Annotated in this window: 66 protein-coding genes, 1 tRNA gene and 1 riboswitch (2 of these 68 only partly in view); of the genes, 47 read left to right on the plus strand and 20 right to left on the minus strand. The window is 64.1% G+C overall.

The features are described from left to right. From hutC to ACSQ3O_RS10675, 13 genes are all read left to right on the plus strand, one after another. Positions 1–161: the 3' portion of a histidine utilization repressor gene (hutC, locus tag ACSQ3O_RS10615; RefSeq protein ID WP_108497401.1), read on the plus strand. 652 nt of this gene lie to the left of the window's left edge; 161 of the gene's 813 nt are visible here — the last part of the coding sequence; its start codon lies off the left edge, out of view; its stop codon occupies positions 159–161. A 63-nt stretch (positions 162–224) separates the two neighbouring features. Beyond that, entirely contained in the window at positions 225–1,763 is a 1,539-nt protein-coding gene (gene hutH, locus ACSQ3O_RS10620) for a histidine ammonia-lyase (protein WP_436138819.1), read from the plus strand. A gap of 39 nt (positions 1,764–1,802) precedes the next feature. Continuing rightward, entirely contained in the window at positions 1,803–3,527 is a 1,725-nt protein-coding gene (hutU, locus tag ACSQ3O_RS10625; protein ID WP_436138820.1) for a urocanate hydratase, read from the plus strand. A gap of 76 nt (positions 3,528–3,603) precedes the next feature. Beyond that, positions 3,604–4,380, plus strand: a complete 777-nt coding sequence (locus ACSQ3O_RS10630; RefSeq protein WP_436138821.1) for an IclR family transcriptional regulator — start codon at positions 3,604–3,606, stop codon at positions 4,378–4,380. A 32-nt stretch (positions 4,381–4,412) separates the two neighbouring features. Then, the gene (locus ACSQ3O_RS10635) at positions 4,413–5,162 is read left to right on the plus strand and encodes a glutamine ABC transporter substrate-binding protein (protein WP_436138822.1); all 750 of its coding nucleotides are present in this window, start codon (positions 4,413–4,415) and stop codon (positions 5,160–5,162) included. 26 nt (positions 5,163–5,188) lie between these two features. Further along, positions 5,189–5,857, plus strand: a complete 669-nt coding sequence (locus ACSQ3O_RS10640; RefSeq protein WP_108619023.1) for an amino acid ABC transporter permease — start codon at positions 5,189–5,191, stop codon at positions 5,855–5,857. A 17-nt stretch (positions 5,858–5,874) separates the two neighbouring features. Beyond that, a complete protein-coding gene (locus ACSQ3O_RS10645) occupies positions 5,875–6,651 on the plus strand; it encodes an amino acid ABC transporter ATP-binding protein (protein WP_436138823.1) in 777 nt (258 codons plus the stop codon). A 61-nt stretch (positions 6,652–6,712) separates the two neighbouring features. After that, positions 6,713–7,600 (plus strand): phytanoyl-CoA dioxygenase family protein, encoded by an 888-nt coding sequence (locus ACSQ3O_RS10650; protein WP_436138824.1) that lies wholly within the window; start codon positions 6,713–6,715, stop codon positions 7,598–7,600. 23 nt (positions 7,601–7,623) lie between these two features. After that, positions 7,624–8,232, plus strand: coding sequence for a HutD/Ves family protein (locus ACSQ3O_RS10655; protein ID WP_436141105.1), 609 nt, complete (start codon positions 7,624–7,626; stop codon positions 8,230–8,232). Positions 8,233–8,320: 88 nt separating this feature from the next. Further along, positions 8,321–9,607, plus strand: coding sequence for an imidazolonepropionase (hutI, locus tag ACSQ3O_RS10660; RefSeq protein ID WP_436138825.1), 1,287 nt, complete (start codon positions 8,321–8,323; stop codon positions 9,605–9,607). Beyond that, entirely contained in the window at positions 9,604–11,016 is a 1,413-nt protein-coding gene (locus ACSQ3O_RS10665) for a formimidoylglutamate deiminase (RefSeq protein ID WP_436138826.1), read from the plus strand. Before hutI ends, ACSQ3O_RS10665 begins: the two co-directional genes overlap by 4 nt. Before the next feature lie 25 nt (positions 11,017–11,041). Further along, positions 11,042–11,857, plus strand: coding sequence for an N-formylglutamate deformylase (gene hutG, locus ACSQ3O_RS10670; RefSeq protein ID WP_436138827.1), 816 nt, complete (start codon positions 11,042–11,044; stop codon positions 11,855–11,857). Positions 11,858–12,050: 193 nt separating this feature from the next. Further along, a complete protein-coding gene (locus ACSQ3O_RS10675) occupies positions 12,051–12,254 on the plus strand; it encodes a hypothetical protein (protein ID WP_137746519.1) in 204 nt (67 codons plus the stop codon). A 124-nt stretch (positions 12,255–12,378) separates the two neighbouring features. On the opposite strand, the gene asd is transcribed toward ACSQ3O_RS10675, so the two are convergent. Further along, positions 12,379–13,230, minus strand: coding sequence for an archaetidylserine decarboxylase (asd, locus tag ACSQ3O_RS10680; protein ID WP_436138828.1), 852 nt, complete (start codon positions 13,228–13,230; stop codon positions 12,379–12,381). 179 nt (positions 13,231–13,409) lie between these two features. Beyond that, positions 13,410–13,499: riboswitch (cyclic di-GMP riboswitch) on the plus strand. A 120-nt stretch (positions 13,500–13,619) separates the two neighbouring features. On the opposite strand from asd, the gene ACSQ3O_RS10685 reads away from it, so the two are divergent. Beyond that, complete coding sequence (locus tag ACSQ3O_RS10685) at positions 13,620–15,992, plus strand: S53 family peptidase (protein WP_436138829.1); 2,373 nt, start codon at positions 13,620–13,622, stop codon at positions 15,990–15,992. A 67-nt stretch (positions 15,993–16,059) separates the two neighbouring features. On the opposite strand, the gene ACSQ3O_RS10690 is transcribed toward ACSQ3O_RS10685, so the two are convergent. The 5 genes from ACSQ3O_RS10690 to ACSQ3O_RS10710 form a co-directional block, all read right to left on the minus strand. Continuing rightward, the gene (locus ACSQ3O_RS10690; protein WP_137746522.1) at positions 16,060–16,773 is read right to left on the minus strand and encodes an ABC transporter ATP-binding protein; all 714 of its coding nucleotides are present in this window, start codon (positions 16,771–16,773) and stop codon (positions 16,060–16,062) included. A gap of 170 nt (positions 16,774–16,943) precedes the next feature. After that, entirely contained in the window at positions 16,944–17,717 is a 774-nt protein-coding gene (locus ACSQ3O_RS10695; RefSeq protein ID WP_436138830.1) for an ABC transporter ATP-binding protein, read from the minus strand. Beyond that, on the minus strand, positions 17,710–18,708 hold the full coding sequence (locus tag ACSQ3O_RS10700; protein ID WP_436138831.1) for a branched-chain amino acid ABC transporter permease: 999 nt from the start codon (positions 18,706–18,708) through the stop codon (positions 17,710–17,712). Before ACSQ3O_RS10700 ends, ACSQ3O_RS10695 begins: the two co-directional genes overlap by 8 nt. A gap of 58 nt (positions 18,709–18,766) precedes the next feature. After that, positions 18,767–19,630: a branched-chain amino acid ABC transporter permease gene (locus ACSQ3O_RS10705; protein WP_436141106.1), complete on the minus strand. Its 864-nt coding sequence runs from the start codon at positions 19,628–19,630 to the stop codon at positions 18,767–18,769. A 201-nt stretch (positions 19,631–19,831) separates the two neighbouring features. Continuing rightward, entirely contained in the window at positions 19,832–21,019 is a 1,188-nt protein-coding gene (locus tag ACSQ3O_RS10710) for an ABC transporter substrate-binding protein (RefSeq protein ID WP_436138832.1), read from the minus strand. Positions 21,020–21,524: 505 nt separating this feature from the next. Between ACSQ3O_RS10710 and ACSQ3O_RS10715 the strand changes: the two genes are divergently transcribed. The 3 genes from ACSQ3O_RS10715 to ACSQ3O_RS10725 all read left to right on the plus strand — a co-directional run bounded on the left by ACSQ3O_RS10715 (position 21,525) and on the right by ACSQ3O_RS10725 (position 23,492). Beyond that, positions 21,525–22,721 carry an HPP family protein gene (locus ACSQ3O_RS10715; RefSeq protein ID WP_436138833.1) on the plus strand — a complete coding sequence of 399 codons (1,197 nt, stop codon included), beginning with the start codon at positions 21,525–21,527 and terminating at the stop codon, positions 22,719–22,721. Between the two features lie 229 nt (positions 22,722–22,950). Continuing rightward, entirely contained in the window at positions 22,951–23,199 is a 249-nt protein-coding gene (infA, locus tag ACSQ3O_RS10720; protein WP_063460522.1) for a translation initiation factor IF-1, read from the plus strand. 216 nt (positions 23,200–23,415) lie between these two features. Beyond that, positions 23,416–23,492 (plus strand) — tRNA-Pro (locus ACSQ3O_RS10725). A 69-nt stretch (positions 23,493–23,561) separates the two neighbouring features. On the opposite strand, the gene ACSQ3O_RS10730 is transcribed toward ACSQ3O_RS10725, so the two are convergent. The 14 genes from ACSQ3O_RS10730 to ACSQ3O_RS10795 all read right to left on the minus strand — a co-directional run bounded on the left by ACSQ3O_RS10730 (position 23,562) and on the right by ACSQ3O_RS10795 (position 33,774). Further along, positions 23,562–24,587, minus strand: coding sequence for a tyrosine-type recombinase/integrase (locus ACSQ3O_RS10730; protein ID WP_436138834.1), 1,026 nt, complete (start codon positions 24,585–24,587; stop codon positions 23,562–23,564). Beyond that, positions 24,584–24,814, minus strand: a complete 231-nt coding sequence (locus tag ACSQ3O_RS10735; RefSeq protein WP_436138835.1) for a DUF4224 domain-containing protein — start codon at positions 24,812–24,814, stop codon at positions 24,584–24,586. The genes ACSQ3O_RS10730 and ACSQ3O_RS10735 overlap by 4 nt, the downstream gene beginning before the upstream one ends. A 7-nt stretch (positions 24,815–24,821) precedes the next feature. Next, on the minus strand, positions 24,822–25,082 hold the full coding sequence (locus ACSQ3O_RS10740) for a hypothetical protein (protein WP_436138836.1): 261 nt from the start codon (positions 25,080–25,082) through the stop codon (positions 24,822–24,824). 54 nt (positions 25,083–25,136) lie between these two features. Next, the gene (locus ACSQ3O_RS10745; protein WP_436138837.1) at positions 25,137–25,700 is read right to left on the minus strand and encodes a J domain-containing protein; all 564 of its coding nucleotides are present in this window, start codon (positions 25,698–25,700) and stop codon (positions 25,137–25,139) included. Then, positions 25,697–25,921: a hypothetical protein gene (locus tag ACSQ3O_RS10750; RefSeq protein WP_436138838.1), complete on the minus strand. Its 225-nt coding sequence runs from the start codon at positions 25,919–25,921 to the stop codon at positions 25,697–25,699. Before ACSQ3O_RS10750 ends, ACSQ3O_RS10745 begins: the two co-directional genes overlap by 4 nt. Then, positions 25,918–27,702: a DNA cytosine methyltransferase gene (locus ACSQ3O_RS10755; RefSeq protein WP_436138839.1), complete on the minus strand. Its 1,785-nt coding sequence runs from the start codon at positions 27,700–27,702 to the stop codon at positions 25,918–25,920. The genes ACSQ3O_RS10750 and ACSQ3O_RS10755 overlap by 4 nt, the downstream gene beginning before the upstream one ends. Positions 27,703–27,790: 88 nt before the next feature. Then, positions 27,791–29,644 (minus strand): YqaJ viral recombinase family protein, encoded by a 1,854-nt coding sequence (locus ACSQ3O_RS10760; protein ID WP_436138840.1) that lies wholly within the window; start codon positions 29,642–29,644, stop codon positions 27,791–27,793. A 70-nt stretch (positions 29,645–29,714) separates the two neighbouring features. Continuing rightward, positions 29,715–30,749, minus strand: a complete 1,035-nt coding sequence (gene bet, locus ACSQ3O_RS10765; RefSeq protein WP_436138841.1) for a phage recombination protein Bet — start codon at positions 30,747–30,749, stop codon at positions 29,715–29,717. After that, the gene (locus ACSQ3O_RS10770) at positions 30,746–30,940 is read right to left on the minus strand and encodes a hypothetical protein (protein WP_436138842.1); all 195 of its coding nucleotides are present in this window, start codon (positions 30,938–30,940) and stop codon (positions 30,746–30,748) included. Before ACSQ3O_RS10770 ends, bet begins: the two co-directional genes overlap by 4 nt. A 103-nt stretch (positions 30,941–31,043) precedes the next feature. Next, the gene (locus ACSQ3O_RS10775; RefSeq protein ID WP_436138843.1) at positions 31,044–31,247 is read right to left on the minus strand and encodes a hypothetical protein; all 204 of its coding nucleotides are present in this window, start codon (positions 31,245–31,247) and stop codon (positions 31,044–31,046) included. Then, positions 31,244–31,639 carry a hypothetical protein gene (locus ACSQ3O_RS10780; protein ID WP_436138844.1) on the minus strand — a complete coding sequence of 132 codons (396 nt, stop codon included), beginning with the start codon at positions 31,637–31,639 and terminating at the stop codon, positions 31,244–31,246. The genes ACSQ3O_RS10775 and ACSQ3O_RS10780 overlap by 4 nt, the downstream gene beginning before the upstream one ends. Next, positions 31,636–31,914, minus strand: a complete 279-nt coding sequence (locus tag ACSQ3O_RS10785) for a hypothetical protein (protein WP_436138845.1) — start codon at positions 31,912–31,914, stop codon at positions 31,636–31,638. The genes ACSQ3O_RS10780 and ACSQ3O_RS10785 overlap by 4 nt, the downstream gene beginning before the upstream one ends. Before the next feature lie 459 nt (positions 31,915–32,373). Beyond that, a complete protein-coding gene (locus ACSQ3O_RS10790) occupies positions 32,374–32,733 on the minus strand; it encodes a hypothetical protein (RefSeq protein ID WP_436138846.1) in 360 nt (119 codons plus the stop codon). Between the two features lie 282 nt (positions 32,734–33,015). Next, positions 33,016–33,774: a S24 family peptidase gene (locus ACSQ3O_RS10795; RefSeq protein WP_436138847.1), complete on the minus strand. Its 759-nt coding sequence runs from the start codon at positions 33,772–33,774 to the stop codon at positions 33,016–33,018. A gap of 82 nt (positions 33,775–33,856) precedes the next feature. Between ACSQ3O_RS10795 and ACSQ3O_RS10800 the strand changes: the two genes are divergently transcribed. From ACSQ3O_RS10800 to ACSQ3O_RS10945, 30 genes are all read left to right on the plus strand, one after another. After that, the gene (locus tag ACSQ3O_RS10800; protein WP_436138848.1) at positions 33,857–34,102 is read left to right on the plus strand and encodes a helix-turn-helix domain-containing protein; all 246 of its coding nucleotides are present in this window, start codon (positions 33,857–33,859) and stop codon (positions 34,100–34,102) included. A 3-nt stretch (positions 34,103–34,105) separates the two neighbouring features. Continuing rightward, a complete protein-coding gene (locus ACSQ3O_RS10805; RefSeq protein WP_436138849.1) occupies positions 34,106–34,282 on the plus strand; it encodes a hypothetical protein in 177 nt (58 codons plus the stop codon). A 233-nt stretch (positions 34,283–34,515) separates the two neighbouring features. Next, positions 34,516–34,932: a transcriptional regulator gene (locus ACSQ3O_RS10810; RefSeq protein WP_436138850.1), complete on the plus strand. Its 417-nt coding sequence runs from the start codon at positions 34,516–34,518 to the stop codon at positions 34,930–34,932. After that, positions 34,929–35,120, plus strand: coding sequence for a hypothetical protein (locus tag ACSQ3O_RS10815; protein WP_436138851.1), 192 nt, complete (start codon positions 34,929–34,931; stop codon positions 35,118–35,120). Before ACSQ3O_RS10810 ends, ACSQ3O_RS10815 begins: the two co-directional genes overlap by 4 nt. After that, positions 35,120–35,434: a hypothetical protein gene (locus tag ACSQ3O_RS10820; RefSeq protein WP_436138852.1), complete on the plus strand. Its 315-nt coding sequence runs from the start codon at positions 35,120–35,122 to the stop codon at positions 35,432–35,434. The genes ACSQ3O_RS10815 and ACSQ3O_RS10820 overlap by 1 nt, the downstream gene beginning before the upstream one ends. Next, on the plus strand, positions 35,427–36,374 hold the full coding sequence (locus ACSQ3O_RS10825; protein WP_436138853.1) for a hypothetical protein: 948 nt from the start codon (positions 35,427–35,429) through the stop codon (positions 36,372–36,374). The genes ACSQ3O_RS10820 and ACSQ3O_RS10825 overlap by 8 nt, the downstream gene beginning before the upstream one ends. Further along, positions 36,361–37,743 carry a replicative DNA helicase gene (locus ACSQ3O_RS10830; protein WP_436138854.1) on the plus strand — a complete coding sequence of 461 codons (1,383 nt, stop codon included), beginning with the start codon at positions 36,361–36,363 and terminating at the stop codon, positions 37,741–37,743. Before ACSQ3O_RS10825 ends, ACSQ3O_RS10830 begins: the two co-directional genes overlap by 14 nt. 42 nt (positions 37,744–37,785) lie before the next feature. Beyond that, a complete protein-coding gene (locus ACSQ3O_RS10835) occupies positions 37,786–38,484 on the plus strand; it encodes a hypothetical protein (RefSeq protein WP_436138855.1) in 699 nt (232 codons plus the stop codon). 2 nt (positions 38,485–38,486) lie between these two features. Continuing rightward, entirely contained in the window at positions 38,487–39,005 is a 519-nt protein-coding gene (locus ACSQ3O_RS10840) for a hypothetical protein (RefSeq protein WP_436138856.1), read from the plus strand. 145 nt (positions 39,006–39,150) lie between these two features. Next, entirely contained in the window at positions 39,151–39,696 is a 546-nt protein-coding gene (locus ACSQ3O_RS10845; protein ID WP_436138857.1) for a hypothetical protein, read from the plus strand. Next, positions 39,693–39,917, plus strand: a complete 225-nt coding sequence (locus ACSQ3O_RS10850; protein ID WP_436138858.1) for a hypothetical protein — start codon at positions 39,693–39,695, stop codon at positions 39,915–39,917. The genes ACSQ3O_RS10845 and ACSQ3O_RS10850 overlap by 4 nt, the downstream gene beginning before the upstream one ends. Positions 39,918–40,189: 272 nt before the next feature. After that, positions 40,190–40,576 (plus strand): nuclease domain-containing protein, encoded by a 387-nt coding sequence (locus ACSQ3O_RS10855; protein ID WP_436138859.1) that lies wholly within the window; start codon positions 40,190–40,192, stop codon positions 40,574–40,576. Between the two features lie 26 nt (positions 40,577–40,602). Continuing rightward, positions 40,603–40,920, plus strand: coding sequence for a hypothetical protein (locus ACSQ3O_RS10860; RefSeq protein WP_436138860.1), 318 nt, complete (start codon positions 40,603–40,605; stop codon positions 40,918–40,920). Continuing rightward, positions 40,917–41,375: a hypothetical protein gene (locus tag ACSQ3O_RS10865; protein ID WP_436138861.1), complete on the plus strand. Its 459-nt coding sequence runs from the start codon at positions 40,917–40,919 to the stop codon at positions 41,373–41,375. Before ACSQ3O_RS10860 ends, ACSQ3O_RS10865 begins: the two co-directional genes overlap by 4 nt. After that, the gene (locus tag ACSQ3O_RS10870) at positions 41,375–41,632 is read left to right on the plus strand and encodes a hypothetical protein (protein WP_436138862.1); all 258 of its coding nucleotides are present in this window, start codon (positions 41,375–41,377) and stop codon (positions 41,630–41,632) included. Before ACSQ3O_RS10865 ends, ACSQ3O_RS10870 begins: the two co-directional genes overlap by 1 nt. A gap of 34 nt (positions 41,633–41,666) precedes the next feature. Continuing rightward, on the plus strand, positions 41,667–42,161 hold the full coding sequence (locus tag ACSQ3O_RS10875; protein WP_436138863.1) for a hypothetical protein: 495 nt from the start codon (positions 41,667–41,669) through the stop codon (positions 42,159–42,161). 100 nt (positions 42,162–42,261) lie between these two features. Continuing rightward, positions 42,262–42,645, plus strand: coding sequence for a hypothetical protein (locus ACSQ3O_RS10880; protein ID WP_436138864.1), 384 nt, complete (start codon positions 42,262–42,264; stop codon positions 42,643–42,645). A gap of 14 nt (positions 42,646–42,659) precedes the next feature. Next, a complete protein-coding gene (locus ACSQ3O_RS10885; RefSeq protein ID WP_436138865.1) occupies positions 42,660–42,941 on the plus strand; it encodes a phage protein NinX family protein in 282 nt (93 codons plus the stop codon). 51 nt (positions 42,942–42,992) lie between these two features. Further along, complete coding sequence (locus ACSQ3O_RS10890; RefSeq protein WP_436138866.1) at positions 42,993–43,616, plus strand: hypothetical protein; 624 nt, start codon at positions 42,993–42,995, stop codon at positions 43,614–43,616. Positions 43,617–43,669: 53 nt separating this feature from the next. Continuing rightward, positions 43,670–44,359: a hypothetical protein gene (locus ACSQ3O_RS10895; RefSeq protein ID WP_436138867.1), complete on the plus strand. Its 690-nt coding sequence runs from the start codon at positions 43,670–43,672 to the stop codon at positions 44,357–44,359. Next, positions 44,349–45,914 carry a terminase gene (locus ACSQ3O_RS10900; RefSeq protein ID WP_436138868.1) on the plus strand — a complete coding sequence of 522 codons (1,566 nt, stop codon included), beginning with the start codon at positions 44,349–44,351 and terminating at the stop codon, positions 45,912–45,914. The genes ACSQ3O_RS10895 and ACSQ3O_RS10900 overlap by 11 nt, the downstream gene beginning before the upstream one ends. 5 nt (positions 45,915–45,919) lie before the next feature. Beyond that, on the plus strand, positions 45,920–48,040 hold the full coding sequence (locus ACSQ3O_RS10905; protein ID WP_436138869.1) for a genomic island protein: 2,121 nt from the start codon (positions 45,920–45,922) through the stop codon (positions 48,038–48,040). Positions 48,041–48,065: 25 nt separating this feature from the next. Then, positions 48,066–48,398 carry a hypothetical protein gene (locus tag ACSQ3O_RS10910; RefSeq protein WP_436138870.1) on the plus strand — a complete coding sequence of 111 codons (333 nt, stop codon included), beginning with the start codon at positions 48,066–48,068 and terminating at the stop codon, positions 48,396–48,398. 36 nt (positions 48,399–48,434) lie between these two features. Beyond that, on the plus strand, positions 48,435–49,478 hold the full coding sequence (locus ACSQ3O_RS10915; RefSeq protein WP_436138871.1) for a hypothetical protein: 1,044 nt from the start codon (positions 48,435–48,437) through the stop codon (positions 49,476–49,478). A gap of 112 nt (positions 49,479–49,590) precedes the next feature. Beyond that, on the plus strand, positions 49,591–50,751 hold the full coding sequence (locus ACSQ3O_RS10920; protein ID WP_436138872.1) for a N4-gp56 family major capsid protein: 1,161 nt from the start codon (positions 49,591–49,593) through the stop codon (positions 50,749–50,751). A 68-nt stretch (positions 50,752–50,819) separates the two neighbouring features. Further along, complete coding sequence (locus ACSQ3O_RS10925) at positions 50,820–51,221, plus strand: hypothetical protein (RefSeq protein ID WP_436138873.1); 402 nt, start codon at positions 50,820–50,822, stop codon at positions 51,219–51,221. Positions 51,222–51,306: 85 nt separating this feature from the next. Next, positions 51,307–51,672, plus strand: a complete 366-nt coding sequence (locus tag ACSQ3O_RS10930) for a hypothetical protein (RefSeq protein ID WP_436138874.1) — start codon at positions 51,307–51,309, stop codon at positions 51,670–51,672. 3 nt (positions 51,673–51,675) lie between these two features. Beyond that, positions 51,676–52,353 carry a phage adaptor protein gene (locus ACSQ3O_RS10935; protein ID WP_436138875.1) on the plus strand — a complete coding sequence of 226 codons (678 nt, stop codon included), beginning with the start codon at positions 51,676–51,678 and terminating at the stop codon, positions 52,351–52,353. A gap of 529 nt (positions 52,354–52,882) precedes the next feature. Then, the gene (locus ACSQ3O_RS10940) at positions 52,883–53,116 is read left to right on the plus strand and encodes a hypothetical protein (RefSeq protein ID WP_436138876.1); all 234 of its coding nucleotides are present in this window, start codon (positions 52,883–52,885) and stop codon (positions 53,114–53,116) included. 107 nt (positions 53,117–53,223) lie between these two features. Next, positions 53,224–53,254 carry the 5' portion of a hypothetical protein gene (locus ACSQ3O_RS10945; RefSeq protein ID WP_436138877.1) on the plus strand. Its footprint extends 2,423 nt past the window's final position, so 31 of the gene's 2,454 nt are visible here — the first part of the coding sequence; the start codon lies at positions 53,224–53,226; its stop codon lies beyond the right edge, outside the window.

Consider the following 53,254-nt stretch of genomic DNA (forward strand, 5'->3'; position numbering starts at 1 on the left):
CCGCGCTGCTGGAGATGTCTCCGCAGGAGCCCTGCCTGCTGCTCACCCGCCGCACCTGGTCGCGCGGCGTGCCCATTACCGTGGTGCGCTGCCTGCACCCCGCCACCCGTTACCGCCTGGGCAGCCGCTTCCGCGCCGACGGCAATCCCGTCGCCGGTTGAAAGTTTTCGCCAAAAGCACAGATTTTTTCGCTTGTACCTACTTGTATATACAGGATCAACGCCATGACACACAACGCTTCATCCCTCACCCTGCACCCCGGCCGCGTCACGCTGGCCGAGCTGCGCCGCATCCACGCGGGCCCTGTGCAACTGGTGCTCGATGCGTCGGCCCGCGCGGGTTTGCAGAAGTCCCTGGCCACGGTGCAGCGCATCGTCGATGAAGACCAGGTCGTCTATGGCATCAACACCGGCTTTGGCAAGCTCGCCAGCACCAAAATTGCGCACGAGCGCCTGGCCGAGCTGCAGCGCAACTTGGTGCTGTCGCACAGCGTGGGCACAGGCGACCCTTTGCCTGACGACGTGGTGCGCCTCATCCTTGCCACCAAGGCCGTGAGCCTGGCGCGCGGCCATTCGGGCGTGCGCCCCGAGCTGGTGGATGCGCTGCTGGCCCTGGCCAATGCCAACGTGCTGCCGGTGATCCCGGCCAAGGGCTCGGTGGGCGCTTCCGGCGACCTGGCGCCGCTGGCGCACATGGCCTGCGTGCTGATCGGCGAAGGGCAGGCCAAGGTGGATGGCAAGGTGGTGCCCGGTGCCGAGGCCATGCGTTCCATCGGCCTGCAGCCCTTTGTGCTGGGCACCAAGGAAGGGCTGGCGCTGCTCAACGGCACGCAGGTGTCCACCGCGCTCGCACTGGCCGGTTTGTTTGGCGCCGAGAGCGTGTTTGCCGCCGCGCTGGTGGCAGGCTGCTTGTCGCTCGAAGCCATCAAGGGCTCGGTCAAGCCGTTTGACGCGCGCATCCACGAAGCACGTGGCCAGGCCGGGCAGATCGCCGTGGCCGCCGCCGTGCGCGCGCTGCTCGACGGCAGCGCCATCGACCCCTCGCACCCCAACTGCGGCCGCGTGCAAGACCCGTACTCCATTCGCTGCGTGCCGCAGGTGATGGGCGCGTGCTTGGACAACCTGCACCACGCGGCGCGCGTGTTGACCATCGAGGCCAACGCGGCATCCGATAACCCCCTGGTCTTCGACAACGGCGATGTGATTTCCGGCGGCAACTTCCACGCCGAGCCCGTGGCGTTTGTGGCCGACATCATCGCGCTGGCCGTGGCCGAGATCGGTGCGATTTCTGAACGCCGCCTGTCGCTGCTGCTGGACCCGGGCCTCTCCGGCCTGCCCGCGTTCCTGATCCGCGACAGCGGCGTGAACTCCGGCTTCATGATTGCCCAGGTGACGGCTGCCGCGCTGGCGGCCGAGAACCAGTGCCTGGCCAACCCCAGCAGCGTGACCAGCCTGCCCACTTCGGCCAACCAGGAGGACCATGTCTCCATGGCCACCTACGGCGCGCGCCGCCTGGGCGACATGGTGCGCAATGCGGCAGTGATGGTCGGCATCGAGGCCATGGCGGCCGCACAGGGCATGGAGTTCGACAGATCCCTCAAATCTTCTCCCCTCATCGAACAACAGTTCGCCGCCATCCGCGAGCGTGTGGCCTACCTGGAGCAGGACCGCTACCTCGCCCCTGACATCGAAGCCATGCGCACCTGGGCCCAGCAGTCCACCTGGCCCGCAGCGCTCACGCAATGCCTGCCCAGCTTCGCCTGATTTTTTCCACGCACACCCACTGATTCACAGGAGCCCACCATGAACGCCAACGACGCCATCATTGCCGCCGCCTCCAACACCGACCCCCGCCACGACGCCAGCCGCGTGATCCGCGCGCCACGCGGCAGCCAGCTCACCTGCAAGAGTTGGCTCACCGAAGCGGCCTACCGCATGATCCAGAACAACCTCGACCCCGAGGTGGCCGAGCGCCCGCAGGACCTGGTGGTGTACGGCGGCATCGGCCGCGCCGCGCGCAACTGGGAGTGCTACGACCAGATTCTCGCCTCGCTCAAGGAGCTCAACGACGACGAGTCGCTGCTCATCCAGTCCGGCAAGCCCGTGGGCGTGTTCAAGACGCACGCCAACGCACCGCGCGTGCTGCTGGCCAACTCCAACTTGGTGCCCAAGTGGGCCAACTGGGAACACTTCAGCGAACTGGACCAGAAGGGCCTGTTCATGTACGGCCAGATGACCGCCGGCAGCTGGATCTACATCGGCACGCAGGGCATCGTGCAAGGCACCTACGAGACCTTCGCCGAGGCCGGCCGCCAGCACTACGGCGGCTCGCTGGCGGGCAAGTGGATCCTCACGGCGGGCCTGGGCGGCATGGGCGGCGCGCAGCCCCTGGCCGCCACGTTTGCGGGCGCGGTGTCGCTCAACATCGAATGCCAGCAAAGCAGCATCGACTTCCGCCTGCGTACGCGTTACGTGGACAAGCAGGCGCGCGACATCGACCACGCCATCGAACTCATCCTGCAGCACACAGCCGCGAAGGAGGCCATCTCCATCGCGCTGCTGGGCAATGCGGCCGAGGTGCTGCCCGAGCTGGTCAAGCGTGCCAGGGCAGGTGGCCTGACGCCCGACCTGGTCACCGACCAGACCTCGGCCCACGACCTCGTCAATGGCTACCTGCCAGCGGGCTGGACGGTGGCGCAGTGGCGTGCCGCGCAGCAGGACGTGAACCAGCATGAAGTGCTGAAGAAGGCCGCTGCCAAATCCTGCGCCGTGCACGTGCAGGCCATGCTCGACTTCCAGGCCATGGGCATCCCCACGGTCGACTACGGCAACAACATCCGCCAGGTGGCGTTCGACGAAGGCGTGAAGAGTGCTTTCGATTTCCCTGGCTTTGTGCCCGCCTACATCCGCCCGCTGTTTTGCGAAGGCAAGGGCCCGTTCCGCTGGGTGGCGCTGTCGGGTGACCCGGAAGACATCCGCAAGACCGACGCCAAGATCAAGGAGCTGTTCCCTGACAACAAGCATGTGCACCGCTGGCTCGACATGGCGGGTGAGCGCATTGCCTTCCAGGGCCTGCCCGCACGCATCTGCTGGCTGGGTCTGGGCGAGCGCCACATCGCGGGCCTGGCCTTCAACGAGATGGTGAAGAACGGTGAGCTGAAGGCCCCCATCGTGATTGGCCGCGACCACCTGGACACCGGCAGCGTGGCCAGCCCCAACCGCGAGACCGAAGCCATGAAGGACGGCACGGATGCCGTGAGCGACTGGCCGCTGCTCAACGCGCTGCTCAACACCGCAGGCGGCGCCACCTGGGTCAGCTTGCACCACGGCGGCGGCGTGGGCATGGGCTACTCGCAGCACTCGGGCATGGTCATCGTGGCCGACGGCACGGATGCAGCGGCTGAGCGCCTGGCGCGCGTGCTGGTCAATGACTGCGGCAGCGGCGTGATGCGCCATGCCGACGCAGGTTACGAGCTGGCGGTGGAAACAGCCAAGAAGCAGGGCCTGAAGTTGCCCATGGTGAAGTGAGCCGGTGAAAGTGAGGAAATGACAGGGATGTGAAAAAGGGAACTGCATTCCCATTCCGTGGGAATGCAGGGTTTGAATGCTGCAGCAATCCTTTGATACTGAGTCCATGCCCACCCGTGGACCGACCTCCGTTGCCGCCGCCGACCGTGTTCTGCACGTGCTGGCGGTGCTGGCGCAGCATGGTCAGCCCATGTCGGCGGCCGAGCTGATGGAGGCCACGGGCCTGGCGCGCAGCACGCTGTACCGGCAGCTCGCGCGGCTCAAGCTGTGGGGTTTTGTGCTGGAGAGCAACGGGCACTACGCGCCCGGCCCGCTCAGCCTGCAACTGGCTCTGGGCTTTGACATGGCGTCGCACCTGGTGCACCAGGCACGGCCGGACATGCAGGCGCTGGCCCGGCAGTCCCACGAAAGCGTGGGGCTGGTGGTGGCGGTGAACGACAGCGCGGTCTGCCTGGACATGGTGGATAGCACCCAGGCTCTGCGCTGTTCGTTTGAAAAAGGGCGCAGCGTGCCGCTGCGTGCTGGTGCTTCTGCCAAGTGCCTGCTGGCCCACGCGGCACCTGCTGCACGCAGTGCCATTCTGGATCTGCATTACGGCGCAGGCACTGCCGCGCGCCAGGCTGCGCAGACCGAGCTGGAAGGTATTGCCAAGGCGGGCTACGCCGTCAGCTCCGGCGAGGTGGATGCCGGTGTCTGGGGCGTCAGCGTTCCCGTGTTCGGCTCTCCCAGGCAGGCTGCAGGGGCCATCACCCTGATGGCCCCGATCTTGCGAGCCCAGGGGCAAGAGGCCGCGCTCACTGGCATGGCGGTGGTTGCCGCCGCGCGCATCTCCCGCCAGCTCACCCCTCCCTGAATTCCCTCACCCCTCCCCAAGGAGCTTTCCCCATGAACTTTCGTCGCAACCTTCTTCTGGCCAGCCTGGCCGCCGCAGCTTTTTGCACCACGGGTGCACAGGCCCAGGACAACGTCCTGCGTGTGGGCACCGATGCCACGTTCCCACCCATGGAGTTTGTCGAGAACGGCAAGCGCACGGGCTTTGACATCGAGCTGGTGGAGGCGATTGCGAAGACGATGGGCAAGCAGGTCGAGTGGGTGGACATCGACTTCAAGGGCCTGATCCCCGGCCTGATCTCCAAGCGTTTTGACATGGCCGTATCGGCCATCTACATCACCGACGAGCGCAAGAAGGTGGTGGACTTTACCGATTCCTACTACGCCGGTGGCCTGGTGGTGATGGTGAAGGCCGACAACAAGACCATCAACAAACTGGCCGACCTGGACGGCAAGAAAGTCAGCGTGCAGGTGGGCACGAAATCCGTAAGCTACCTGACCGAAAAATTCCCCAAGGTGCAACGTGTCGAGGTCGAAAAGAACCAGGAGATGTTCAACCTGGTGGACATCGGCCGCGCCGATGCCGCCGTGACCGGCAAACCCGCCGCCTTCCAATATGTGCGTACGCGCCCAGGCCTGCGTGTGCTGGATGAGCAGCTCACCACCGAGGAATACGGCATGGCCCTGCGCAAGGACACGCCCGAGCTGACGAAGGCCGTGAACGGCGCCATCACCAAGCTCAAGGCCGACGGCACCTATGCGGCCATCGTCAAGAAGTGGTTCAGCAACAGCGCTGCCAAGTAAGCCACCCACGGTTGCCGAACTGAGCCATGGAACTCGATTTTTCTCCTGTCTGGGCCGGGGTGCCTCAGCTGCTGGCGGGTGCGCTGGTGACTGTGGAAATCACGGCCGCCTCGCTGCTGCTGGGTTGCGTCATGGGCCTGCTGGTGGGTATTGGCCGCCTGAATCCCAAGCGCCGTGTGGTCTACGCCCTGTGCACTGCCTACGTGGCCGCAATCCGAGGCACGCCGCTGCTGGTGCAGCTGTTCATCCTGTTCTTTGGCCTGCCGCAGTTCGGCATCTTGCTGCCCGCGTTCGTGTGCGGCGTGATCGGCCTGGGCATCTACTCGGGCGCCTATGTGTCCGAGGTGGTGCGCGGCGCCATCCAGTCCATCGACAAGGGGCAGATGGAGGCGGCTCGTTCCATCGGCATGTCCTCAGGCCTGGCCATGCGCACCGTGGTGCTGCCGCAGGCGGTGGTGCGCATGATTCCTCCGCTGGGCAATGAGTTCATCGCACTCATCAAGAACTCGGCGCTGGTGTCGCTGCTCACCATCCACGACCTGATGCACGAGGGGCAGAAGATCATCAGCGTGTCGTACCGTTCGCTGGAGGTGTACTTGGCGATTGCGGTGGTTTATTTCATCCTCACCGGCATCACTACATTGGTGCTGCGCCGTATCGAGTTGCGCCTGCGCGCTGGGGGGATGGTGCAATGAAGAAAGAAGCACTTGCAATGAATGGAGCAAGCCAGGCCGCCGAGCCCATCGTGCGCATTCGCGGGCTGCGCAAGGCGTTTGGCAGCCATGTGGTGCTGAACGGTATCGACTTTGACGTGCTGCCGTCGCAGGTGGTGGTGGTCATCGGGCCCAGCGGCTCGGGCAAGAGCACCTTTTTGCGCTGCTGCAATGGGCTGGAGCAGCCTCAGGGCGGGCGTATCGACATATGCGGGCGCACGCTCGTGGAAGAGGGGCGCATGCTGCCCGACCATGACCTCAACGCGCTGCGCGAAGAGGTGGGCATGGTGTTCCAGTCGTTCAACCTGTTCCCGCACCTGTCCGTGCTCGACAACGTCACGCTGGGCCCGCGCAAGCTGCGCGGCCTGTCGCGCAAGGACGCCGAAGAGCGTGCCCAGGCGCTGCTGGCCAAGGTGGGCCTGGCGCACAAGGCCACGGCCATGCCCGCCAGCCTGTCGGGTGGGCAAAAACAGAGGGTGGCCATCGCCCGCGCGCTGGCCATGGAGCCGCGCGTGATGCTGTTCGACGAGCCCACCTCGGCGCTGGACCCGGAGCTGGTGGGCGAGGTGCTGCAGGTCATGAAGCTGCTGGCCAGCGAAGGCATGACCATGATGGTGGTCACGCACGAAATGGACTTTGCACGCGAGGTGGGCGATGTGGTCGTGGTGATGGACGGCGGCGGCATCATCGAGGCCGGTGCGCCGGCCACCATCTTCACCAACCCCACGCAGGAGCGCACGCGCTCTTTCCTGCAAGCCGTGCTCACGCGCGCCTGAGGCCCGAGGCTGGGAGCGGCGTGGTGCACCATGGTCAACAACAATCAAGGAGACAACCCCGATGCCCCAGCCTTCATCCGCCTTGGACACACCCTTGCAAGCACGCTTTCAGCAGCGTTTGCAGGAGCGCCTGACTGCAGACGACATTGCGCGCTTCGACCGCGATGGCGCCATCTGCATCAAGCAGCTGCTCACGCCCGATGAAGTCGCACTGCTGCGCGAAGGTATCGACGCCAACCTGGCCGCGCCCAGCCCGCGTGCCAAAGTGGCCAGCCGCCCGGATGACCCGGGCCGGTTCTTCGAGGACTTCTGCAACTGGCAGGACATCCCGCAGTTTGGCCGTTTTGTGCGCGAGACACCGCTGGCCCTGGCCGCGCAGCGCCTGATGCAGTCGCACACCGTGCGGCTGTACCACGACCATGTGCTGGTCAAGGAGCCGGGCACGCGCCAGCGCACGCCCTGGCACCAGGACCAGCCGTACTACAACATCGACGGCATGCAGAACATCAGCATGTGGATTCCGGTCGATCCGGTATCCCGTGCTGCGACGCTCGAATTTGTGGCCGGTTCGCACAAGGGCCCCTGGCTCATGCCGCGCACCTTCATGGACAACCAGGCCAAGTGGTTCCCCGAAGGCAGCCTGCAGGACCTGCCCAACGTCGAGGCCGACCGCAACGCCTTCCCCATCGTGGGCTGGGAGATCGAGCCCGGCGACGTGGTGTGTTTTCACATGCTCACGCTGCACGCAGCGGGTGGGGTAGAGGGCAGCAACCGCCGCCGCGTGTTCTCGGTGCGCTTTCTGGGCGACGACACGCGCCATGCGCCCCGGCCCTGGAAGACCTCGCCCGAGTTCCCCGGCCTTGCCGATGAACTGCCCGCCGGGGCTGAGATGAACCACCTGCTGTTCCCGCTGCTGATTGCGGGCGCAGAGCAGACCACGGCCAACTGACGAGGGATACAACGACGATGGCGATGCACTTTTTTGATCTGGCCACCACGCCCAGCATGCCCTGGAAAAACGGCGGCGGCAGTACGCAGGAGCTGGCCTGCTGGCCCCCGGGCGCGGACATGAACAGCTTTGAGTGGCGCGTGAGCCTGGCCACGGTGGATCGGCCCGGCCCGTTCTCCGTCTTCCCCGGCATCGACCGGCAGATCATGCTGCTCTCCGGCGACGGCCTGCACCTGCACAGCCCCAGTTGGGAGCACCGGCTGGAGCCGCGCTGGCAGCCGTTTGCATTTTCGGGCGACGACGCGGTGGACGGCGCCATGCTGGGCGGCACCTCCAAGGACTTCAACCTCATGCAGCGGCGCGGCCAATGGCAGGGCCCGCTGCGCGTGGTGGCCGATGCGCAATCGCCCGGCGGTGCGCCTGCAGGTTTGTGTCTGGTGCTGCAGGGCGACTGGCAGTGGGCGGCACAAGGCGCGGAACTCCTTGTGTTGACGGCGGGGCAGGGCTTTTGGTGGGGGGGCGATGGCGCACCTGTGCCGGGGCGGCTGGAGCCCGTGCAGGCAGCGGGCGCGACCGATGCGGCCGCACTGGTCTGGATCGCTTTGCAGCCCGGTGCAGCCGCAGAAATTTGAGAAAAAATGGCCGCTACCGCGCGATAGGTAAGTGCTGGCAGCTATCATTTATATAGCGTTTAACACGGAGCCCGTGGTGGGCAGGCAGATGCAAGACAAGGACAACAGCGGTCACCCCCACGGGGGGGCCGCCAGCGAGAGCGCCGATGGTGTGTGGCTGAACCTGAAGCCCGTGCCCGGCCTCTGGGTGGCCGATGAGCCTGTGCCCGAGGGCCAGCTGGCCTGTGTAGTGGTGCAGGGCGGCCGCATGGCCTGGGTGGGGCCCGAGGCGCAATTGCCCGCCGCCTACCAGCCACTGCGCCGCCACGACGGACGGGGCGCGCTGGCCACCCCTGGCCTGGTGGACTGCCACACCCACCTGGTCTACGGCGGCCAGCGTGCCAACGAATTCGCCATGCGGCTGGCGGGCGCCACGTATGAAGAAGTGGCCAGGGCGGGTGGCGGCATCGTGTCGTCGGTGAAGGCCACGCGCGCAGCGTCGGAGGACGAACTTTTTGCCCAGGCCGCACCGCGTCTGCAAGCCTTGCTGGCCGAAGGCGTGTGCGCCATCGAGATCAAGTCTGGCTATGGCCTGGCGCTGGAGCATGAGCGCAAGCAACTGCGCGTGGCCCGCCGCCTGGGCGAGGCGTTTGGCGTGACGGTGCGCGCCACCTTCCTTGGCGCGCATGCGTTGCCGCCCGAATATGCGGGCAAACCTGGAGGTAGCCAGGACTACACCGACCTTGTCTGCAATGAGATGCTGCCTGCGCTGGCGGCCGAAGGGCTGGTCGATGCGGTGGACGTTTTTTGCGAACGCATCGCCTTCACGCTGGCCGAGACCGAGCAGGTCTTCCAGGCCGCGCAGAAGCTCGGCATCCCCGTCAAGCTGCATGCGGAGCAACTCTCGGACATGGGAGGCTCGGCACTGGCCGCGCGCTACGGCGCGCTGTCGTGCGACCACATCGAACACCTGTCGGCCGACGGCATTGCCGCGATGAAGGCTGCAGGCACGGTGGCCGTGCTGCTGCCCGGCGCCTACTACACGCTGCGCGACACGCACCTGCCGCCCATCGCACAGCTGCGCGATGCGGGTGTGCCCATGGCGGTCTCCACCGACCACAACCCCGGCACCTCGCCCGCGCTCAGCCTGCTGCTCATGGCCAACATGGCCTGCACCTTGTTCCGCCTGACGGTGCCCGAGGCGCTGGCTGGCATCACCATCCATGCGGCACGTGCGCTGGGCCTGCAGGACACGCACGGCCTGATCGCGTCGGGGCGGCCCGCCAACCTTGTGCTGTGGCCGGTGGGCGAGGCAGCCGAGTTGGCCTACTGGTTTGGTCACAAGCCTGCCTGCACCATCGTGCGGCAAGGGCGCATTCACGGAGGCCGGGCATGAACCAGATTTTTGCTGCCGATGTGCTGCTGCCAACCGGCTGGGCGCGCGATGTGCTCATTGCGTGGGACGGGGCAGGGCGCATCACCGCCGTCACGCCCGGTGCGCAGCGGCCTGAAGGCGCAGCCATTGCGCCGGGCCCGGTGGTCCCCGGCATGCCCAACCTGCACTCGCACGCCTTCCAGCGCGCGTTTGCGGGCCTGACCGAATACCGGGGCGAAAGCCAGGACAGCTTCTGGAGCTGGCGCAACCTGATGTACCGCTTTGCCGCGCGCATCACCCCTGAGTCGCTGGAGGCGATTGCCACTTGGCTTTACGTGGAGATGCTGGAGGCGGGCTACACCAGCGTGTGCGAGTTCCACTACGTGCACCACGACCAGGATGGCCGTCCCTATGCCGACGACGCCACGCTGTCGCTGGCACTGCTGCGCGCGGCGCAGCGCGCGGGCATCGGCATCACGCTGCTGCCGGTGCTCTACCAGACCAGCGGCTTCGGCGCCAAGCCGCCGCGTGCCGACCAGGCCCGCTTTATCCGCAGCACGGACAACATGCTCTCTTTGTTGGAGCGCCTTGCGCCCGCTGCGCAGGCGCAAGCGGCCGTTCTGGGCCTGGCACCGCATTCGCTGCGCGCTGTGCCGCCCGACAGCCTGGCCGCTGCGGTGCAAGGCCTCACGGCGCTGAACCCGCATGCGCCCATCCACATCCACATCGCCGAGCAGACGCAGGAGGTGGAGGACTGCATTGCCTGGAGCGGCCAGCGCCCGGTGCAGTGGCTGCTGGAGCACGCACCCGTGGACGAGCGCTGGTGCCTGGTGCATGCCACGCACATGACGCCGCAGGAGTACCAGGACGCAGCGCGCACGGGCGCCGTGGCGGGCATCTGTCCCACCACCGAGGCCAACCTGGGCGACGGCATCTTCGACATGCCGCTGTGGCTGCAGCACGGCGGCCGCTGGGGTGTGGGCTCGGACAGCCATGCCTGCGTGAACGCTGCGGAGGAGTTGCTGATGCTGGAATACGGCCAGCGCCTGTCGCTGCGCCAGCGCAATGTGCTGGCCAGCGCCAGCCAGGCCGAGGTGGCCACGGCCATGACCTTGCAGGCGGTGCAGGGCGGGGCGCAGGCGTCCGGCCGTACGGTTGGTGGCCCGGCGGGCCTGGCCTGCTTGGCGGGCTTGGCCGTGGGCCAGCAGGCCGACATGGTGGCGCTCGATGCGCAGCATGTGGCGCTGGCAGGCCTGCCTGGGCCCAGCATGTTGTCGTCCCATGTGTTTGGCAGCCACCGCACGTCGGCCATTGACAGCCTGTGGGTGGGCGGTGTGCAACGCGTGGCAGCGGGGCGCCATGCCTTGCACGACACGGCCGCGCAGGCCTTTGTGGCGGCCCGGTCCACCACCATCGCTGCTGCTGATTGATTCTGTTCTTGCCAATTTTTTTGCCATGACCTACACCGCTCCCCCACCACCGTTCACCTTCCACCAGGGCACACAGCCGCTCCTGGTCTCCATGCCTCACGCGGGCACCTACGTGCCGCCCGCGCTGGCTGCGCGTTTCACCGACGAAGCCCGCCATGTGCCCGACACCGACTGGCACATGGAGCGCCTCTATGCGTTTGCGAAGGACATGGGCGCGTCCATCCTCGTGGCCACGCATTCGCGCTACGTGGTGGACCTGAACCGCCCACCCGATGGCGCGAGCCTCTACCCCGGCCAGAGCGTCACCGGCCTGTGCCCCGTAGATACATTTGACGACACGCCCATCTACGCGCAGGGCGATGTGCCTGATGACGCAGAAGTGGCCGCGCGCCGCGACGCCGTCTGGGCGCCGTACCACGCGCAGCTGCGCGCCGAGCTGGATCGCATCCGCGCCCAGCATGGCGTGGCCGTGTTGTGGGACGCGCACTCCATCCGGTCGGTGCTGCCGCGCTTCTTTGAGGGCAAGCTGCCCGACCTGAACCTGGGCACGGCCGATGGGGCTAGCTGCGACCCGGCGCTGGCACAGGAGCTGCAGGCGATTGCCCAGTCGGCGCCGGGCTACACCGGCGTGCTCAATGGCCGCTTCAAGGGCGGGCACATCACGCGCCACTATGGCCAACCCGCGCAGAACATTCACGCCGTGCAGCTGGAGATGACCCAGTGCAGCTACATGCAGGAGGCTCTGCCTTTTGACTACCTGCCCGATGTGGCGGCTGGTGTGCAGCCGCACCTGAAGCGCTTGCTGACTGCGGCGCTGGCGTTTGCGGCGGCACGCACCTAAGAGCCTGCTCACGATTCTCTGCAAGGTCGTTACCAGGCTCTCCGGCTGCGCTGCGTGGGCTCCTGATCTTTTGAAGGCGCGGCAGCGCAGTGGGGTGTTTTGGCAGGATGCCGGTGCTAGGATGGTTCCCCCGGCCTGACACAGGCCGTGGGGTGTGCCACCCGGCCACCTTTGCGGAAGGAGCCGCACCCTGATGGAATCTGCGGCCTATTACTACATGCCTTTGTTCCGGCCTGGTGCGGTCGTTCACCTGGGCCACCGGCGTGAAACGGTGAGCCACGTCATGCTGCGGCGCAGCGGCTTGATGGTGTACCTGGTAGGGCATGAGGCCCCAGTGCATCCCGACGCACTTCAGCTGGAGCCCAGTGCTTTCCAGCTCAGCCGTGTGCCGGACTAGTGCGGCACGGAATCAGTCCTTGTGCAGCGGTGCGCACGTTCAACGCGGCTGACATCCCCACAGCAGAAACGGATCGCACGCGAAGGGTTTGTGCACCACCTGCCTTTGGCGCAAGGCGCCCTGGTCAGCCCGCCGCCTGCCGGGCCATGGCCTCACCCAGCTGAATGGGCCGTGCGGGTGACCACTGGGGATTGAACTGCAGCGGCCCTTGGGGGAAGAGCATCACCACGGTGGAGCCGAGCAAAAAGCGCCCCATCTCCTCACCCTTTTGCAGGCGCACCTGGCCAGGTGCGTAGTCCCACTGGCGCAAATTGCCAGGGCGGGGCGGGTTGACCTGGCCGTGCCACACGGTCGCCATGCTGCCCACGATGGTGGCGCCCACCAGCACCAGCACAAACGGGCCCTGGGCCGACTCGAACACGCAGACCACGCGCTCGTTGCGCGCAAACAGGCCGGGTACACCGCGCGCGGTGGTGGGGTTGACCGAAAACAGCTCGCCGGGCACATGGATCATGCGCGTCAGCTCCCCCGCGCAGGGCATGTGGATGCGGTGGTAGTCGCGCGGGCTCAGGTACAGCGTGGCGAAGTGGCCGTTTTCGAAGCGCGCACCCAGTGCGGCATCGCCGCCCACCAGCGCGGTGGTCGAATACGAATGGCCCTTGGCCTGGAACACCTGGTCCTTGGCGATGGGCCCGAACTGACTGATGGCGCCGTCCACGGGGCAGATCAGGTCGGCATCGGCCAGCGGGCGCGCGCCGTCTTTCAGTGCGCGCGTGAAGAAGTCGTTGAAGCTGGCGTAGCTTGCAATGTCGGGGTTGGCGGCCTCGCCCATGTTCACGTTGTAGCGGCCCACAAACCAGCGGATCACCGAGGTGGTGAGGCCGCCGAGACGGGCTGATGCGAACTTGCCCGCGAGGGTGGTCAGAGCACGTTTGGGAAGAGCGTATTGGGGCAGTACGGCAAGGCGATCGGACAAAACGTTCTTCCTGAGTCGATGGAGCGAACGATTCTAACGATGGGGGGACTGCGCGCGAACCGGGTTATCAAGGGGGAGTGCGCATGGCGGAGGTGGCTCAGATGGCTCTCGTTTATCAAATGATAAATTTGAAATTTTTATCAAATTTATTGATTTTTTCGTTTCAAACAATTACATTTCTCCCATCAAGGCACACCCGCACGAAAGTCGGGGTCGCAAAGCCACCGGTCTAACCCCTTCTGAATGGGTATGGCAGCGGGGTTGCCACAGTTCCCCGGGGTGTATTACCGGGGAGGCGCGAGAGCGTGCCGGCAATCCTTGCAGGTGTTTGCAGTCCAGGCGGTCTTCGGTGTGTGCGGTATCAATTTCCGCATGTCATGGAGAACAGAATGCCAACACACACTCGCCGTCACCTTTTCGCTCTCAGGCCCCCGCGTGCTCGCTGGGCGTTGCTTTCGGCCATTCCGTTGGTGGTCATGGGGTGCGGTGGCGCTGCCGACACCGAGGGCGCCGGCGACGTGGCCACCACCATCACCACCCTGCAAGTGTCTGCCGACGTGTTGCCGCCAGAAGCGGAGGGCATGTGGGCACAGCCCACCTTCCACATCGCGCCAGTGGTGCTGGAGGCTCCCGACGACATGGATGCGCAGGATGCCAACCAGTCTGCGCGGAGTGCTCCCAAGTCGCAGCAGGTGCCGGAGATGTTCAAGGCACTGTCCACCCGCCGTCTCACCCCCTCCAGCCTGGAGGAGGTGCAGCAGAGGTCGGCGAACGCGTCCTTGGCTATGCCCAAGGCTACGGCGGCAGCACCTCTCGCAGGTACCGGCGCGGTCACCACCTATTCGGTCGCTCAGGTCCGGGCTGCCTATGGCTTTGGTGCGTTGCCCGCTGTGGGAGCCAAGCCTTCCGGTGTTCAGGCCGCCCAACTGGGTGCAGGGCAGACGGTGTATGTCGTCGGTGCGAAGCACAACCCTAACGTGGCGGCTGAACTGGCATCGTTCAATCAAAAGTTTGGGCTACCCACCTGTGCCGCAAAGGTTCTGCCGGTCACCACAGGATTGCCTTTGGCCGCTGCGTCCCCTGCAGTGGGTTGCGAGTTGTGGGTGGCTTACAGCACAGCATCCGGTGGCATTTCTGCTGTGGCGCCTGCCTACGACGCTGGGTGGGCTACGGAAATCGCGTTGGATGTCCAGTGGGTGCATGCGATCGCACCGCTGGCGCGCATCGTTCTCGTCGAGGCGCCGGATGCATCGGTCAACAGCCTGTTGGGAGCCATACGGCTGGCCAACAGCATGGGACCAGGGGTGGTGTCCATGAGCTTTGGGGCGCAGGAGGGTGCGTGGACAGCCTCGGTGGACTCTGCCTTTGCTGCAGCCGGAATGACCTACCTTGCTGCAACGGGCGATTCTGGCGCAGGAGTGAACTGGCCTTCGGTTTCTTCCAATGTCATTGCGGTGGGCGGCACAACGCTGACCTATTCCGGCAGCGGGTCGCGCAGTGAGGTGAGCTGGTCGGGTACCGGTGGCGGTACCAGCGGCTTTGTTGCCGTTCCAGCCTACCAAAAGTCGTCTGTACCGGGTACTGGCTCGCTGGTGCGCCGCACGGTGGCCGATGTGGCCATGAATGCCGACCCTGCCACCGGCCAGTACGTGGCCGTCATGCAGCCAGGAAGCAGCGCAGTGCAATGGATCAGTGCTGGCGGCACCAGCCTGGCGGCGCCCATGTGGGCCGGGCTGGTGGCGGTTGCCAACGCAGGCCGGCAGCAAGCTGCGTTGCCATTAGTGGCTGGCGGGCACGCGTTGCTGTATGGGCAGATTGGCGCAGTGGCGTCGAACTATGCGAGCAGTTTTGCCGACATTCGCCTGGGCAGCCACGGCGTCTGCAGCACCTGCTCGGCGGGGCCTGGGTATGACCAGTTGACAGGTTTGGGCACTCCCAATGCCAGCGCGCTGGTGAACTTGCTGGCTGGCGTTGCAGCACCTGCACCTGCGCCGGTAGTCACACCGGCCACCATCAGCGGCACCGTGGGTACGGCACTGACCCTCACCGCGTCGGTCAATGCCCCCAACCCCGTTGCCTTGAGCCTGTCCGGTGCGCCCACCGGAATGTCGATCAGCGCTGCCGGTGTAGTGTCGTGGCCAGCGCCGGTGGCAGGGGCCTACGCCGTCACCGTCGTGGCCAAGGACACCAAGACGGGGCTCACTGGGCAGGGGGTTTACAACATCAATGTGATCGCACCGGTGGCCCCGACGATCGAGAGCGCGAGCATTGCCGGCCGCCCTGGCGTTGCCCTGTCTTTCAAGTCCAATGTCAGCGCAGTCAACCCGGTGGCGTACTCCATTGCAGGGGCTCCCTCGGGCATGGTCGTCACCGCAGATGGCGTGGTGAGCTGGCCCAAGCCGGTGGCGGGTACGTACAGTGTGACCTTGACCGCGAAGGACACCAAGACGGGCTTGTCGGGCAAGGGCGTCTTCACGGTCAAGATTGCCGCTGCAGGTCCGGTGATCACGGCCGCTGCCATGGTGGGCGTGGCTGGTCAGCCGCTGTCCGGCAGCATCAACATCACATCGCCAGGCGCCACCTCGCTCTCCGTCTCCATCACGGGTGTGCCATTGGGCATGGGCTTTGCTGTGTCTGGAAGCACCATCATGGCCATCTGGCCCAAGCCGGTGGCAGGCAACTATCAACTGGTGGTCACAGCCAAGGACTCGGCAGGTTTATCCGCCCAACTGAATGTGCCGGTGACAATCAACCTGCGCTAGGAAGCTGAGCCTCCGGAGCCGTCGCAAGGCTCCCGTTTCCAACCCGGAATGCCTGCAACCGGTGCGCTCAAACCCCGAGGTACTGGTCCAGCAGCGCGGGCTGCGCGTGAAGTGCATCCGAGCTGCCTTCAAACACGATCTGCCCCTTCACCAGGATCACGTTGCGGTCGGTGATCTGTGTGACGTGTTTCCAGTTCTTGTCCACGATCACGCTGCTGATGCCGCTGTCCTTGATGAGGCTGCAGATGCGCCAGATCTCGCGTGCGATCAGCGGCGCCAGGCCTTCGGTGGCCTCATCGAGTATGAGCACGTCGGGGTTGGTCATGAGCGCGCGGCCGATGGTCAGCATCTGCTGCTCGCCGCCGCTGAGCTGCTGGCCGCCGTGGCCCAGGCGTTCCTTCAGGCGCGGGAAGGTTTCCAGCACACGCTCGTAGGTCCAGTCGCGCTGGCCGCGTGTGCCTGCGCGGGCAGCCATCTGCAGGTTCTCGACCACGCTCAGGTTGCCGAAGATGCCCCGGCCTTCGGGCACATAGGCAATGCCCAGCCGGGCAACCTCGTAAGGCGGCTTGCCCGTCATATCGCGTCCGGCCACTGCCACGCTGCCCGAGCGGGGCTTGACCAGACCCATCAGCGACTTGAGCAGGGTGCTCTTGCCCATGCCGTTGCGGCCCATGAGACCGATGGTTTCGCCCTGGCCCACGGTGAAGTCAATGCCGTGCAGGATGTGGCTGCTGCCGTAGAAAGTGTGGATGCCCTTGGCATCGATCCATGGAGTAGTCATCTCAGTTATCCATAGCGCTGCGCGCCACCTGCAGCGGATGAAACTGGCGCGGCCAAGGCCAGCGCCCCCGTGCAAGGGCCGCCCCGCCGCACCGGGGGCGTCCCCCTCCCAGATTGCGAAGCAATTGGAGAGAGGGGGAAGGCGCGAAGCGACTCAGGGGGTGTTTCATTTCAGTGGTCCTCGCCCAGGTAGGCGGCTTGCACGCCTGCGTCGGCCCGCACCTCGGGCGGTGTGCCGTGGGCAATCACCTCGCCGTTGACCATCACGGTGAGCCGGTCGGCCAGCGCAAACACCGCGTCCATGTCGTGCTCCACCAGCATGATGGCGTGCGCGGGCTTGAGGCGCTGCAGCAGGTCCACCATGCGCTCGGCCTCGGCCACGCCCATGCCGGCCAGAGGCTCGTCGAGCAGCAGCACCCGGGGCTCGGTGGCCAGGGTCATCGCGATCTCCAGCTGGCGTTGCTCGCCGTGGCTCATGGCCCCGGCTATCGCCATGCGCCGGTCTTGCAAGCCAGATAGCTCGATAGCGCGCTCCAGACGTTCGGTGGTAGCTCTGTTTTTGATAGTGTTGGCGCGCGTGTCCTGCCACCAGCGCAACGGGTTCCAGGGCTGCTGCGCATCGCGCGACTGTGCGGCCAGGCGCACGTTTTCATGCACCGTGAGCGGCAGAAAGATATTGGTCTTCTGGTAGCTGCGGCCCAGGCCCTGGCGCGAGATGCGCTCCGGTGCCCAACCCGTCACATCGGTGCCGCCCAGCAGCACCTGGCCCGAGGTGGGGGGCAGGTCGCCCGAGAGCAGGTTGGTCAGCGTGGACTTGCCCGCGCCGTTGGGGCCGATCACGGCATGGATCTGGCCGCGCCACAGGTCCACAGAGACGCCATTGACGGCAGCTAGGCCGCCAAACCGCTTGGTGAGCTGGCGGGCGGAAAGCAGGACGTCAGCCATGGTCAGAACCCTCCTGCGCCTTGTTTGCACTGCGCTGCCCCAGCATGCCCAGCAGCCCGCGCGGCGCGGCCACCACCACCAGCACGATGAAGCCGCCCATCAGCAGCTGCCAGTGTTTGGTGATGTCTTTGAATACATGCAGCAGATACTCAAAGGCGAAGGCGCCGACGATGGCTCCCGCAAAATTGCCCATGCCGCCCAGGATGATCATCATGATGGCGTGGGCGCTCATGTGAAAACCCATCAGCTCAGGGTTTACGTAGCCGGTCTGCGCCCCCCACAGGTAGCCCGCCAGTCCTGCCAGCGCACCCGCCACGGTAAACGCCGTGAGCTTGTAGCCCTGAGTGCCAAAACCCATGGCGCGCATGCGGTGCTCGTTGATGCGAATGCCTGAGAGCGCCCGGCCCAGCGGGCTCCAGAGCAGGCGGCGCAGCAACACGTAAACGATGACCACCAGCGCGAGCGTGAAGTAGTAGAAGGTCTTGCGGCCTTCCAGGTCAAAGGGCAGCCAACCGAAGAGTGAGGCATCGGGCCGGAAGTTGATGTAGAGCCCGTCTGAGCCGCCCAGCACCTTGTTGTCGAAGAACAGGTAGAACACCATCTGCGCGAACGCCATGGTGACCATGATGAAGTAGATGCCGTGCGTGCGCACCACAAAGAAGCCGATGACCAGTGCCACCAGTGCGGCGCCCGCTACCGCCAGCGGCAGCGTCCACCACAGGCTCACGGGCGCGTCGGCCGGTGTGAGGAAGGCGAGTGCATAGCCTGCCACGCCAAAGTAGGCGGCATGGCCCAGCGACACCAGGCCGGTCACGCCCTGCAGCAGATCCAGGCTCATCGCGAAGATGGCCATGATCATCATGCGCGTGACCATCTGCACGTAGAAGTCGCTGCCCACCATGGGGAACAGCAGCAACGCAGCCAGCCCCAGCGCAAGTACAAACTGCACGCTGCGCGGCAGCACTTCGATGTTGGCGCGGGGGGTACTCATGGGTGGCCGCCGGGCTGCGCAGCGTGCGAGGGGCGCGAAGTGACAAGCATGGGGGGCATCATTGTTTGAAAAGGCCTTCGGGTTTCCACAGCAGCACGGCTGCCATCAGCATGTAGACCAGCATCCCCGCCATCTGCGGCAGGAGTACCTTGCCGAACGTATCGACCAAGCCCACGAGCAGCGCCGAGATCAGTGCACCACGCACCGAGCCGATGCCTCCAATCACCACCACTACAAAACACATGATGAGCACTGACGCGCCCATGTTGGGGTAGACGCTGGACACCGGCGCGGCCACCATGCCCGCGACTGCAGCCAGCCCCACGCCGAGCGCGAATACGATGGCATGGATGAGCTTGATGTTCACGCCCAGCGATTCGGCCATATCGCGGTTGAAGGCACCCGCACGGATCTTCATGCCCAGGCGGGTCTTGGATATCAGCAGGTACAGGGCCACGGCCAGCGCAATGCACACGCCCGAGATGAACAACCGGTAGACCGGGTAGGAGAGGGTGTCTGTGAGCGGAATCGACCAGTCCAATACCTTCGGGATGGGCACGCCGTGCACATCGTCGCCCCACAGGATGGAGCGCAGTTCTTCGAAGATGTAGATAAGCCCGAAGGTCAGCAGCACCTGGTCCAGGTGGTCGCGGTTGTAGAAGTGGCGGAACAGCAGCCATTCAAGCGCCAGCCCGAACACCACCGACAGCAGCGCGCCACCCACAATGGCCAACGCCAGACTGCCGAAATGCCCCGACAGCGAATACGCGAGGTAAGCCCCCAGCATGTAGAAGCTGCCGTGCGCCAGATTCACCACGCCCATGATCCCGAAGATCAGCGTGAGCCCGGCCGCCAGCATGAACAGCAGCAGGCCGTACTGCACGCTGTTGAGCAACTGGATCAGGAAGGTTGCGAAGTCCATGAATGTGGTGATGTTGGCTGCCACGCGGATGTGATCGGCAGCCACAGATGAAGGGGGTTTTATGGCGGGGGTAAGTCCCCGTGAAGTTGGCAACTGGCGCGGCCTCGTCCAGGGCCGCCCCGCCGCGCTGGCGGCGTCCCCCTGCCCGCAGCGCGCGGCGCTGCAAGAGCGGGGGGAAGGCGCGCAGCGCCTCAGGGGGGGTTACCCCATCCTGCAACCAGCGCCGCTGTCGGCCAGTGCCTTGGCGGCCACGCCGATCACCTTGTTTTCCTTGTTCTCCACCTGGCGCAGGTAGATGTCCTGCACGGGGTTGTGCGACTTGCTCATCGTCCACTTGCCGCGCGGGCTGTCGATGGTGGCGCTTTCCATGGCCTTGATGACGGCGGGCTTGGCAGACAGATCACCCTTCACGGCGTTGGCCCCCTGCACCAGCAGCAGGCCGGTGTCGTAGCCCTGCACGGCATACACGTCGGGCTGGCTGCGGAAGGCCTTGGCGTATTCCAGTCGGAACTGCTTGTTGCGCGGCGTGTCCAGCGAGTCGCTGTAGTGCATGGTGGTGATGATGCCGTCGGCAGCGGGGCCGGCCGCATCGAGCACGCCTTCGGTCAGGAAGCCCGAGCCGTACAGCGGGATCTTGTCCTTGAGACCCGCAGCCGCGTAGTCGCGGATGAATTTGGCAGCACCGCCACCGGCAAAGAAGCAGGCCACGGCATCAGGCTTGAGCGCTGCGATCTCGGTCAGCAGCGCCTGGAATTCGACGTTGGGGAAGGGCAGGCCCAGCTCCTTCACGATGGTGCCACCCGCAGCGGTGTAGCTTTGCTTGAAGCCTTCGAAGGCCTCGTCGCCAGCAGCGTACTTCCATGTGATCCACACGGCCTTCTTGTGGCCCTTCTCGACCATGGCCTTGCCCAGTGCGAGCGTGGGTTGCGAGTTGGAGAACGACGTGCGGAACACGTTGGGTGCACACAGGGCACGGGTGGCGGCATGCACGCCCGCGTTGGGAATCAGGTTGAGCACGCCGGTGTCGCGTGCCACTTTCTGGATGCCCATCTGCACGCCGGAGTGCACGGTGCCGATCAGTACATCCACCTTGTCGCGCTGCACCAGCTTGCTGGCGTTTTCCACGCCCTTGCTGGGCTCCGACTCGTCATCCACCTTGAACCACTCGATTTCGCGCCCGCCAAGCTTGCCGCCTTGCTGGTCAATCGCGAGGCGCACGCCGTTCTCGATGGCCACGCCCAACTGGGCGAAGGTGCCGGTGTAGGGCAGCATGAAACCCACACGCACCTTGCCGCTTTGGGCGCGCACGATGGAGGGCAGCAGCAGCCCTGTGGATGCTGCGCCCACAAGGGCGGCGCTGCGGCTGATGACAAGGCGGCGGGTGGTCATGGAATGGGTCTCCTTTGTTTAGGCTTAAAGTAATTTACTTCAAGCATTCCGTGGTGAATACCTATGGGTTACCCGTACCGGAAGGGCGGGGTTCCAGCTTGCCAAGTCGAGTGCGCCAGCCCGGAGATGGCTCCGCTGGGTGTAATCTGACTACTGGCATGTGTGAGCACTGTGACAATGTTGATTTGAATATGAACTAAAGTGCATTTTCTATTTTTTTCTGCAGTATAGGTCATGATTTTTGTGCTTTGCAGGCTTGTTGGGGTCGCCGGTATCAGTAGTTTCGAGCATAGGTGAGACTTTTTGGGCCTTGGGCGCTGGATATGGCCGCCGGATGTACTGCTCTGGTGTAGTTTGATGGTGCTGGATGGCGCAGTGGGGGCATGCCGGTCCCGGGCCTTGCAAAATGGTGACCTCGGCGACACTGGCAGATTGCGGCGCGTGGCTTTTCTGGGCCTGCCTGTTCTGCTCTCGCATGGGTGCGTGGCCGCGCTTCTTTTTGTTCATGTCTTTTTCTGTTCCTCCATCCCCGCCTTCTTCGTCGCAGCCTGCGCATGTCCGCCTGGTGCAGTGGTTGCGTCACTTCTGGCCAGCGCCCCTGGGCATTGATGGCCGCGAAAGGCTGCGCTTTATTGCGGGGGCCATGGTCGGGGTGTTGCTGACCGCGTGGCTGAGCCGTTGGTGGGCGGGCGGCGGTGGTTCGGGCCCTTGGATGGTGGCCTCGCTGGGGGCCAGTGCGGTGCTGGTGTTTGGCATGCCGTCGAGCCCGCTGGCCCAGCCCTGGCCCGTGCTGGGCGGGAGCACTTTGTCGGCCGTGGTGGGCGGACTCTGCTCGGCCCTGATCCCTGACCCGGTGTGGGCGGGGGCGGCGGCCGTGGGGCTGGCCATTGCGCTCATGGTGCCTTTGCGCTGTCTGCACCCGCCGGGTGGCGCCATGGCGCTGTATGTGGTGCTGACGGCAGGCGATGGCTGGCACCTGGCCGCGTTTCCCATTCTGTTCAACGTGCTGGTGTTGCTGGTGGCTGCCGTGGTGTACAACGGGCTGACCGGGCGCCGTTACCCACACCCGCAGCGTGTGGCGGCCCGCACTGATGTTTCCAAGGGCGCTTTCACCGCATCGGATGTGGATGCAGCGCTGTCGCACTACAACCAAGTGCTTGATGTGAGCCGCGCCGATCTGGAGGGGTTGTTGCATCTGGCGGGGCGCGCGGCCTTCCAGCGGACGCTGGGCGAGGTGCGCTGCGCTGACATCATGTCCCGGCCCCCGCTGGCGGTGGAGGCAGGTGTCTCGCTGAAGGATGCGTGGGCCCTGATGCGTGCCGAGCAAATCAAGGCCCTGCCCGTGGTGGATGCGCAGCGTCTGGTGGTGGGTATTGTGACGGTGGCCGATTTCATGCGCCTGGCCAACCTGGATATGCATGAAGGTCTGGGGCAGCGACTGCGCACGCTGGTCATGGGGCGCGCAGGCCAGCCCCAGAGCGTGGGCGAAATCATGTCGCACCCAGTGCAGGTGGCCCGCGTGGAGCAGCATGCGATGGACCTGGTGCCGCTGTTCTCCCAAGGGGGGCACCACCACATTCCTATCGTGGATGTGGAAGAGCGCTTGGTGGGGGTGATCACACAGACGGATCTGGTGCGGACCCTGGCCCTTGCAGTACAGGGGCGCGACGACCCGCCTTCGGCCCCTGCAACGCGCCGATAGGCACAACAGGGCGCATCGCGGTACAATCGACAGGCTTTGCACAGCGCTTTTGCCTGTCCATTGAAGCCGTCTCCCCCGGCCGTCTGCCTGATCTGCGCCCCGGGTGCAGCGACTCCCACCGCCCGCAATGCACCGTGTGTCGAGCACCGACCACGTCGTAGCTGCCGTGGTGGATGCACCAAGCTTTCAGGCGCTGATCACAGAATTTAGTTTTGAAGAGATAAAGAACATGGCCAAAGAAGAACTCATTGAAATGCAAGGCTCCGTGACGGAAGTCTTGCCCGACTCGCGCTTTCGCGTCACGCTGGACAACGGTCACCAACTGATCGCCTACACGGGCGGCAAGATGCGCAAGCACCACATCCGCATCCTGGCGGGTGACAAGGTGTCCCTGGAAATGTCGCCCTACGACCTGACCAAGGGTCGCATCACCTTCCGCCACCTGGCTGGCCGTGGCCCTGGCCCGAGCAGCCGCTAAGCCATCGCCTGGCTTGATTCATTGGCTTCATCGGTTTCATTGGTCTTTTTCAGCCTGAAGGGCTGATCCGTTTCTTGTGGTTCTCTCGTTCTCGCACAGCCTTGCCAGGGGTTGTGGATTTTCGGTTTGCTGGGGTGTCTGCCGCTTTTCAAAAAAATGAAAAAAGCAGGCATCGAACCAAAAAACAGGAAATTAGCGGGTTAGAATACGAGCTGTCGGAGCGTAGCGCAGCCTGGTAGCGCATCTGCTTTGGGAGCAGAGGGTCGCGAGTTCGAATCCCGCCGCTCCGACCAATATTGACAAGGCCTGCAGGGGTTTCCTCTGCGGGCCTTTTGTCTAACTGGACACAAGCTGTCTAACGGCTACCGGGTAGCCTTTGCCCGAATCGCCTTCTTGTTTCGCACGTATTCAGCTGTCTGAGCCTGGGTCGTGTGGGCACCCATCCGCTGGGCTGCCGTGATCCCCTGAGCCTCATCCACATCGGTCAGAGCCTTGGCACGCAGGTCTCGAAACTGCGTGTTTGGGATCTTGGCCCTGGCCAAGCCTCGGCGCCAGGCCGAAGAGATCCCGGAGTAGGTGTACCGCTTCCCGTCCTGCTTGCAGAACACATACTTCACGTTTGCCTTGGGGAAGGTCTTCAGGCGCTGGATGAGCTTCTCCAAGCGTGGCGTCCACATGATCAGGACTTCCACCCCGGTGCTGGCCAGCGTCTTCCCGGGCTGGAACAGAATGCCTGCCTTCCCAATCTCGGACCATTCCATCGAGAGCAGGTCGTTGGCGCGCTGCCCGGTCAGGTAGGCCATTTCCACCAGGCAGCAGATCATGGGGCCCGAAGGCGTGCGCTTCCCGTCCTTGCCGTAGCAGATCCCGACCTTGATGCGGCGCAGCTCGCTGTCGGTGATATAGCGGCGGCGCGGTGGGGTCTTCATCGTCTTGATGCTGTCCACCGGGTTGGACCCTGGCGGCCGGAATCCGCGCTCCTCGGCATACCGCATCAGCTCGCGCACCATCGAGCGGTAGGCGTTGTACGAGCGGGGCATGTCGCGGAAGTTCTTCAGGAACTCGACCACAGCAGGAGGGGTGACCTGGCCCGCCCGGAAATCGGCAAAGGCCTCCTTGATGGCGTTGCACTGGTAAATGTCGTTGGCCTGGGTCTTCTCTGTCCGTGTCGTGCTGACCTCTCGCAGCCAATCGGTCACGAGGGAAGACATGGTGTCACTGACGACACCGCGCTGCTGAATGTCGGCCAGGGCCCGGTACATGGCGGGCATCCCGTCGCGAATGGCACACAGGCGTGTCCATTTGCGCTTCTCACCGACGGCCGCCACGTGCCAGTAGGCGCCGTTCTTCGCGTACACCCGTGGCGGTAGATCACTCTTTTTCTTCATGCGGCCCTCAGTTTGCGCACCGTCGGTTCGCGCAGGGTGGGTTCTTTCTTGGCGACTTGACCGGCGCACACGGCATCGTAGTGGGCACGCTCCAGGATCACATCACCGGTTGTGTGGGAGCGGCGAGCACGGAAGAAGCCTTGGCGCTGCAGCTCCGGTAGCTGGTCTGCAGCCCGTTTGTAGCCGGTGATCTGGAAGAGTTCTTGGTCAGACAGGGTGATCGTCATCGTGACCTCATGTAAGTTCTTGTGGTTGGTTTGTACCGAGGCGGGCGCGGGCCAGGGACTGGCGCAGGAAGTCCAGCGCCTGCTCCTGCCGCTGGATCTCGTCTTTCAGCCCGGCGCGTTCAGCCATCACGGAGTCGAAGATCCGCTCGGCCACCGCCATTGGCGGATCGCTGATAGTGAGGTCGCCGCAATAGAGACCAGCCAGAAAGGCAAGCGCCTGGGCGTGCTCGGCGAGCAGTGCTTCGCGCTCCTTGTCTTTATCGGTCATTGGTAAATCCTCATAAATTGGGCTTTGCGCTTTGCTGGAAAGCGCTTGCAGCTATCATTTGCGTAGCGCTTCGTCCCGAGCCTTGTTGATCGCTGCCATCTGCGCAGCAGTTCCTCCCTTGTCTGGGTGGTGCTGGCTGGCCAGGCGCCGATGGGCGGCCTGAATCGCATCTGCTGTGGAGTCCCGGGCCACGCCCAGAACGTCCCACCAGTTGGTTCCTGGCGGTGCGGGCAGCGCCTTGAAACCCGTGAAGGTGGCGCGCACCAGGGCCAGCGTCCCGTGGCGCAGTTCCACACGACGGGCTTCCAAGATGTGGTGGATCGCCTGCAGGTTGGAGGCGACGCTGCGGTAGCGATCCACGGGGATGCACACCTGCATGTCATCCCACTCGAACCAGACCGCCACGCCAGGATCCGACGGAGCATCGGAGCCGAGCGTCACATTGCTGCTGATGGTCAGCCCTTTGAGCTGCTTGCCGGAGTCGCTTGCGAAACCGCGCAGGCTGGCCTGAACGTTCTTGATGGCGTTGGGCAACGCCGTTTTGAAGCGGCCGTCTTCGCGATGCTTCGCGCGCGGGAACTGGCTGGGCCAGGTCAGGGGGTAGGCGGTGATCGTCATTGCATGCTCCAGCGGAGACAGTCGGATGCCACGCACCGACCCGAGGTTTGCCCGCTGACCAACACAGTGAAGTTCAAGCGGCTCTTGCAGCGTGGGCAGTCCATGTGGCTCTGCACTTGCTCGGTGGGGGCGTAGGAGGGCGGGGCGCAGTAGCGGTTCTTGATCGTCGCCAGCGCCTGGGCCGTGGGGCCGATGCGGGCGGAGAAGGCGGCGGTGGTCACGCTGCACTCCCCATGACCACGCCCAGTGCCAGCGGCCGCACCCAGATCGGCTGGGCAGACAGCAGGAAGGTTTCACCGGACCACGCCAGCAGCAGCGTCTCGCCCATGACGTGTGCAATTGCCTCGGCTGCTGAGCTGGGCACGGCGTTGCCGATGCGCTCGCGCCAGGCCTGATCGCTCAGGCCGTCCAGCTCCAACATCTCTTCCGGGTCCACCAGCGATTGCAGCGCCGCCAGCTCCAAGGTAGTGAACGGCCGGTGCCACGTGCCGTCCTCGGCCGTGATGCGGCACACCAGCTTGTCGCCGGATGCTGGCATCCGAGGGTCTGCCACACTCCAGCGGCCGTTGTCGTGGCCAGCGGCTGCGCTCACAGCGCCAGAGGGCCCGGCCCACGGAACAACGCCGTAGTGGCCAGCGGTGAGGTAGCTGTCGCCCTTGCCTCGCTGCATGCCGCTGCGCGGATCCGCCACAGCGAAGGCTCCCTGGCCAGTGGTGCTGCCGCTGATGACGGTACCGGCGTTGGTGTCGTACCCGGTCACCGAGTACTTACCGAAACTCGGACCGGCGCGGCGCGGGTCCGCCACCGCTTGGCCTGTCCCGTGCGCACTGGTGACGGCCATGGATGCTTTGTCCCATCGCACGATGCGGAACTCGTTCGAGTGCTTGGCCGGGCCTGTGTGGCGCGGGTCGGCCACGCTGTAGGAACCCTGGCCAGGGCTTTGCTGCCCGGCAATCGCCCCGGTGGTCTCTTCCCACGCGCGCACACCCAGCGCCTGGCCATCCTTCCACTTGGCCGATTGTGTGAAGCGCGGATCAGCGATGGCGAAGTCGCCGTTGTTGGGCAAGCTGCGGCCGGTGACGGTCCCGCGCGGGGCATTCCAGTGGCCCACGCCCAAAAAGCCGCTGTTTCGGTTGTCGGGCACGATCAAGTAGTCGCGCAGCTGGCCATCCTCGACTGCGAGGCGGTTGAGGGAACGCCAGTCGCTGCCAGCTTCGACGAAGGCCAGACGCACCCAGGTCTTCCACTGCAGGGCGGGGATACGGTGCATTGGGCCGCCACGCATGTCCCCAGGCATCAGCATGCGGCCAAGCACGTCGCCCACGGCGCGCAGCGGGCGACTGTGGGGCTCGTACAGGAACGGCGGGACCTTGGCTACGTGGCGGCCCACCAGCAGGAAGCGCTTGCGGCTTTGGGCTAGACCACCCAGTTCGCCGCAGTCGTGGGTGGTTTCTGCAACCGCGTAGCCGTAGGCACGCAGCAGATCCACGATCTGGTCCAGCAGGTGGCGCCCGCGCGTGGCGATGCGCGGCACGTTCTCGAAGATGATCAGCTCGGGCGGGTCATCGCGCCAGGCTTCCAGCATCAGCCACACGCCGCGCACCGTCAGGCGGTTCAGGGCCTGGTACTTGTCGGTCTTGCTCTTGCCCTCAGACAGCAGGCCAGAGAAGCCCTTGCAGGGTGCGCTGAGGAAGACGATGTGAGGGCGCTCGCCGCCAGCCGCGCGGTGGATGTCAGCGGTCGATGCTTCACGCCAATCGGCTGGCGGTTCTGTACCGTGGAAGTCCAGGTACTGGTCGCGGTCGAACAGGTCCAGCACGGTGCCGGGCACGCCGGTGAGGCGCTCGAAATCGCGAATGCTGGCCGCGTCAACGTCGATGCCACCGATGCAGCGGAATTGCGCGACCATGTTGCCGACGCGCGGCCGGGCCTGATTGAAGCCTTTGGCGCCGCCGCCGAGGCCGCAGAACAGGTGAAAGTGGCGGATCTCTGCAGTGCTCATGTGCGCTTTCTGGTGGGGTGGCCCGCCCGCGTCCGGCATCCGCACGCGAAGGGTCGCGTTTGTCGGGGGAAGGCGGGCCGTACTGGGATCAAGCGGCGGCCTTGGCCTGCACGCCTTCGATGTGGTGCACCAGGGCGGCCAACATGTGCGGGAACTGAGCCTCGTGGTAGACGCCATGTGCGCCCACCTTCGCGGCGGGCTCGAAGCCCAGGCCGCGCAGGAAGTCGGCGGACAGCGCGAAGCCCAGGCGCTCGGTGATCTGACCAAGCTTGAGCGAGGGCGCCGTGGTGGGGGCGATGACGGCGGCCACCGGGCGCAGCGGTGCGACAGCAGGACCGGCAGCTGCGGCGCGCTGGGCAATGGTGATGGCCTGGCTGGCGTCGATGCCGGCCACTGCCTCCTGCGACTTCTCGCGCGCCAGGTTGCTAAGGTCGTCTGCCAGAGGGGCAGCGATCTGTTGCGATGCGGCAGCTGCGGCGATGGCGGCCTGATCGTCGCGCTCCTTCTGCAGCAGCTGCTGGCGCCGCTCTTCCAGACGCTCCCGTTCGCGCTGCTCTTCGGCCTCGCTGGCTGCGCGTTGGGCCTTGACCTGCTCTTCGGAGCGGATGCGCTCCCGCTCGGCATCCAGTCGGCGTGCTTCAGAGGCCTCATGCTCCGCAATCCGCGCTTTCACCAGCGTGGTGACATCGTCGGGTGCCTTCAGCACGATCTGCGCTGTGTCGGCAAACAGGAAGGCGTGGGCCGTGGCCAGCTCGCGCAGCGTGCCCAGGTTGACCTGAATGCGGTCCGCGATCTCGTTGGCTGCGATCTTTGCGCGCGCCAGCTCTGTGCTCACTGCGTCCCGCAGGCTGTCAACGGTGCGCTTGCCCTTGATGGCGCCGGGGAAGTCGCTGGCCACGGTCGGCATGTACGGCTTGCCCAGGCGGGTGTTCAGGCCAGCGATGTGAGCAGCGAATTCCTTCTGGCCGCGCTGAACCTGCTCCAACTTGATGCGCTCCTTCTCGGCCGTCAGCAGCTTCTCAGCAGCCAGGCGCGTGTCGCGCGTCAGCTTGTGCAGCATGTCTTTCTGGCGCTTGAAAGCCGACAGCATTTCGGCCTGGGACAGCGCCTGCTCTTCGGATGCGTCGAGCGCGGCTTCGGCGCCCTTCAGGGCCTTGATCTGCAGGTCCAGGTTCGCGAAGTCCTGGTCGCTCTCGGGCTTGGTGATCAGACGGTGGTCGATAAAGTCGCGCAGCGCCACTTCGTACTCGGGCAGGTTGTCCTTCAGCGCGATGCTGCCGGTGACCTGGGCGAACACGGTAGGCAGGGCGGTGACGGTTTCAGCCACGACCTTTTGCGGGGCGGCGTCGGAGGGCACGTAGGCGGCCACATCCTTCTCCAGCTGGGCCCAGCCCGCCACGATCTCGGCGCGCAGAATTGCGTCGGGCGTGTACCAGCAGTGCCGCGCCTCCACCAGCTCGTCGCCGTTCCACTTCGACGCGGTGAACAGCACGCGGGCTAGGGATTCCTCCACCATGCACTGCTGCTCCATCTGCACGCGGTAGACCTTGGGCAGGTCGGCCCCGGTGCAGCCGTCCACCATGGCGGCGCGCAGCTCCGCGTTGAGGCTCTTGTGCTCCCAACCCGTGTCGCCCATCAGGGTCACGCCGTCGAAGCTCGCGCTGTACTTGCCGTTGCTGCCCACCAAGGGCGCCAGCTCTTCGCCGATGATCTTCTCGACCAGCGGGCGGGCAAGAGACTCGAAGCGGTGGCCAGCGTCGAAGACGCGCTGTGTCGCGGCATCCGCCTCAGGCACGATGCCGGTGGCCAGTTCGGCAATCAGCTGGTCGCGGGTCTTGTACGGGCTGCAGCCCAGCATGGCAGGCGCATCGCTGGCGTTGAAGTGGTTGCGGCGATAGGCATGCCATTCCGGGCTGCCCTGCGTGAGGTTGTGCACTTGCATGGGAATCTCCTAAAAATCCGGGTGAGGCGCTTAACTGGAAAGCGCGGATAGCTATCTTTGTGATAGCGAATTAGCCGGAGGCGAACTCGCCCAGGCGCTGTTCGTAGAGCTCATTCAGCTCGGCCTGCTGCTGGGTGTCGGGCACCTGCGAAACCAGGTCGGCCGCGAGGTGGAGCGCGTCCACATCCTTGGCCGCGTGCAGCTTGTCGCAGACGTGGGCGAAGGTGGGCGCCGGGCACGAGTCGGCCGCAGGTGCTGCTGCCTCGCCCTTGGGCTGCACATCAGTGGCGGCCGCGTTCTTCACGGGCTTGATGTCGCGCAGCGTGGCTTTCTGCTCTTCGGTGAACAGGGTGTTGGGGCTGCGGGACTGCGCGAACTGGATCAGGTCGTCTGCAGTCTTGCGGGCGCTTTCGATGACCTCACGCCACTTGGGCAGGTTGGCCGCGAACTGGTCGGCGGGGTAGGGTTGAAGTGCGGGCGGGGCTGCGGGTGCCTGGGCAACGTCGGCGGGCCCCATGTCCAGAGTCTTACCTTCCATCTCGTCGGCTGTCGGTTGGTTACCAACCTCTGGAAAGCCCTTGCGCAGCGCTTGTGCCTCGGCGCACTTCGCCAGTTGTCCACGACCACGTTTCTTCCACATGGTGTTCGGCGCAGTGGTGTCTTTGCCTGCCGTGGCGTAGTTCTCTACCCAGTATTCGGTTGCCGTATAGGCGCACTTCATACCGCCTACCATTCGGTAGACGGTGACCTTGCACCATTCAGGAACCGTGACTTTGGTGCCGCTGAGGTCGTACTCGACCATGGGACCAAAGATCGGCTCATCAGTGCCGACGTGCTCGCCAGTGCGTGCCGCGTCCGTGCGATACAGGCCGATGCCCGGCATCGTCACATCGCGCATCTGTCTGGCCTTGTTGTCCCACATAGGCACGATGTGCACGGGCTTGCGCATGGGATCCAGCCCCGCCGCCTTGCAGTACCCGAGCACCATCTTGATCGACTTGTGCGATGCTCCGGGGTACAGGCTGGATTGGAGAACATCCAGCAGTTCGGCTTCGTCCATTTGCAATGCAGGCAAACGGGAGTCTTGTTTAACAATAGCGTTCATGCTCGCTCCTTGCGGTACTGCTCTTCGGTGATGCGCTCGTAAGCGGCCTTGCCGCCCTCCTTGGTCGCCTCGGCAGCGCGGGCTGCAAAGAAGCGCTCGGCGTTCCAGACGCGGTGCTCGGCCAAGTAGGTGTCACCGGTCTTGCTGGTGTGGCGCGCGTACACGTCGCGCGGGGAGAATTCGTCGTTCATGTGAACCTCGGTTGTCAGATGAAAGGTTGGTGAACCCAGGCCATGTAGGCGGCCAGGGCTGCGGATGTGGCAAGGAGCCAGGTGATGAAGGCGAGGGCGGAGCTCATGGCCGCTCCCGGTAGCAAACCAGCGTCTTGTCGTCGGCCCACTCGAAGGCCTGCCCTTGGCAAACCTTGCGGGCGGCGAAGTCCCGCGAGTGCTGGGCCTGCTGCAGCTCGTCGCCCTGCAGGGTGTCGTCTTCGTGCGCTGCCACGGCGCCCAGGCCAAGGGCGAGCACGGCGGCAATGAGCCATGTGGCGTCTTTCATAGGTCCCCCTGTTCGATGGATTCCGGGTCCAGCCCCGCCCCAATGGCCGCAGCCTCTGGCGCAACTGGTCGTGTCTTGTGGTGCTGGCATGCCCGCAGAGCGCCCTGGGCGATGGCCACGGCGTTATCCAGGGCCCGCCCCATTTCCTCGGGGTCTGAGTTGCTGCAGGCCTCGGTCAGCGCGATCTGGCGCAGGGCGTTGAGCAGCGTGTCGCGCTCGGTGCGCAGGTTGTTCAGCTCGCGGGTTTGGGCCTGGGCGGCCAGGGATGCGGCCAGGGCCACGGGGGCGTCCCGCTCGGCCCGCGCAAGACCCATGCTTTGCAGGTGGGCAATCACTGCGTCTTCACCGGCATGCACCTGGGCGGAGCGGATTTGTTGAAGGAGGTCGCTCATGTGCACCCCCGCATGTCGTCGTGCAGGTCGTCGAGGTAGTTCAGCGCGATCTCGGAAGTGCTCTTGCTGAGCGCCTTGGCCTTCTCGGCTAGGCATGCAGCAATGTCGGCCAGCACGCCGGGAGTGAAGGCCCAGGCGGGAATGCTCTTGATGGCCTCGCGGACTGCGCGGCCGGTGTCTTCGTCAGCAGCTTCTTGCCGCGTGCGCTCCGCGGCGGCCTGCTGCAGCTCGTCTTCGTGGGCCGCGCATGCAGCCATGTCGATCTCGAATGCCATTCGGCTCTCCAACTTGTTGATCGGAGAGAGAGCAGGTAGGTGGTGGCCGGTGCTGATCTCCGGCTTGGCGTTCGATACACGGTTCGCATGGACGCATCCATGCACCTGCTATGTCACACAAGCGGGACTCTCACCCCTAGCGCTGGCTCAAGGCCAGACCCCCGTGCCACGTCGCGCATCAGCCTGCGCATTCACCACCTATCTGCTCTCTCCAACCGCACCACACAGCAGGCCTTCAGGCCCTGGCCCCGCCGCCTCCTTCGTTTCCGGCTTCGCCCCTCGGATCGGTGGGGGCTGGGGTGTCTTGTGGTGGTACGTTGGATTAAATAGTAGCGGCGCTAGTTCATTGTGTCAATAGGGCCGCTAGGATTTGCGCTACTATTCGGACACGCCCAATCCGGGCGGGCAAGAAAAAACCGCCTCAGTGGGCGGTTCGTTTGGGTGTCCTTGCTGGCTGCGTTAGCGGTTTATCGAAGGAAAACCAGCAGCTGCAGCGGCCCGAAACTTCGCTTCTTCCTCTGGCGTCAAGCCCGCGCGTGCGGTCGCCATCACTTGCTTGGAGACTTCTTCATATGCCTCTTGAAACATCGCTGCTTGCATGTCCGACGAAGCAGCATCAAGCCACGGAATTGTCAGATCTGAATATTCCTTTGCACCACCTTGTAGCTTTGCTTCCATCGCCGCTAGAGTCATTGACCGCTCGGGCTCCGGCGTTATGGCAAGGCGCGCCCGCCAAAGATCAGCAAGCCACTTAATGAGGGTCTGCTGCGCGAGATTTTTCATCTTGAGTTGCAGCGCTTCGTGTTCTTGAGGCGTCATCTGTTTCCTTCCGCCGAGCTTTCCGGCATTCCTTAACATCCACCAGCGTTTTGAACCGGTGGTCCTCTCGCGTGATCCACTGCATGTTGTCAGGCCTGTCTGGGCCGCCCGCGCAAAGGGCGATCACATGATCTACATGCCACCCCGGGCAGGCGCCGCGCGTTCGGCCCGTGGCGGGACAGGGGTTCTCAGCCCTGAACGCCCGAACCTGGGCGCGGTCGCGCTTGATCTGTGCTTCTGCCGGAATCGCCAGGAGAGCGGCGGCCACACAGATGACTGGGGCTAGAGCAGGGCGCCAGTCCACACAGCCCGTCCAATCACCTCGAAGTCAGGCGGGTTCATGTAGACCTTCTGCTTCGGCTTGAAATTCGGGTTCTCGGCCGTGGCCAGGATGCCCACGCCGTCAATTCGCTCCAGCCGCTTGATCATCAACTCGCCGTCCACGCGGAAGGCGAAAAGGTCGCCGTTCAGGTGCTCGCGGTCGCCGCAGTTCACCAGCACCACGGCACCGTCGGGAATCTTGGGCTCATTGCTCACGCCATCAGCTTCCACCACCACGGCCTTGCCTGGCGCGATGCCCATGCGGCGCAGGAAGTCGGCCCGGAAGACCAGGGGAGGGTGGTCATCCTCTGAATACACGACGTGGCCGGTCCCGTTAGAGAACTTCACGTCAGCTCGGCGCACGGCGACGAAATCGCCAAGCGTTTGGCCTGGAACGCTGGGCGCGTGAATCTCTCGCGGCGCGGGGGCGATAGGCACGGGGGCAGATACGCCCTGCAGCCGAGCAATCTCCTCGGCTACACGCGGGCTGAAGTCGGCCACCGAGCAGCCAAGCTCTGCGGCGAAGGCGACAGCGGCCTTCGCGTTCAGGGCGCTGCGCCCGTTCAGATAGTGGCCAACGTTCGCCTGATTGCCCAGCCCGTAGTGCTCCCCGAACACTGCTTGCGTGCGGTGTGGTCGGCCGTCATCCCAGAGCGCTTTTAGGCGAGCCGCCTCAAGGCGGTTCTCGTCGGTGATCTTGGAGCGCTTGCTATCGGACATGGCAAATTATTAGCGCAACTGTTACGCGGTCAAAATAGCGGCGATATTGACATTGCATCCTAGCGGCGCTACTATTCGCCGCATGCACAACCTCAAGCCCATCCGAGAACGCCTCGGCGTTACCCAGCAAGCGATGGCCGATGGCATCGGTTGCACCCAAGGAAACATTGGTCACTACGAACGAGGCCAAACCCTGCCGCCAGACATGGCGCGCAAGGTCATCGACTTCAGCGCGAGCAGGGGCTTGGCCATCACGTTCGATCACGTGTACGGCAGCGCGGCACTCCCTGAGTTGCTTCAGCCCGAGCCCGCCAAGGCAGGGGGCTGAGCCATGGCCACATTCCTCTGGTTCCTGATCGGCCTGTTGGCGTTCGAAAACTTGGGCCGCATTTTTTGGCTGGCAAAGGGCGAGTACCCCGCTCGCCACCCAGGGCAGATCGCCGTTGATCTGGTTTTCGGTCTCTGCCTGATAGGGGGGATCGGTTACCTGCTGGCCACCGCGGGCTGATCCATGCACGCCCGCCACGCGCCGCGCCGTCTTCTCAGCCAGCCAGCCGTCCCAGTCCGGCTCCCAGTTTCCCCCGCGCCCGCCATCCGTCTCCTCCCTCTCTTGGGCGCGGGTTTCCCCGTCGGCGCTTCGTGCGTCGGCGGGCTTTTCTTCAGCGGCGGCGTGTTCCTTTTGCATGCCGCCATCGTGCTTTTTATTTGCCCCAGCAGGGTACTCAACCGGGTTCAAAAACCATGACGCAGCTTGAAGACCAGCACGAGCTGGCCCTTGCGCGCGCCCCACAGCGCAGCGCCGTGCCCCTCGAAATGATCCGAGCGCAGAGGACCGCCGCAGCAGCGTTCACGCTGGCCTGCAGCGTCTCTGGCCTGGAAGACAAGGAGATCTATCTGGCCCTCGAAATCGATGCCGGGTACTTCTCCAACATCAAGAAGGGCAAGGCCACGCTGCAGGCGGACTTGGTGGCCCATTTCTGTGAGGTGGTGGGCAACACGATCTATCCCGAGTGGGGCGCCTTCCAAGTTGGCTGCACGCTGGTGATGGTGAAGACTGAGGCCGAGCGCCGCGCGGAGTTGGCCGAACAGCGTGCCATTGCTGCGGAGGCCGAGAACCGGCTGATGCGCCAGCTGCTGCAGGGGAGGGCCACGGCATGACCATCCGCGCTCTCACCGACGACGACATCAAAGCCGCAGCCCGCGCTGCAGCCGAGCAGCATATCCCCGTGCGCGAAGCCAACGACTACTGCCTGGGCTCCGACAACTGGAACACCTTCAACGAGGCGTACCGGGCGCGCGAGGCGCAGCTGCACATGCAGCGGCAGGAGTTGGCGGAGGCCGCCTGATGAACACCACCATCACCGCGGCCGCAGTGCATAGCGCCCGCGCCCCTGAAGCTGTGCACCTTCAGCCCGTCGTCGCTGTGTGCTTCGGCGCCCAGGCCGAGCCTCTGGCCCCCCTGGACCACGAGCGCGAGCTGCTGATCAAGATTGAGGGTCTGCAGCTGGAGCTGCAAATGTCTATCTGGACCCGCACTGGCGACTTCGGCGCCCACGGCGCGGCCACGCGGCACCAAGCTCGCATGGTGGAGTTGATCAAAGGCCGGTCGCCTGCCGTGGTGGCGCGCATGGAAGCGGAGAGGGGACTGGTCCATGCGTGAGTACGCCAAGGTCGTGCCCAAGATGTGGCACGGCAAGACCATGAAGGCCCTTCGGAAGAACCCCGAAGCGCTCATCGTGGCGATGTACCTGATCACGTCCCCCAGCAGCAACATGTTGGGCCTGTTCGCTCAGCCTGTGATGTACATGGCGTACGAAACCGGGCTGGGCATCGAAGGGGCATCGAAGGGCCTTCAGCATTGTGTTGAAGCCGGGTTCTGCTCCTACGACGATGAGTCCGAATTCGTCTTTGTCCACGAGATGGCTTCGTACCAGATCGCCCCTGAACTGAGCCCGAAAGACAAGCAATGCGTCGGAATCCAGAAGGCTTACGACGCGCTGCCGGACAACCCTTTTCTCGGCTCCTGGTACGACCGGTACGCAGCCGCGTTCCACCTGACCAACAAACGCGAAAGCGATTCAGTCGAACAAGGGGCATACCAAGCCCCTTCGAAGGCCCATCGAAGCCAAGAACAAGAACAGGAGCAAGAACAGGAGAAGGATCCCTCTTCACTTCGTTCAGAGGGAGCGCGCGCTGACGCGCCGCCGCCCCCTCCCGCTCCTGCCAAACGCTCGAAGCGCGAAGAGTCCACCCTGGCGAACTTCCTGGCCACCTGCCGGAAGCAGCACGTCAAGCCTGTGCCCGACGACCACTCGATCCGCACTTGGGCGACTGACGCTGGCATCACCGACGAGATGCTGCAGATCGCCTGGGTGGCGTTCAAGGAGCGCTACACCGAGGACCCGAAGTACCGGGGCAAGCGGTACAAGGACTGGGCTGCGACGTTCGCGAACAGCGTGAAGGACAGCTGGTTCGGCCTCTGGTTCGCGTCCGAAGCCGGGGGCGTGCAGTGGTCCTCGAAGGGGCTGCAGCGCAAGCAGGTTCTGGACGCGCGCCAAGCGCAGCGCCAGCAGCAGGAGGGCGGCAATGCATCCGCATGACCTCGACGTCAGCGTGCTGCCATGGTCGCCGGAGAGCGAGTCGGCGGTGCTGGGCGCCCTGATGCTCAACCCCGCCGTGTGGGACGCCGTGGGCGACATCCTTGAGCCGAAGCACTTCTTTGCCCAGGCCAATGGGCGCATCTTCGCCGCCATCGGGGCTCTGGTTGTCGCTGGCAAGCCCTGCGACTTGGTGAGCGTGCTGGCGCACCTGCAGGCCAACGGGCAGGCCGAAGACGTGGATCTGGTCAGCCTGAACGAGATCGCGCAGATGGCGCTCAGCGTGGGCAGTGCGCGGCGGTATGCCGAAGTGATCGCCGAGCGTGCGCTGATGCGGGGCCTGATGGAGGCCGCAAACGATGTGCGCGACATCGCGGTAGAGCCCGGCCTGACCGTGGGCGAGCGCCTGGACAAGGCCCAGGCCAAGCTGCAGGGTGTCGCGATCAACCGTGGTGCACAGCTGCCGGTACCGGTGGGCGACATGGCGCTGGAGCTGAGTCAGCGGGTGGAGTCCCTGCATCGTGGCGACATCGAACCCGGTATCTCGACCGGCATCCCCAGCATCAACAAGCGCCTGAACGGAGGGTTTCGGCCCGGCAAGCTGATCATCCTGGCCGCCCGGCCAGCAGTGGGCAAATCCTCCCTGGCGATGCAGTTCTGCGTCAACCTGGCCCAGTCTGGCCATGGCGCGGCGTTCCTGTCGCAGGAGATGCCGAAGGCGGACCTGATGGACCGTATCGGAAGCAATGTCGGCCAGATCCTGCTGGACAACATCGTCACCGGAAACCTGCGCGACTGCGAGTGGCCACGTCTCACCGAGGCAGTGGACCGGCTGCGCCAGCTCCCGCTGTACCTGGACGATCAGCCCGCGCTGACGTTGACCGACATCTCGGCCAAGGCACGCGCGCTGGTGCGCCAGCACGGCATCAAGTTGCTGGTGCTGGATTACATCCAGCTGTGCGGCTCCCGCAAGACGCAGGAAAAGCGCCACCACCAAATCGAGGAAATCAGCCGTGGTCTGAAGACCCTGGCCAAGCAGCTCGGCATCACGGTCCTGGCCCTGAGCCAGCTCAGCCGTGGGCTCGAAGCACGCATCGGGGGCAAGCCGCAGCTCTCCGACCTCAAGGAGTCCGGCGCTATCGAGGAAGACGCTGACGTGGTGATGTTGCTGAGCCTGAACCACATCAATGAATTCGGCGGGAAGGTCATCGAGGCCGACTTCGCAAAGAACCGCCAAGGCCGCATCGGCAGCGCCGCGCTGGCCTTTGACGGCGGCTTTCAGCACTGGACCGACAGCGGTGAGCCGCTCGCCCGCGCCAGTCCGGGCAAGGCCCGCAGCGCGGCGGCCTACGCGCCATCCGAAGAGTTTTGACCCCCCCAACCACCACCCGCAACCACCGAGAGGACCATCACCATGACCCAGAAATCCGAATTTTCTTTCCGCACCCCCACCGACGTGACGCTCACGCACGTGAACTTCCGCAAGGAGCTGCATGGCGACGATCACCGCCAGGCGGTGGACCTGAACATGTCGGTCGATGTGCCCAACAGCTTGCTGGACACCATCGTGCCCGGCCTGCGCGAGGCGCTGTACACCAATCACGATGTGGCAAACGGCCAGGCCGAGATCGAGGACTTGCCCGCCACGTTGCCCAACTTGCGCTTCCCGCGATTGAACGGCGGCAAGTTCTCGTTGGACGACAAGAAGGCCAAGCTGGCTGGCTACGAGCTGGAGGTCGAGTACGGCCTGAACGACGAGCGCTCCAAGATGGTCTTCGACTGCGTGAAGGTCGTGAAGCGCTCCATCGAGACGAAAGAGGGCGGCACCATCCACCTGTCTTGGCAGTGCCAGTACATGGGCGACCGGCTGGACCAGGAGACCTGCGGCAAGCTGGCGCTGCTGGAGCAGGACTTGATCGCCATCCGATTGATTCCACCGGCCGTGGAGCAGCTGGAAGAGACGCATGAGCCGATGGAGAACCCATTCCCCGTGCAGGACGCAGACGAGCCGCCCCTGACGGCCGGCGACATCTTCGCCAGCGGGCCCAGCAGCGATGGCGGCGCGGCCGACGACGCCGACCAGGACGCAGTCCTCTCTTCGGACGACCGCTGATCATGCTGTTCATCGGTGTAGACCCGGGCCTGACTGGCGCCTTCGCAGTGCTGGATCAGAACGGCCTGCGCGGCGTCTTCGACCTGCCCACCATGCCCATCCCGGGCGTGGGCCCGAAGGCCCTGGTGCAACGCAAGATCGACGGCCGCGCGCTTCTGGATCTGCTACTGAAGACCTGTCCGGCGAGCGAGGCGCGGCCCACCATCGTGATCGAGGCCGTGGGGACCATGGGCGGGGCGAACAACGCCGTGCAGACGCAGGGCTCGCTCCTGCGTTCCCTGGGCGCCATCGAGACCGTGGCCGAGTGCCTGAAGTGCCAGGTGCGCTACGTGGCGCCGCAGACCTGGAAGCGCAGCTACGGATTGATTGACCCGAATCTCAAGCAGACCCAGCGCAAAACCAAGGCGCTGGAGACGGCGCGCCGCTGCTTCCCGTCGTGCACCGACCTGGGCCGCGCCAAGGACCACAACCGGGCCGAAGCGGTACTCCTGGCGCGCTACGCGCAGATGGAGTTCGCGTGACCCTGATCCTCGTCCCACCTGGTCGCGGCAAGTGGCGCACTACAACCGTCCGTATTGACGGCGATCGGACTGCGCCCCTGTTCTTCCGGGTGGGGCAGCGGATCGAGTTGGGCGGTGTCCTGTTCCGAATTTCGAAAGTCCTCGCATGACCAAACCCGCATCCATCATGCTCGTGAAGCGCCACCCCCTGGACGGCTTCAGCGAGTTCGAGCGGTCGATCATCCGCCGCTTCCACTTCGAGTGCTTCACCGGCCTGGATGCCCAACATGAAGGCCGTTGGCGCCGCATGTGGGCGCGCTTCTGGAATGCAGCGCCCGGCCAGGTCTTCCAGCTGGACAACGTGGTGGAGCGCTCCAGCGAGTTCCACAAGCGGCACATGGCCATCGAGCAGCGCCTGTTCGACAGCCAAGACTGCTTCGCCAACCTGCCGGCGCTGCGCGCGTGGCTCAAGGTCGGGGCCGCCTTCGTGACCTGGGAACACGACGGGAAGGGCGGATTGGTAGCCGTTCCGCGCTCCACAAGCTACGAAAAATGTAGCGACGATGAGATGCGCGAGTTGCACGACGGCATGCTGGCGCACCTGCGCACCCCGGGAGCCCAGTCCCAACTCTGGCCCCACCTTGCGCCAGCCGCGCGCGCGACGATGCTGGAGAGCTTGCTGGCTGACCGGGAGAAGGGCGGGCAGGCATGACCCCCGACCAAATCAACGCCGGACGCAGCAAGCCCGTGTGGCGCTGCAACACCTGTGGCGCTACCAGCGGTCTGAAATGGTGGAACGGGCTTTCGGTGGCCGTCTGCCGCGACAACCCCCAGTGCGGAGCGGCCGAGAGCCAAAAGTTCGCCGATGCCATGGCAGAGCAGGAGGCGCAGGACGCCTACGCGGCTGAATGGCTGGGGGGCGGCTCATGCTGAATCGCCGAACCCCCGTGAAGCGCACCTCCTGGCTGCGCGCCAGCAGCACTACGGTAAAAACAGAACGCAATCGGGCGCGAGCGCTTGCTGAGCGAGCACAGGGTGCTATCAAAAATGCATCAGTTTGCGATTCGACGCAAACTGAAGAAAAACAGCTGCTACCGCTTGCCCGCATTGGGAGGGAAGCTATCAAAACAGCAGCAAACGCCAGCACCACGCCAGCGCGCCCGCAGCCGAAGTCCAAGGCCCACCGCAACGCCCACCTCCGCGACATGGCCCGGGGCATGCCCTGCCTCCTGCGCGTGCCCGGCGTGTGCACCCAGGACCGCGCTACCGTGGTGTGCTGCCACAGCAACCTGAGCATCCATGGCAAGGCCGGGGCCCGGAAGGCCGACGACCAGTACAGCGTCTGGGGCTGCGCTGCGTGCCACCAGTGGCTGGACCAGGGTCCAGCGCCCAAGGCGCACAAGTACAGCGCATTTATGCCCGCCCATCTTGCCCAGGTCCTGGAGTGGCGCGCCATCGCCTTTGACGGCTGCAGTGCACCGCGCGACAGAGCGGCAGCCCTGTGGGCACTGGGCATGCTGAATTCACAACCAAATCCCGCTGCAAAGCATGAAATGAAAGCACCTGCAGCTATTAAATCAGGAGTGATCTGATGCGGAATTCTCAGGTGAGTAAGACGATGCGTTTTGTGCTCGAAGCCATTTCAGCGAATCCCGGGGCTACGTTGGACCTTCTGGAGACTGTCTTGCGCGTGCCTGCCGGGCGTAAGGCCATCAATCAGTTCTGCTGGCGGGCTGAACGACGTGGGATGCTGACCTCTGACCATAGCCAGGGGGATGTGCGCTACACGGTCACGCCGAAGTGGAGCTACATCGCTGCGGGCATGGATCCGAGCGACCATGATGACGGTTCTCCTGGTGCGCCCGGGATACCACTGGTCTTGATGGCCCGCATGTCCCAGCCCAACAGTGTTTTCGCGCTGGGGGCAAGGCCATGATCCGCACCCACATTGCCAGCCAGCCGGTGAACACCTCGCGGCTCCCCAAGTTCTGGCGGCCCAAGCTGACGCCGGAGAGGATCAGCACCTGCCAGATCGTCCACCGAGACCTGGTGACGCGTTTCACCGATGGGTCTGCCTCGCGCGACGATCTCTGGGACTGGATGGAGACAGGCTTCACCTACAGCCAGATGATGCGGTATCTCCACCAGGACGGCGAGCAGTTCACTCCAGAGGCTGAGGCCTGCTTGGCGCGCCAGCTCGACATCTACCCTGCGGTGTGCGAGCGCTTCCGGCGCACCGCCCGAGTCGGCCTCAGCGGTCCGGAGCTGCAGATCGCCAAGGATGCAGCCGACGTGATGGATGCCCTGATCGCCATGGACCGCCATGGCATAGCCGATCGCGCGGCCCTCTGGTCAACGCAGCTGATGGTGAAGCTGCGGAGGTTGATCTGATGGCCACTTGCCAAGACTGCACCCACGCCAGCACCGATCCCCACTGGGGCGGCTACCACTGCAGCTGCGGGGGCTGCCAGGTACGCGCCCTGGCCAACGGCCCTCAGTTCTGGCGAAGCCTGAAGGACCGCCAGCGGACCCCAGGCTACCTGGCCGAGTTAGTCACGGTGTTCGGGGAAGAGGAGGCCGAGACGGGGCACAAGGCCGTCTTTGCGGAGTACCAGCGGCTCAAGAAGCTGCGCGGGGGAACGCCCTGAACCGAATCAGGCATAGAGCACGAAGGGAGCAATGATGTTGAGCCACACCACGAACGAAGAAAAAGCGACCACCGGGCAGCTCGTGTGGGAGACCATTGTTGGCCTGACCAACGAAGAGCGCTCCATCACCCGCCAGGTGCTGCGCGAAGCGACGGGCTTGTCCTATGAAGTCATCGATGACCACATCAAGCGGCTGGAGACGGCCGGCAAGATCTTCAAGGTAGGCAAGGGCCTGATCGAAATCGTGCCCAAATATCCGCCGGAGCGAGTGCAGAGCCTCACGCCACTGCCGAATGGCAAAGTGAAATGGGAGATGGGGGATATCTATGCCGAGTTCACCCCACCCGAGGCCCGGCGCCACGCCATGATGTTCACAGGCTTCGCGCGCCAGTTTGAGGACATCGAGTCCAGCAACAAGGCCTTGATCCGGACGGCGGAGCTGGCGGACCGGATCCGGGAGCTGGAGCGCACGGTGGCGGCGCTCAAAAAACCGAAGAACGATGCACAGTTGGATCTCCTGGCGGATTGAAACTTGCCGAATCCTTGCTTTTGGGGCGAAGTTGGTGGCATTGGTGGCCAAAAATCGCATTTAACCTACGGGCCTGCATACACCGCAAAGGCCGCTCACCATGAACCTCCAGCAAATTCGCATACCTATTCCCACCGACCTTTCCCGCGACAACCTGCTTGAATACTTCGGGAACCTGATGGAAGTTCAGGAGCCGATCCACGACTATGCCGGAGACGAGGACACAGGAATTCTTCTCAGAGCTCTTGATCTGGATGTCGGAGACCGAGAACAGATTGACGGCCTTGAGGTAGAGGAGGTCGAGGTCACGGAGGATGATGTCCACGTGTCCTTTGTGCTGGAGATTTCTGCCTACCTTGGATGCAGTGACTTGAACTATCAGAACCGAGAACATAGAACCGTCACTGGCATCACGGATGGAGGGGACTGGGTGTTCGATGTGTTCCAGAGCCCGCCCGAGCGCACAACAGTTGAAGAATTTTGACGAATCCAGGCGGCATGAAAGTCTCCGACCTCGCCGGCCCCGCCCTCGATACCTGGGTATCGAAGGCCTTGGCCAAGCCCGCTGGCACTGCCTATTCATCAAACTGGGAGGTGGGCGGCCCAGTGATCGAGAAAGAGCGCATCCACGTCGCTCCCATGCCCGGAAAGGGATGGGTCTGGTGTGCGGTGGTGGTCAGCGAAACGGGGAAGGGCGCCTGGCAGGAAGGCCGGACACCCCTTATTGCCGCCATGCGGGCGCTGGTGGCCAGCCGATACGGGACCAATCTACCTGAGTAGGTGGACTGTTCCGGTAGTATTTCCCGCATCAATCCACACCATGGACGGGACATGACACCAGAACAAATCCAAGCGATGGTCAAAGGGGCTGTTGAAGCATCTGGAGGCCCCGCATGGTGGGTCTATGCGCTTCTCATTTTGTGTGCTTGCGTGGGTTCCTACCTCGGCAGCTATCTGGGAGAGAAGGGCAAAAACACCGCCACCAAGGAAGACATCGAAGCTATTACAGAGAAGGTGGAGGCGGTCAAGCAAACTCTTGCCAGTCGTGGCTGGGTCCGGCAGCAGCATTGGGCGAACCGTGAAAAGTACTATTTGCAGATCCTCAGCAATCTCGCGTTGATGCGTACTTCTCTTGCGGATGTCTATGCAGAGGCTGTTCGACAACGAAAGGCGCCCGGTGTCCCCAGCGAATTGTTTGATGCCAAGCTGCTGATGGGTGAGTACTTTGATGCCAAAAAAAAAGTGCTTGAACTTCTTGGGCCGGCTGCAGTATTTCTCCCCGCCTCGACCCTGCAAGTGATCTATTCATTTTTCTCCAAGGAATCTCGAATTGGCGACGAGTATGACAATTCGGAGGATTGCTTCAGAGATTTGACGATTGCGATATCTAGAGCTTTTGATGCGGTGCTTGCAAGCGCTCAGGCCGATTTAGTTGGAGCGGAAGGGTCGGCTTGACACCCCCAGTAGGGTTCGCATGAAGTTGCGGCCTCGGCAACCATGCCGGGGCAATGGCAACCAGCAACCCCAGTTCTCCCGCACAAGACAACCTCCCCGGAGCCGGCGGCGCAGCCGCCCCGGAGCGGCGCCGCGCCGACTGGGAGGCCATCGAACGCGACTACCGAACCGGCCAGTTCTCCGACCAGGAGCTGGCTGACAAGCACGGCAACGTGGTGTCGCGGCAGGCCATCAGCAAGCGCGCCAAGGTGCAGCGCTGGCAGAAAGACCTCAGCGTTGAGGTCCGCCGCGCCACCAAGGCAAAGTTGATCGCCGAGCAGGTTGCGGTTGCCAATGCGAAAGAAGTTGCCAACCGGGTTGCCAACGGTGGCAACGCGACCGTTCAGGCCGTTCTGGCTGCGGCCGAGACCAATAAGCAGGTGATCCTGGCGCACCGCCGCGACATCGCCAAGGTGCATGGCCTGACCATGAAGCTGGTCGGTGATCTGGAGACGGCGGCCAACGAGTCCGACACCACCAAGCGCCCGCCGCTGCCTGAGCTGATCCTGTCTGCCCAGAGGGCTGGCCAATCCTTGGCGCGGCTCCAGCAGATGGAGCGCACCGCCTTCGGGCTGGACGAGGATGATGATCCGGCTGGGGCGGCGGGAGTGTCGAAGCTCACTGATGCCCAGCGCGCGGCGCGCCTGGCTGCTCTGACAGCCATTGCAGCCAAGCGCAAGGAAGAGGGCGGCGATGCGAGCTAACCCGACCCCGGCCGAGCTGCTGGAACTGGTGAAGCACCTTACGCCGGAAGAACGCGAGGAGCTGGATAGCCTGCTGACGGAAGGTCTGCCGCTCTGGATTCCCCAGGTAGGCCCCCAGATGGCCGCCCTGCAGTCCGAAGCCGACATCGTGTTCTACGGGGGCACGGCGGGTGGCGGCAAGTCAGACCTGTTGCTGGGGGCTGCGCTCACAGAGCAGGAGCACAGCATCATCTTCCGCCGTGAGGCCGTGCAGCTGATCGGCTTGGAAGAGCGCATGGCCAAGATCCTGGGCACGCGCAACGGCTACAACAGCCAAAGCGGCCTGTGGCGCTTGCCTGGCGATCGCGTGATGGAGCTGGGCAGCGTGAAAGAGCCCGACGACTGGATGAAGTACCAGGGCCGCGCACATGACCTCAAAGGCTTCGACGAGATTACCCACTTCTTGGAATCGCAGTTCCGCACGCTGATCGGTTGGATGCGGACCGACAACCCAGGGGTTCGCCAGCGCGTGATCTGTGCAGGTAACCCTCCAACGAGCGCTGAGGGCGAGTGGGTCATACGGTACTGGGCGCCTTGGTTGGACCCTCAGCACCCCAACCCTGCGAAGCCTGGCGAGCTACGCTGGTTCGTCACCGACGAGCAGGGCAAGGACATGGAAGTGCCCGGGCCCGAACCGGTGATGGTCGGCAAAGAGCCGATGAAGCCCAAGAGCCGAACGTTCATTTCGGCCGATGTTGACGACAACCTGTTCCTGCAGATCACGGGCTACAAGGCCACGCTGCAGGCGCTGCCCGAGCCGCTGCGCTCACAGATGCTGCATGGCGACTTCATGGCTGGGCGCAATGATCCGGTCTGGCAGTTGATCCCCACGGATTGGGTGAAGGCCGCCCAGGCTCGTTGGGCCCCCAGGGAATCCAAGGGTGAAATGACGACCATGGGCTTTGACCCTGCGCGCGGTGGCATTGACAAGTCCTGCGCAGCCCGCCGCCATGGCCAGTGGTTTGATGAGCTGGTGTCCGCGCCAGGCGCTGTCACGAAGGACGGTCCGACCGCTGCCGGTTTCGTGGTGCCCCTGGTGCGCGATGGCGCCGTAATCGCCATCGACAGCATTGGCATCGGCTCCAGCGCCTTGGACTTCATCAAGGGGCTGGGCCTGCATGTCCATCCGGTGGTGGGCTCCGCCGCCAGCCCGCTCATGGACAAGGCTGGCCAGCTGCACTTCAAGAACAAACGGGCCGAGATGTATTGGCGGCTGCGGGAAGCCTTGGACCCTACCAACCCAGACCCAGTCGCGCTGCCCCCCGATATCGAGCTGCTGGGCGACCTCACGGCCGTTCGCTACAAGGTCGTGACCATGGGTCAGCACGCGGCCATCCAGATCCGCACCAAGGACGAGATTCGCGAGGCGCTTGGCCGCAGTCCGGACAAAGGTGACGCCGTGGCCATGACGTTCGTCTCCGACCTGCCGCGCCCCACGAAGAAGCCCCGCCAAAAGAGCTGGCGCGACCGCCTCGCCGCACTCAACAAATCACAGGGATCGGCCCAGGCCGCATGAACACCATGGCAAACGACCAATCCGCCCGCGAGAACTGGGCCCGCTACCAGTACGGCAAGGACCGTGGCCACATCGAATACACCGAGCAGGCAGCGCTGTGCGAGCGCATGTACATGGGCGGCGGTGAGCAGTGGCTGGATGCCGACAAGGAGATCCTGCGCAGTCAGGGCCGCCCGTTCTACGAGTTCAACGAGGTCAAGCCCAGCGTGAACAGCGCCATCGGCTACCAGATCCAGAACCGCATGGACATTGGTTTCAAGCCGCGCGGCGAGAAGGGCGACTTGCAGACAGCAACCATCCTGTCCAAGTTGGCCATGCAGATTGCCGACAGCTCCCGCCTGCACTGGGTGGAGACACAGGTCTTTTCCGATGGCCTGATCGAGCAGCGCGGCTACTTCGATGTCCGCATGGACTTCGACCGGAACATGAAGGGAGACGTGGTTGTCTTCAATCTGGACCCGCGCGACGTGATTCCGGACCCAGACGCCAAAAGCTACGACCCCGACAAGTGGGGCGATGTGATCATCACCCGCTGGCTCACGCTCGACGAGATTGAGCAGCTGTGGGGCCGGGCGGCCAGGGACAAGGCAGAAGCCTCCGGCGATGATGACCAGGACTACGGCGAGACCGACGATGAGGTGCGCCGGAACAAGTTCGGCAGTGACCGGAACGTGGGCTTGTACGACGCCTTCATCATGGGCGCCGACAACCTCAAGCGCTACCGGGTCATCGACCGACAGATCGCGGTGTACGAAAAGACCGACTGCCTGGTGTTCCCGGAGACGGGCGATGTGACCATCGCGGACAACATGTCCGAAGAGTCCATCGCTGACGCCCTGAGCAAGGGGGCGGTGCGGGCCAAGCGCATGCGCCGCCGGGTCAAGTGGGTGGTTAGCACGTACAGCACCACGCTTCACGAGGGATACAGCCCCTACGAGCATTTCACGCCCGTCCCATATTTCGCCTACTTCCGGCGCGGCAAGACCCGAGGCATGGTTGATGACGCCATCGGCCCTCAGGAAGCCCTGAACAAGGCCGTCAGCCAGTACGTGCACATCATCAACACTAGCGCGAACAGCGGCTGGGTGGTGCAAGAGAACTCGCTGGCCAATATGTCCACGGAGGATCTGGAGGAAGTCGGGGCCAAAACAGGGCTGGTGATCGAGTTCAAGCAGGGAACCACGGCGCCGGTCAAGATCCAGCCCAACCAGATCCCCACAGGCGTGGACAAGCTGATCGATCGTGCGACCAAGGCGCTGAAAGATGTCACCGTGCCGGAGGCCATGCGCGGCCAGCAGGGACCGGAGAGCAGTGGCATTGCCATCCAGGCCAAGCAGTTCGCCAGCCAGCAGCAACTGGCCGTGCCCCTGGATAACCTTGCCTACACACGTCAGCTGCTGGCCACGAGGATCCTGAAGCTGATCCAGCGCTACTACGACAGCTACCGCGTTTTCCGCATCACCGAGACGGACCCCATGACGGGCAAGCCGAAGGAGGAGGTGCTAGAGATCAACAAGTTCGATCCAGAGACGGGCTCCTACCTGTTCGACGTGACCGTGGGCGAGTATGACGTGGTGATCACCGAGCAGCCGATGCAGGTGACTTTTGAGAACAGCCAGTTCCAGCAGGCCATTGAAATGCGCGAGAAGGGCATTGCCATCCCTGATGCGACGGTGATCCGCTACTCCAACCTGACGGACAAGCACGACATCGTGTCGCAGATTGAGGGGAAGAGTGCTCCTCCGCCGAATCCGAGGGCCGAGGCCGAAGCCGCACTCAAGGTGGCGCAGGCTGGCAAGGTGCAGGCTGAAACGGAGAGGGTGCGTGCAGAGACTCCTGAAATCAGAGGCCGCACGATGTACAGCGCCATGCAGAGCGCCCAGGTCATTGCCGCAGTGCCGCAGACGGCAGTCATTGCCGATCAGCTGCTGGGCTCTCAGGGCTTCGAAGACCAGGACAAGGGCCCGGCCGTGGCCGCCATGAGCGAGTTGCCCATGGAGTCAGCACCGCCTGGCCTCATTCCCGAGAACACTGACCCCCTAACGCCCGCCAGCCCGGCCCTGAGGTTCGCAGATGGCATTGAAACACTCGAAGCGGATGGCACCGAACCAGCCATCGGGCAATAGAGACAACCACCACTGAAGGAAGACCATGAGCACCCGACAAGAGACCCCTGCCGAGCAAGGCGGCCCCAACGACGCTAGCGACGGTCTGGTGAAGGCCATCGCCCGCGTAGCGCACGAGGTTGTCGCCGCGCACAGCGTTGCCTACGGCGACTACACGACGCTGCCCTGGGAGCGCCTGCCCGACAAGGAAAAGGAGCACACCTGCGCAAAGGTGGCGGCCTTCCTCAACAACCCGGGGCTGCACCCCACCGCACAGCATGGCCCGGCCGTGGCCACGTTGTCGGCGTCCGAACGTGCGGCTGCCTATGTGTTCCACGGGGTAGTGCACGCCATTGCGCGCGAGCAGACCCGCAACTGATCAACCAACCACAACCCAAGACCACAGGAGAAAACCATGAACATCCGAGAACTCAAGCGACGCCTGCAGCCCTACAGCGGCTACATGAAGCCGGTGGAAAACGGTGGCGCCGACAGCGGCGGTGAGGTCATTGATCTTGTGCCCGGTGCTGGCGCGGCCGATGGTGATGGCGGGGGCGATGACCGTGGCGACGACTTCACGCCCACGCCTGATGCCGATGGCGCGGGTGATGGCAATGACGGTGGTGAAGGCGGCGGCGGTGAGAAGCCACCCGTGGCCAGCGGTGCGGACCCAGAAGGTGGTGACGGGCACGACGGCGGGGCTGGCTCGAAGGGCATTCCCAAGGGCCGCTTCAATGAAGTGAACGCCAGGCGCAAAGAAGCAGAGGCGGCCCTAGCAGCAGCCAACGAAGAGCTGGCCCAGTACCGGGCCCGCGAGGCAGCCGCGAAAGCCGCTGAAGCGAAGCCCAGTGCCCCTGCTGCTGCGCCTGCGTCCCAGGACCAAGCTGCAGAGCCCTTTAACTTCAAGGCTCAAGAAAAGGCCTATGCCACCGCGTTGATCGAAGGCGACATCGACAAGGCCACCGAGATCCGCGAGGCCATCAACGCCAAGATCGAGGAGCAGGCGACTGCCCGGGCCACGGTGGAGCTGACCTCACGTCAGACAGCACAGCTGCTGAGCAACACCGCACAAAGCGTGGCCAAGGCCTACCCCTATCTGAACACCGCCGAAGGCGCTGAAGCCCTGGAGCTGATCCTGGCCTCGCGCGACGCCAAGATGGCTAAGGGCATGCCCGCCCACCTGGCCCTCCTGGAAGCGGCCAACACCATCGCGCCGCGATTCGCTCCAGAGGAAAGCGAGACCCCCAGTAGGGATTCGACTTCTGCGCCATCTGCGAAAGACTCACGTCCAGCAGCAGCACTTGCCAGGGGCGCAGCGGATTCAACCGCGCAACCTCCGGCTTTGCAGGTTGGTATCGGGCAGCGGACAACTGTCGCCCGGGTGAACGTGGCTCAGCTGACCGAGGAGCAATTCGAGGCGCTGACACCGGCTGAGAAGAGCCGCCTGCGCGGCGACTGACGCTCAGGACCAGCGGGAATCCACCCGCCCGCTGGTCATGCTTTCAGGGTGAATTCGTCCCCATGGCAGGACGTAAAAGCCGCCTGGCGTTCTTGGCCGCCTCCACAAGTCCATGTCTCTCGCATTGGCAGCGCACGCCTCAGTCCGTAACCAATCAAGGAGCATGGCGATGAGCCTGACCAACTTCGCGGCCCTGACGCCGCAGCAAAAACTCGTCTGGTCCCGCGATGTGTGGAGCGCCGCACGCGACCAGATGTTCGTGAAGCGCTTCCTGGGCACTGGCCAGAACGCGATGATCCAGCGTATCACCGAGCTGACCAAGACCGAGAAGGGCGAGCAGGTGATCATGCACCTGGTCGCCGATCTGGTCCAAGACGGCGTGATTGGCGACAACGAGCGCGAAGGCAACGAGGAATCGATGCAGTCGTACTCGCAGATCATCACCATCGATCAGCTGACCCACAGCGTGCGCAATAAGGGCAAGCTGGCCGAGCAGAAGACGGTGATCAACTTCCGCATGATGGGCAAGGATCGCCTCGCCTACTGGCTTGCAAACCGGACTGACCAACTGACGTTCCTCACGTTCTCTGGCATCAGCTACGCCTTCCAAAACAACGGGGCGCCTCGCGTTGGCTCGCCTTTCCCGAATCTTGCCTTCGCCGCTGATGTGTCCGCGCCATCGGCCAAGCGCTCGCTGATGTGGGACGGCACCTCGCTGGCTGTTTCGGCCACGGGCAGCATCACAACCGGCTTTGTCCCCAGCTACAAAATGATCGTGGACCTCATCGCCTACGCGAAAGAGAACTACGTCAAGCCGCTGATGGACGGCGGCAAGGAGTACTACGTGCTCCTCGTGGCTCCGGGTACGCTGGCGGCGCTGAAGAAGGACCCCGACTACCAGCGCGCCGTCGTGGCCGTGGCGACCAAGGCCGGTACCGACTCGCCCTGGTTCACCGGTGCGACCGTGACCGTGGACGGCGCTGTGCTCCACGAGCACCGCCTGGTCTATACCACCAAGGGCGCGGCCAGCGGCTCGAAGTGGGGCGCTGGTGGTCTGGTGAACGGCACTCGCACGCTTCTGTGCGGCGCCCAGGCTCTGGGCATGGCCGACTTGGGCCCCGCCGAGTGGGACGAGAAGACGTTCCAGTACGGTAGCCAGCAGGGTATCAACATCGACAAGATGCTTGGCCTCCTGAAACCCAAGTTTTACAGCATCTACAACCAGTCCGTCGAGGACTTCGGTGTGGTGTCTGTGGACCACTACCTGCAGTAATGCAGCGTCTGGGGCGGGTCCGGGTGGACTCGCCCGTTTCCCTCCCCTGTTGTTGAAAGGAGGCCCTTATGGCCATCAAAAAGAACTCTGGTCGGCAAGAGCTGATCGTCGCTCACCTCGACATCGGCTTTGCCGACCCCACCACCTACGGCACGGCGGAGAACGCCTTCGATGTGCCCGGCAACGCCATCCTTTTTGGTGGTGATGTGGTGGTCAAAACGCCGTGGAACAGCGCCACGACTGCGACGCTGAAGCTGGGCGATGCCGCGGATGACGACCGCTACACAGCTTCGGCCATCGACCTCAAGACCTCCGGCCGTACTGCGCTGACCCTCACTGGCTACAAGCACACGGTTGCCGAGGCGCTCAAGGCGCTGATCGCCCAGACCGGGACGGCTGCCACAGCTGGCGCAGCGCGCATCACCATCAGCTACTACGTTGAAGGCCGCGCAGCCTTCAGCCAAGGCTGATCTGTTGTTTCTCAGTGGTCAGGCCGGCAACGGCCTTTAGCACCCGGCGGCTTGATCCCCGCCGGGCTTTTTGAAGGACAAGATCATGACTCTGAAATTTCGCTCCCCCACTGACGAGCCTCTGCACATCGCGCTGACCAGCGGCCACACGGCAGTTGTCACGCCCGAGGGTGTTGAACTCGAACCCATGTTCCGGCGCGAAGCCATCGCACGCGGCGCCTTGGCAGGTGATGAAGCCCCTTCCATTCAGGGCGCGACGCCTCAGTTCGACCGCAAGCAGGTCATCACCGACGCCATCAACGCCATGATGGACGGTGACGACGAAGAAGACTTCAACGCCGATGGCAAGCCTGCACTGCGCCGCCTGAGCGCACGCGTGGGCTTCCAGGTTGATCGCGAAGAAGCCGACGCGATCTTCGAAGAGCTGGCCAAGGCGGGCAGCCAGGGCTAAGTCATGAAGGTAGAGGACTTCATCACCGATTTCCGGGATGCGGTGGCCGACCATGTCGTGCCGCCGTTCTGGTCTGATGCCGAGATCGTCCGCTACCTGAATGAAGCCGTGCAGGAGGCGTGCGAGCGCGCCAAGCTGATCGAGGACCGCAGCACTGCCGCTGTGTGCTCTGTTCCCATTCAGGCTGGAGAGTCCACCTACCCACTGCACCCCAGCGTCTTCGAGATCAAGCGGCTGACCTTTCGGGGGCGGCCGCTGGATGAAACCAGCGTCGAGGAACTGGACGAGGACTCGCCGGGCTGGGAGAACAGGAGCGGTCAGCCGCGTTGCTTCATCTTCGAGCAGGCCAGCGGCATTCGGCCTGCCCAAGTGCGCCTGGTGCCCACGCCGACCGCAGCAGAAGCCGTTGCGCTCACCGTCTACCGTGGCGCCATCAAGCCGCTGAGTGCGGACATCACCACCGGAAAGCCCGAGATCCCAGAGCGCTTTCATGTGCAGTTGATGGACTGGATGCTGCATCGCGCCTACCTCAAGCAGGACGCCGACACCTTCGATGCCAAAAAGGCTGCGGAGTCCAGATCCTTGTTCGTCCTGGCCTTCGGCGAGCACCCTGACGCCAACGTCCAGCGCAAGAGAAGGGACAAACGGCCGCCACTCGTACGATGCCATTGGGGGGCATGACTTATTTGAAGTAGGGAAAATTCAATGGGTACCAGTTGCCAACCAAGCGATCTAATTCGGGGCACTTTGGCGCTGGTGTTTCTAGGCCAGGTCAAGTAAAAGACGAGTTCGAATCACCTCACCAACAGCCGTGCACCTATGGAGGGTAACTATGCGGTTTTTCATGTGGGCGCTTTTGACATGCCTGTTTTCTGTCGTTCATGCACAAGGTCTGAATTTGCATAAGCAGCCACTGGTTTCTGGCACGCATCAAACCGGCATAGTCAGAGGCCAGAGTTGCAACGGTGATGGGTGGCAGGAGGTCCTCTCAAGCAGGACCGACATCAATTTGATGGCGATGATTTGCAAAAGAACCAAGAGCTTCATTGGGAACGGGTACGAATCGAAACGTACGTACTTCGCTGTACCCATTCCAATTGGGCGGAACGAGATCCCGTTGGGTTGCACAAGAGATGCTCCCGGGAGTTCCTCCAGTAGCGAGTATCGATTGGCTTGGCTGAATCGTGAGGGAACTTACAAGCCAAACAACATGCAGGATATTGAAGACGTTCTAGTTGTTGAGGTCGGTAAGGGAAACGCGGGGAGTTTGTTGACCAATCCGAGCTACCGTTTTGTAAACGCAACCATTCGCATGCGTGGAGGGCGCGAGTATCTGGAGCAATTGAAGCCGGGGGACTCGTTTCCAATGGGCACTGCTGGGGTTGTTCTGACTGCGAGTTTCGTCTTCCCTGAAACAGAGTTCACGTCCTGCGATAACCAGTGATTTCGTATTGCTCGGGTGCCCCTACGACCTGAGACTCGCCCCCAGTAGGGTTCGACGCGCACCCCGTGCGCAAGGAGACTGCCTGCATTGATCCCGAAAGGCCATCCATGCAAGGCTTCCAGCCCGCAGCGCACCGAC

Origin of the sequence: Acidovorax sp. LjRoot74 (genome assembly GCF_964254355.1) — a bacterium.
GTDB lineage: Bacteria > Pseudomonadota > Gammaproteobacteria > Burkholderiales > Burkholderiaceae_C > Acidovorax.

Bases quoted from the DNA above. Each gene is read 5' to 3' on its own strand.
- hutH (WP_436138819.1), top strand. From the start codon at position 225: ATGACACACAACGCTTCATCCCTCACCCTGCACCCCGGCCGCGTCACG.
- hutU (WP_436138820.1), top strand. From the start codon at position 1,803: ATGAACGCCAACGACGCCATCATTGCCGCCGCCTCCAACACCGACCCC.
- ACSQ3O_RS10630 (WP_436138821.1), top strand. From the start codon at position 3,604: ATGCTGCAGCAATCCTTTGATACTGAGTCCATGCCCACCCGTGGACCG.
- ACSQ3O_RS10635 (WP_436138822.1), top strand. From the start codon at position 4,413: ATGAACTTTCGTCGCAACCTTCTTCTGGCCAGCCTGGCCGCCGCAGCT.
- ACSQ3O_RS10640 (WP_108619023.1), top strand. From the start codon at position 5,189: ATGGAACTCGATTTTTCTCCTGTCTGGGCCGGGGTGCCTCAGCTGCTG.
- ACSQ3O_RS10645 (WP_436138823.1), top strand. From the start codon at position 5,875: ATGAATGGAGCAAGCCAGGCCGCCGAGCCCATCGTGCGCATTCGCGGG.
- ACSQ3O_RS10650 (WP_436138824.1), top strand. From the start codon at position 6,713: ATGCCCCAGCCTTCATCCGCCTTGGACACACCCTTGCAAGCACGCTTT.
- ACSQ3O_RS10655 (WP_436141105.1), top strand. From the start codon at position 7,624: ATGCACTTTTTTGATCTGGCCACCACGCCCAGCATGCCCTGGAAAAAC.
- hutI (WP_436138825.1), top strand. From the start codon at position 8,321: ATGCAAGACAAGGACAACAGCGGTCACCCCCACGGGGGGGCCGCCAGC.
- ACSQ3O_RS10665 (WP_436138826.1), top strand. From the start codon at position 9,604: ATGAACCAGATTTTTGCTGCCGATGTGCTGCTGCCAACCGGCTGGGCG.
- hutG (WP_436138827.1), top strand. From the start codon at position 11,042: ATGACCTACACCGCTCCCCCACCACCGTTCACCTTCCACCAGGGCACA.
- ACSQ3O_RS10675 (WP_137746519.1), top strand. From the start codon at position 12,051: ATGGAATCTGCGGCCTATTACTACATGCCTTTGTTCCGGCCTGGTGCG.
- ACSQ3O_RS10685 (WP_436138829.1), top strand. From the start codon at position 13,620: ATGCCAACACACACTCGCCGTCACCTTTTCGCTCTCAGGCCCCCGCGT.
- ACSQ3O_RS10690 (WP_137746522.1), bottom strand. From the start codon at position 16,773: ATGACTACTCCATGGATCGATGCCAAGGGCATCCACACTTTCTACGGC.
- ACSQ3O_RS10695 (WP_436138830.1), bottom strand. From the start codon at position 17,717: ATGGCTGACGTCCTGCTTTCCGCCCGCCAGCTCACCAAGCGGTTTGGC.
- ACSQ3O_RS10700 (WP_436138831.1), bottom strand. From the start codon at position 18,708: ATGAGTACCCCCCGCGCCAACATCGAAGTGCTGCCGCGCAGCGTGCAG.
- ACSQ3O_RS10705 (WP_436141106.1), bottom strand. From the start codon at position 19,630: ATGGACTTCGCAACCTTCCTGATCCAGTTGCTCAACAGCGTGCAGTAC.
- ACSQ3O_RS10710 (WP_436138832.1), bottom strand. From the start codon at position 21,019: ATGACCACCCGCCGCCTTGTCATCAGCCGCAGCGCCGCCCTTGTGGGC.
- ACSQ3O_RS10715 (WP_436138833.1), top strand. From the start codon at position 21,525: ATGTCTTTTTCTGTTCCTCCATCCCCGCCTTCTTCGTCGCAGCCTGCG.
- infA (WP_063460522.1), top strand. From the start codon at position 22,951: ATGGCCAAAGAAGAACTCATTGAAATGCAAGGCTCCGTGACGGAAGTC.
- ACSQ3O_RS10730 (WP_436138834.1), bottom strand. From the start codon at position 24,587: ATGAAGAAAAAGAGTGATCTACCGCCACGGGTGTACGCGAAGAACGGC.
- ACSQ3O_RS10735 (WP_436138835.1), bottom strand. From the start codon at position 24,814: ATGACGATCACCCTGTCTGACCAAGAACTCTTCCAGATCACCGGCTAC.
- ACSQ3O_RS10740 (WP_436138836.1), bottom strand. From the start codon at position 25,082: ATGACCGATAAAGACAAGGAGCGCGAAGCACTGCTCGCCGAGCACGCC.
- ACSQ3O_RS10745 (WP_436138837.1), bottom strand. From the start codon at position 25,700: ATGACGATCACCGCCTACCCCCTGACCTGGCCCAGCCAGTTCCCGCGC.
- ACSQ3O_RS10755 (WP_436138839.1), bottom strand. From the start codon at position 27,702: ATGAGCACTGCAGAGATCCGCCACTTTCACCTGTTCTGCGGCCTCGGC.
- ACSQ3O_RS10760 (WP_436138840.1), bottom strand. From the start codon at position 29,644: ATGCAAGTGCACAACCTCACGCAGGGCAGCCCGGAATGGCATGCCTAT.
- bet (WP_436138841.1), bottom strand. From the start codon at position 30,749: ATGAACGCTATTGTTAAACAAGACTCCCGTTTGCCTGCATTGCAAATG.
- ACSQ3O_RS10770 (WP_436138842.1), bottom strand. From the start codon at position 30,940: ATGAACGACGAATTCTCCCCGCGCGACGTGTACGCGCGCCACACCAGC.
- ACSQ3O_RS10775 (WP_436138843.1), bottom strand. From the start codon at position 31,247: ATGAAAGACGCCACATGGCTCATTGCCGCCGTGCTCGCCCTTGGCCTG.
- ACSQ3O_RS10780 (WP_436138844.1), bottom strand. From the start codon at position 31,639: ATGAGCGACCTCCTTCAACAAATCCGCTCCGCCCAGGTGCATGCCGGT.
- ACSQ3O_RS10785 (WP_436138845.1), bottom strand. From the start codon at position 31,914: ATGGCATTCGAGATCGACATGGCTGCATGCGCGGCCCACGAAGACGAG.
- ACSQ3O_RS10790 (WP_436138846.1), bottom strand. From the start codon at position 32,733: ATGACGCCTCAAGAACACGAAGCGCTGCAACTCAAGATGAAAAATCTC.
- ACSQ3O_RS10795 (WP_436138847.1), bottom strand. From the start codon at position 33,774: ATGTCCGATAGCAAGCGCTCCAAGATCACCGACGAGAACCGCCTTGAG.
- ACSQ3O_RS10800 (WP_436138848.1), top strand. From the start codon at position 33,857: ATGCACAACCTCAAGCCCATCCGAGAACGCCTCGGCGTTACCCAGCAA.
- ACSQ3O_RS10805 (WP_436138849.1), top strand. From the start codon at position 34,106: ATGGCCACATTCCTCTGGTTCCTGATCGGCCTGTTGGCGTTCGAAAAC.
- ACSQ3O_RS10810 (WP_436138850.1), top strand. From the start codon at position 34,516: ATGACGCAGCTTGAAGACCAGCACGAGCTGGCCCTTGCGCGCGCCCCA.
- ACSQ3O_RS10815 (WP_436138851.1), top strand. From the start codon at position 34,929: ATGACCATCCGCGCTCTCACCGACGACGACATCAAAGCCGCAGCCCGC.
- ACSQ3O_RS10820 (WP_436138852.1), top strand. From the start codon at position 35,120: ATGAACACCACCATCACCGCGGCCGCAGTGCATAGCGCCCGCGCCCCT.
- ACSQ3O_RS10825 (WP_436138853.1), top strand. From the start codon at position 35,427: ATGCGTGAGTACGCCAAGGTCGTGCCCAAGATGTGGCACGGCAAGACC.
- ACSQ3O_RS10830 (WP_436138854.1), top strand. From the start codon at position 36,361: ATGCATCCGCATGACCTCGACGTCAGCGTGCTGCCATGGTCGCCGGAG.
- ACSQ3O_RS10835 (WP_436138855.1), top strand. From the start codon at position 37,786: ATGACCCAGAAATCCGAATTTTCTTTCCGCACCCCCACCGACGTGACG.
- ACSQ3O_RS10840 (WP_436138856.1), top strand. From the start codon at position 38,487: ATGCTGTTCATCGGTGTAGACCCGGGCCTGACTGGCGCCTTCGCAGTG.
- ACSQ3O_RS10845 (WP_436138857.1), top strand. From the start codon at position 39,151: ATGACCAAACCCGCATCCATCATGCTCGTGAAGCGCCACCCCCTGGAC.
- ACSQ3O_RS10850 (WP_436138858.1), top strand. From the start codon at position 39,693: ATGACCCCCGACCAAATCAACGCCGGACGCAGCAAGCCCGTGTGGCGC.
- ACSQ3O_RS10855 (WP_436138859.1), top strand. From the start codon at position 40,190: ATGGCCCGGGGCATGCCCTGCCTCCTGCGCGTGCCCGGCGTGTGCACC.
- ACSQ3O_RS10860 (WP_436138860.1), top strand. From the start codon at position 40,603: ATGCGTTTTGTGCTCGAAGCCATTTCAGCGAATCCCGGGGCTACGTTG.
- ACSQ3O_RS10865 (WP_436138861.1), top strand. From the start codon at position 40,917: ATGATCCGCACCCACATTGCCAGCCAGCCGGTGAACACCTCGCGGCTC.
- ACSQ3O_RS10870 (WP_436138862.1), top strand. From the start codon at position 41,375: ATGGCCACTTGCCAAGACTGCACCCACGCCAGCACCGATCCCCACTGG.
- ACSQ3O_RS10875 (WP_436138863.1), top strand. From the start codon at position 41,667: ATGTTGAGCCACACCACGAACGAAGAAAAAGCGACCACCGGGCAGCTC.
- ACSQ3O_RS10880 (WP_436138864.1), top strand. From the start codon at position 42,262: ATGAACCTCCAGCAAATTCGCATACCTATTCCCACCGACCTTTCCCGC.
- ACSQ3O_RS10885 (WP_436138865.1), top strand. From the start codon at position 42,660: ATGAAAGTCTCCGACCTCGCCGGCCCCGCCCTCGATACCTGGGTATCG.
- ACSQ3O_RS10890 (WP_436138866.1), top strand. From the start codon at position 42,993: ATGACACCAGAACAAATCCAAGCGATGGTCAAAGGGGCTGTTGAAGCA.
- ACSQ3O_RS10895 (WP_436138867.1), top strand. From the start codon at position 43,670: ATGGCAACCAGCAACCCCAGTTCTCCCGCACAAGACAACCTCCCCGGA.
- ACSQ3O_RS10900 (WP_436138868.1), top strand. From the start codon at position 44,349: ATGCGAGCTAACCCGACCCCGGCCGAGCTGCTGGAACTGGTGAAGCAC.
- ACSQ3O_RS10905 (WP_436138869.1), top strand. From the start codon at position 45,920: ATGGCAAACGACCAATCCGCCCGCGAGAACTGGGCCCGCTACCAGTAC.
- ACSQ3O_RS10910 (WP_436138870.1), top strand. From the start codon at position 48,066: ATGAGCACCCGACAAGAGACCCCTGCCGAGCAAGGCGGCCCCAACGAC.
- ACSQ3O_RS10915 (WP_436138871.1), top strand. From the start codon at position 48,435: ATGAACATCCGAGAACTCAAGCGACGCCTGCAGCCCTACAGCGGCTAC.
- ACSQ3O_RS10920 (WP_436138872.1), top strand. From the start codon at position 49,591: ATGTCTCTCGCATTGGCAGCGCACGCCTCAGTCCGTAACCAATCAAGG.
- ACSQ3O_RS10925 (WP_436138873.1), top strand. From the start codon at position 50,820: ATGGCCATCAAAAAGAACTCTGGTCGGCAAGAGCTGATCGTCGCTCAC.
- ACSQ3O_RS10930 (WP_436138874.1), top strand. From the start codon at position 51,307: ATGACTCTGAAATTTCGCTCCCCCACTGACGAGCCTCTGCACATCGCG.
- ACSQ3O_RS10935 (WP_436138875.1), top strand. From the start codon at position 51,676: ATGAAGGTAGAGGACTTCATCACCGATTTCCGGGATGCGGTGGCCGAC.
- ACSQ3O_RS10940 (WP_436138876.1), top strand. From the start codon at position 52,883: ATGCAGGATATTGAAGACGTTCTAGTTGTTGAGGTCGGTAAGGGAAAC.